The organism is Kitasatospora phosalacinea, assembly GCF_030268885.1.
GTDB lineage: Bacteria > Actinomycetota > Actinomycetes > Streptomycetales > Streptomycetaceae > Kitasatospora > Kitasatospora phosalacinea_C.
In genome coordinates, this window is sequence record NZ_BSSA01000008.1 from 227,225 (window position 1) to 283,389 (window position 56,165).

A 56,165-nucleotide genomic window follows, 5' to 3' on the forward strand; every position below is an offset into this window, starting at 1 on the left:
GGATGATGCCCTCGGTGCGGGACAGCAGCCGCAGCGCCTCCATCGCCTGCGCGTCGGTCACCGGGCGGTACTCGGCCCGTCCGGTGTCCTTCAGCCAGGCGTGCTCCGGGCCGACGCCCGGGTAGTCCAGGCCGGCCGAGATCGAGTGCGACTCGATGGTCTGGCCGTCCTCGTCCTGCAGCACGTAGGTGCGCGAGCCGTGCAGCACGCCCGGGTCGCCCTTGGTCAGGGTCGCCGCGTGCTTGGGGGTCTCGGCGCCCTCGCCGGCCGCCTCGCAGCCGATCAGCCGGACGCCCGCGTCCGGGATGAACTCGTGGAAGATGCCCATCGCGTTGGAGCCGCCGCCGACGCAGGCCACCACCGCGTCCGGGAGCTTCCCGGTGCGGTCCAGCACCTGCTGCCGGGCCTCGACGCCGATGACGCGGTGGAAGTCGCGCACCATCATCGGGAACGGGTGCGGACCGGCCACCGTGCCGAACAGGTAGTGGGTGGAGTCCACGTTGGCGACCCAGTCGCGGAACGCCTCGTTGATGGCGTCCTTCAGGGTGCGGCTGCCGGAGGTCACCGGGACCACCTCGGCGCCCAGCATCCGCATCCGGGCCACGTTCAGCGCCTGGCGCTGGGTGTCGACCTCACCCATGTAGATGGTGCAGTCGAAGCCGAACAGCGCGCAGGCGGTGGCGGTGGCCACGCCGTGCTGGCCCGCGCCGGTCTCGGCGATGATCCGGGTCTTGCCCATCCGGCGGGTCAGCAGCGCCTGGCCCAGCACGTTGTTGATCTTGTGCGAGCCGGTGTGGTTGAGGTCCTCGCGCTTGAGCAGGACCCGCGCCCCGCCGGCCTCCGCGGAGAACCGGTGGACGTCGGTCAGCGGGCTCGGCCGGCCGGTGTAGTCCTTGAGCAGGATGTCCAGCTCGGCGGCGAACGCCGGGTCGTTCTTGGCCTTCTCGTACTCCTCGGCGACCTGCTCCACGGCGGCGACCAGCGCCTCCGGGATGAAGCGGCCGCCGTAGGCGCCGAAGTAACCGCGTGCGTCGGGCACCTGGGCGCCCGGAAGGTAGTGCTCGGACATGATCCGTCCTCGGATGAAGGATTGACGGCGTGGACGTGGGACGCGCGGCGGGTCGTCAGCCGCGGGTGCCGCGCCATCGGCGTCCGGGGACCTGTCCGGGCTCGCAGCCGATCACGTACCGCACCCGCCGACCCAGCACCCGGCGTGCGGGCGCGCGGCAGCCGCGCGGGCGGCAGCCGGGGGCGAGACGGGTGGCGATCGACACGGCGGAGGCTCAGCCCCGCCCGTTGTTGCGCAGCGCCGGGTGCGCCCCGGCGGCGACCAGGTCGGCGACCGCGGCCTTCGGGTCCCGGCCGGTGACCAGGGACTCGCCGACCAGCACCGCGTCGGCGCCCTGGTTGGCGTAGGTGATCAGGTCGTGCGGCCCGCGCACGCCGGACTCGGCGACCTTCACGATGTGCGCCGGGATGGCGTCCACCACGTTGCCGAAGGTGTTCCGGTCGACCTCCAGGGTCTTCAGGTTGCGGGCGTTGACGCCGATGATCCGGGCGCCGGCGTCCACCGCGCGCGCGATCTCCTCCTCGTCGTGCACCTCGACCAGCGGGGTCAGCCCGATCGACTCGGCCCGCTCGATCAGCGAGACCAGGGCCGGCTGCTCCAGCGCGGCCACGATCAGCAGCGCCAGGTCCGCGCCGTGCGCGCGGGCCTCCCACAGCTGGTACGCGGTGACGATGAAGTCCTTGCGCAGGACCGGGGTGGGCACGGCCGCCCGCACCGCGTCCAGGTCCGCCAGCGAACCGCCGAAGCGGCGCTGCTCGGTCAGCACGCTGATCGCGGCGGCACCGCCGGCCGCGTAGTCGACCGCCAGCGCGGCCGGGTCGGCGATCGCCGCCAGCGCGCCCTTGGACGGGCTGGAGCGCTTGACCTCGCAGATCACCCGGACGCCGTCACCGCGCAGCGCGGCCACGCCGTCCTTCGCCTCGGGCGCCTTGGCGGCGAGCTCCTTGAGCTCGTCCAGGGAGACCCGGGCCTGTCGCTCGGCGAGGTCCTGCCGGACCCCGTCGATGATCTCGTCGAGCACAGTCACGCGTGCGCCCCCATCGTGTTTCGGCGGTGAGGCCGGGGGCGTCGAGCGCGGTCCCGGCCCTTCGATGGTATCGGGCGCGGGGGGCGCACTCCGCATCCACCCGGCGCGCGTCTCGACCCGCGGACCGCCCGGCGGACACCGCGACCGCCCCCGCCCGCACCCCGCTCACACCCCCGGCGGAGCCAGCCCCGCGCCCACCGGCAGGTTCCGCAGCGCCGTGAACACCAGCAGCACCAGCGCCAGCGCCCACGCCCGCCGCCGCGACATCCGCGGCCACCACCCCGGCCGACCGCCCGCCCCCCGCACCGACCGCACCAGCCAGCCCGACCACAGCACCGCCAGCCCGAGCGCCAGCACCACCACCAGCAGGTTGTCGTGCGCCGCCGTCAGCACGTCCCCCCTGGTCAGCGCGTGCACGCAGCGCAGCCCCCCGCACCCCGGGCACCACCAGCCGGTCAGCTGCAGGAACGGGCAGGTCGGGTAGTGCCCCGGCGCGTTCGGGTCCACCAGCCCCACGAACGCCGTCGGCAGCGCCACCGCCGTCAACGCCGCCAGCGGACGGACCAGCCGCCGCACCACTGGACCGCCGGGGGCGGCGGAGGGACCGGACGCGGCGGGGTCGGGAGCAGCAGGAGCGTTCACGGGGACGATTGTGCCCCCGCCCGGCCGCCGCCCCCGGGCCGCCCCGCCCGGGGACCGCAGGAAGCCCGGAAGTCCGGAAGCCTGAAGTCCGGAGACCGTCGGAGGCCCGGAGACGCCGGAAGCCCCCGGAGGCCCGGAGACGCCGGAAGCCGGAAACGCCGAACGGCGGGCACCCGGCCCGCCGTCCGTCCGTCGCGCTCCGCCGGGTCAGCCCGCGGTGACCGCGCTGCGCTCCTCGGTGGAGGCCGGGGCGAAGTTCTTGCTGGGCTGCTTGCCCATGCCCGCCATCGACATGGCCTTGCCGACCACGCCACCGATCAGAACCACGGCGAGGCCCGCGATGACCAGCACGACGTTCGGGATGATCATCGCGACGCCGGACACGCAGAAGCCGACGAAAGCAATGACCACGCCGGTCCACGCGGCGGGGGTGTGGCCGTGCGCTGCTGCAGCCATCTTGTTGGTGCTCCTTGTTTCTCCGGGGCCCGGTCGGGCGGTCCTGGGCGGCGCTCGACGGGTTGACCCCTCCATTGTGCCGGGCCGAACACGGCAGCCCCAAGCCGGGGCGGCCGTGGTGCCGCGCACACTCGGCCGGCCCGCGTCAGCCCGTCGGGTCCTCGCCGCGGTCCAGCGCCTTCCACAGGTCGGCCGGGCTGTCCGCCCGCGCCGGCGCCTTCCGGGTCGGCGCGTCGTACCGCGTCCCCATCACCGGCCAGCGCCGCCCGAACCACGCCGTCAACGCCCCCGCCGCCACCAGCAGCACCCCGCCCGCCAGTGCCACCCACGGCCACGCCGTCCGGGTGACCTCCTCCGCCCGGCCGCTGCTCAACGCCAGCTGCCCCGCCGCGACGGCGTGCAGCCCCGCGGTGTCCGTGTACCCGATCAGCGCCCCCGCGACCGCTCCCACCCCCGCCGCCACCGTCAACGCCCCCACCAGCACCCGCACCCACCCGCGCACCGCGAACACCGCGACCGCCGCCGCCATCCCCGTCAGCGCCATCGCCGTCGGCAGCGCCGTCAGCCTGCTCCCGCTCGCGCTCACCGCGACCCGGCTCCCCCCCATCCCGGCCGCCACCCCCTCCGCCCAGGTGCGCCCCACCGCCGTCAGCACCAACCCCGCACCGACCGCCGTCAACAGCAGCATCAACCCCAACGCACCGCGCGAGGCCGAAGCGGGGGAACCACCGGAAGGGGAAGCAGACGTCTCACTCACCCCCCCAGTGTCCCCGACCTCACCCCGCCCCCGTCCCCCGCCCCTCCGCGCCCCGCGCACGGGCGGGCGGGCCGGGCCGGGGGCGTCCGGGTCAGCGGAGGGTGTTCGCCGTCGCGACGGCCCTGAGCACCGCCGCCGCCTTGTTGCGGCACTCCGTGTCCTCCGCGTGCGGGTCGGAGTCGGCGACGACGCCCGCGCCCGCCTGGACGTACGCGGTCTCGTCGCGGATGACCGCCGTCCGGATGGCGATCGCCGTGTCGGAGTCGCCCGCGAAGTCCAGGTAGCCGACGCAGCCGCCGTACAGCCCGCGGCGGGTGGGTTCGAGCTCCTCGATGATCTGCATTGCGCGCGGCTTGGGCGCACCGGAGAGGGTGCCGGCCGGGAAGCAGGCGGTGAGGACGTCGAGCGCGCTGCGGTCGGCGGCGACCTTACCGGTGACGGTGGAGACGATGTGCATGACGTGGCTGTAGCGCTCGATGGTCATGAACTCCACGACCTCGACGGAGCCGGGCGCGCAGACCCGGCCGAGGTCGTTGCGGCCGAGGTCGACCAGCATCAGGTGCTCGGCCCGCTCCTTGGGGTCGGCGAGCAGTTCGGCGGCGAGCTCGGCGTCCTCGTGCGGGGTGGCGCCGCGGTGCCGGGTCCCGGCGATGGGGTGCAGCATGGCCTCGCCCCCGGCGACCTTGACAAGCGCCTCGGGGCTGGAGCCGACCACGTCGAAGCCGCCCTCCGCGCCGCCGTCCGGGCCGGGGAAGCGGAACAGGTACATGTAGGGGCTGGGGTTGGTGGTGCGCAGGACCCGGTAGACGTCGAGCGCCGAGGCCGGGCAGGGCGCCTCGAAGCGCTGCGAGGGGACGACCTGGAAGGCCTCGCCCGCCCGGATCCGCTCCTTCACCACGTCGACGGCCTTGCGGTACGGCTCGCCGCCGAACGGCGAGTGCGCGTCGACGGCGGTCGGGGTGTACGTGGCGAGGCCGGGGTCGACGGGGCGGCGCAGGTCGGCCTCCATCGCGTCGAGGCGGGCGACGGCGTCCGCGTGGGCCTCGTCGACGCCGGTGGCCAGGTCGTTGTGGTTGACCGCGTTGGCGATCAGCAGCACGGTGCCGTCGGCGTGGTCGAGGACGGCCAGGTCGGTGGCGAGCAGCAGGGTCAGCTCGGGGAGCTTCAGGTCGTCCGGGGTGAGGTTCGGCAGCTTCTCCAGGCGCCGCACCACGTCGTAGCCGAGGTAGCCGACCAGGCCGCCGGTGAGCGGCGGGAGGCCGTCGTCGGGGTGCCGGGGGGTGTGCAGGGCGGTGAGGGTGGCGCGCAGCACCTCCAGCGGGTCGCCGGTGGTGGGGATGCCGACGGGGGGTTCGCCGAGCCAGCGGGCGCCGCCGTCCTCGCCGACGGTGAGGACCGCGCCGGAGCGCACCCCGACGAAGGAGTACCGGGCCCAACTGCGGCCCTGCTCGGCGGACTCCAGCAGGAAGGTGCCGGGCCGCTCGGCGGCGAGGCTGCGGTAGACGCCGATCGGGGTGAGGCCGTCCGCCAGGAGCCTGCGGGTGACCGGGATGACCCGGGTGTCGGCGGCGAGCGTGCGGAAAGCCTCAAGTTCCATGGGACACCGATCGGATGGGAGGGAGGTCTGGTCGGGGGACAGGCTACTCGGCGAGCGGCAGCACGTCGGCGTCGAAGCAGGTCCGGTCGCCGGTGTGGCAGGCCGCACCGACCTGGTCGACCTTGACCAGCAGGGTGTCCCCGTCGCAGTCCAGGGCGACCTGCTTGACGTGCTGGACGTGGCCCGAGGTGTCGCCCTTCACCCAGTACTCGGCCCGGCTGCGGCTCCAGTACGTGCAGCGGCCGGTGGTCAGGGTGCGGTGCAGCGCCTCGTCGTCCATCCACCCGAGCATCAGCACCTCGCCGGTGTCGTACTGCTGGGCGACGGCGGGCAGCAGGCCGTCCGGGGTGCGCTTGAGACGGGCGGCGATCGCCGGGTCCAGTGCGGTGCTGCCGGGGGCGGCGGGAGAGGTCGACATGCCCCCATTCTCGCAGGCCGCACCGGACCGCCGGACCGCACCCGGACGGCACTTCCGGATGCGGTCGAAAACGCTTCCCCCACCCGGTAGTTTGATCCCCGCCGAAAACCGAACTGCTTTGGGAAATGGGGGGTTCCGTCGAATGAGCGCATATCAGCCGCAACCGCTTCCGACGGTCGCGTACGGGGATTACCGACTGCAGCGAACCGCAGGTGAGCACCTGTATCCGGGCGAGCCGATGATCGGCACGTGGGCGGTGGAACTCGACCGCCTGCTGCCGCTCTGGTGGGACCGCGACACCGTTCGCGCCGCCGGTTTCGCTCCTCTCGTCTGGGCGATGAATTTCTTCAGGTCGATCTGGCGCGGACTGTGGCTGTACTTCCTGCCGCGCTGGTTCGTCGAGATCTTCGGGCCGGACGCCTACGGGCGCCGCCCGTACGGCCTCTCGCTGACCCGGCGCGCCTACCGGGCCCTGCGCCGCCCGCTGCACGGCGGCTCCTGGCACGGCCCCGAGGGCTCCACCGCCTGGCTGTTCTGGCGGGCCGTGCGCACCACCGCCGGCGAGAAGCTCAAGGCCGACCACGACCTGTTCACCATGCTGGTCACCGACCGCCGGCTGCTCGTGCTGAGCCGCTGGACCGAGGGCCAGCACAACGACCACTACCGGGCCACCCCGCTGATCGAACTGCCCGCCGGCACCTGGTGGCTGCGCCCCGACACCCCCAACGACGTCTGGGCCGAGCGGCAGGACCTGGTGTTCGCGGACGGCTCCTGGATCGCGCTGGCCTTCGACGGCGAGGAGGACCTGAACGCCTTCCGCGCCGCCGTCGGCGGACGCTGACCCGGGCCCCGGGCCGGTCTCGGCCCCGCCGCCGCGGCGGCGGGGCCGACGGGCTCAGCCGAACGCCGTCCGGATCCGCGAGCGGTCCACCCGGTAGGGGTCCGGCTCCTGCTGCAGCCCGATGTCGTTGAGCAGTTCCTGCTCCACCGCGCTCTTGTTCGTCTCGCTGGTGAGCCCCTCCTTGAGGGCCCCCCACGAGGACTTCCCGGCCGCCTTGAGGTTGCCCTTGAGGGTGCCGTCGCCGCGCTGGACGCCCTCGCGGTCCTCCTCGTCGATGCCCAGCCCCGCCTTGATCTTGTCCTCGGCCCAGCCGGTGGCCTTCTCGGTGACCTTGTCGTCGATCTTCTGGGCGATCCTGGCGACCTTGCTCTCGCCCTCCTCCAGCTTCCGGACGTTGTTGAAGGCCGTCTCGACCTTCTCCATCTTCTGCATCACCTTGCTGATGTCGCCGAGCTTGCGGGTCGCCTTCACCGCCTTGCCCATCTCCTGCAGGGCCTTCAGCAGCTCCTCCAGCGCCTTCGCCAGCTTGGTGGACACCCGCGCCACCCGCGCCACGAAGACGTCGATCTCCGCCTCGTCGAGCAGCGCGCCGACCACCGCGGCCGCGCCGAAGGTGACGAAGGAGAGCACCGCCTCCGCGGCCAGCGACACGATCAGCGACTCGATCGCCTCGGTGATGATCTCGATCACCATGCCCTCGGCCATCGCGCACTCCTGCGCGGCCGAGTTGATGATCTGCGCGGTCTGCATCATCTCCTCGGCGGTCTGGTCGAGCGCGTCCGCGACGTTGCCCATGTGACCGCCGAACGCGTCGCTCGCCGCCCCCGCCCAGCTCTCCGCCACCGGCATCACGCCCGAGCGCAGCTCCGCCGCCACCGACCGCACCGCGGCGGCCTGGGCCTGCCACTCCATCGTCGCGTTGTTCAGCTCCGCCAGGTTGCCGGTGACCTCCTCCAGCATGTCCAGCAGGCCGGACTTCTCCAGCGCCCACTCGACCATCTCGTCGAGCGCCCCGCTCAGACCGCCCCGGGACTTGTGCTCCGCCTCCGGCAGGTTCTTGATCGACTCCTGGATCTGCGCCCGGGCCCACGCGTACGCGTCGCTCTGCCCGCCCATCAGGCCGGCCCCCGGCATCGCACCGGACCCGGGCATGGTCGTCCCGACGCGCGCCCCCGGCCCCGACACGTACGCGGGCATGGTGGTGACGGCGCCCCCGAGCCCGGCCTGCGGCTCCAGCATCTGCCCGTGCATCGCGTCCCGGACGGCCCCGTACAGCCCGCCCGAGCCCTCTCCCGGCTGCTCCGACTCCGGCTCCCCCTCCGGTCCCCCCTCCGGCTCCTCGGAGGAGCCGAACACCTTCTGCCCCGCCCACTCGCCGGCCTTGCTCCCGAAGCTGCCGGCCGCGCCGGTGGCCGCGTTCTTCGCGGCCTCCTTCAGCGCACCGCCGAACCAGCCCCCCTGCACGGCCTCCGGCTCGTCCGACGCGCCGCCCCCGGCCTCCCCGCCGCCGTCCCCCGCCGGCCGCGCCGAACCCGGGCGGATCTCCTCCGGGTTCCCCACCGTCGGCGTCCGCCCGGTGCCACCGGCGCCGCCGTGGCCCGCGGGGGGCGTCTGCGGCTGCGGGTGCGGCTGGGGCTGCGCCTGCGGGTGCCGGGAGGTGCCGACCGTGCTCGGGTCGCTCACCCGCGGCCGCTGGGCGTAGCTCTCCCGCGGGTCGCGCCGCGGCGACCCGCTCGAACTGCCGCCGCTCGAACCCCTCCTGCCGCCCGTGCTGCCGTGCGCCGCCATCAGCGATTACCCCCCAGGGTGCCGACCACGTGGTCCTCGTGGTCCGTGTAGTTCCGCGAGACCCCCGACAGCCCGCGCGAAGTGCCGTCCACCGCCCTGCCGATCAGCCCGACGTTCTCGCGGCTGGCGCCGGCGTGCTCCTGGTACGCCGAGGCCAGGTTCTGGGCGTTCGGCAGGTGCCCGAACGCGTCCGACGAGATCGTGATCGCGGCGGTCGCCTCCGCGATCCGGCTCAGCTGCTCGGCCTGCTCGGCAAGCAGCGACGAGTACCGGTCGAGCGCACTGGGCTCGACCCGAAACCCGCTGTCCCCCATGGCAGTTGCCTTTCTCCGACGTTCTCCTGGCATCCCTCTGACAGGCCGGTCATCCTACTGATCAGCATGCAAAGGACGGGCAAACGAATGTCCGAAAAGGACTGACGTGACAGCTGTTGTGCCATCAGAATGGCCTTCGAATCAGGGGGGTTGGCATGAGCGGACGGCAGAAGGCGTTCCTGGCGGGCCTGGTGGCCGCGATCGTCGTCGTGGCGGCGGTGCTGCTGTGGCCCGCCCCGAAGCAACCCGCCGCCGCCCCGCCCCCACCGACCCCCAGCCCCACCCCGACCCCGAGCCCGAGCCCCAGTCCGTCCAAGACCTACCCGTACCCGTACTACCCGCCGGGCACCTGCCTGTTGATGCCGTGGATCAGCGGGGTGAAGGACAGCACCGTCACGCCCTGCAACCAGCCGCACGACGCGGAGACCACCGCCAACGTCGTGATGCCCGACGGGCTGGCCGACGACCGCGCGATCAACAAGGCCCTGCTGGAACTCTGCGCGCCGTCGCTGAAGGAGGTGCAGCGGCAGCAGGGCGGCTTCGACCTGTACAACAACAGCCCGATCGTCCCGCTGACGAAGTACTACCAGCAGGGGTACCGGGACGCCAGCTGCACCGTCACCGTCAGCAACCAACAGGCGGACCGCAAGCTGACCGGGCCGATCCACCGGTGACCGCGCCGCCCCGTCGGCCCGTACGCTGGGCGCATGGTGAGTCTTGCGCAGGGTGAACGGGCCCGGTTGAGTCGGTTGTTGGCGGCGGCGGGGCCGGAGGGTCCGACGCTGTGCGAGGGGTGGGTGGCGCGGGACCTGGCGGCGCACCTGGTGGTGCGGGAGGGGCGGCCGGACGCGGCGGCGGGAATCCGGGTGGGGGCGCTGGCGGGGTGGACGGAGCGGGTGCAGGGGAAGGTCGCGGGGCGGGGGTACGAGGGGCTGGTGAAGTCGTTCCGCTCGGGGCCGCCGGCCTGGTCGCCGTTCAACCTGCCGGGGGTGGACGGCGCGGCGAACCTGGTGGAGTTCTTCGTGCACGCGGAGGACGTCCGCCGCGCGGTGCCGTTCGAGCCGGAGCCGCTCTCGCCGGAGCTGGCGGAGGCGCTGTGGAAGCGGGTCCCCGCGGTGGCCCGGTTCGGTGACGCGCGGGCGCCGCTCTCGTTGCGGCTGGTGCACCCGGACGGCCGGGAGGTCTCGGTGCGCCGGAGGGGCACGCCGGTGGTGACGGTGCGCGGGGAGCCGGGCGAGCTGGTGCTGTTCCTGTACGGGCGGGGCGCCCGGGCCGCGGTGACGGCGGAGGGCGCGCCGGAGGCGGTGGCGACCCTGGCGCACGTGCTGCCGCTGCCCGACGCGGGCGCAGGCGCGGGCGCGGACGCGGGCACGGAGCCGGTGGCCTGACGGCGCGTCGGTCCGTTCGGTGCGGTCGGTGGGTGTGCCAGCCTGGCCCCGGACCCCTCCCCCGCACCCCCAGGAGCGCACGACCATGGTGAGCAGCGACTTCCGCCCCGGTTCGCCGAACTGGATCGGCCTGGGCAGTGCGGACCTCGCCGAGTCCGAGCTGTTCTACGGTTCGCTGTTCGGCTGGGAGCTGGGCCCGCCCGGCCCGAACGGCTACGGCCTCTTCCGCAGCGCGGGCCGGACGGTGGCGGGGGTCGGCCCGCTGACGGAGGCGGAGCCGCTGCCCGCCTGGACGGTGCACTTCGCCGCGGCGGACGCGGCGCGGGTCGCCGCGGCGGCGGAGCGTTCGGGCGGCGCCGTCCGGGTCGGGCCCACCGAGGTGCCGGGGCAGGGCCGGTTCGTGCAGCTGACCGACCCGACGGGCGGCCGGTTCGCGGTGTGGGAGGCGGGCGGGACGGCCGGGCTGGAGGTGGTGGGCGAGCGGGGCGCGCTGTGCCGGGCGGAGCTGCACACCTCGGACCTGCCGGGGGCGCTGCGCTTCTACCGGGGCCTGTTCGGCTGGCGGAGCCGGGACTCGGACGTGCCGGGGGTGGAGTACGCGGTGCTGCGCCCGGCGGACGGCGAGGAGGAGTTCGGCGGGCTCACGGGCGTGCACCCGCGGGTGGACGTGGGCTGGCTGGTGCACTTCGCGGTGGCGGACGCGCTGCTGGCCACCGACGAGGTGCGGCGGCTGGGCGGGAGCGTGCTGGTGCCGCCGGAGCAGGTGCCGACGGTGGGCCGGATCGCGGTGCTGGCGGACCCGTTCGGCGCCCAGTTCGCGCTGCTGGAGCCGGAACCCCGGCGGCCGTGAGGGCGGGCCGCCGGGGAGGGCGTCAGCGGACGGGGTGCCCGGTGGCCCGGAGTTCGTCCTTGACCTGGCCGATCGTCAGGTCGCCGAAGTGGAAGACGCTGGCGGCGAGGACCGCGTCGGCCCCGGCGTCGACCGCGGGGGCGAAGTCGGCGAGCTTCCCGGCGCCGCCGGAGGCGATGACCGGGATGGAGACGGCCTTGCGGGCGGCCCGGATCATCTCCAGGTCGTAGCCGTCCTTGGTGCCGTCGGCGTCCATCGAGTTGAGCAGGATCTCGCCCGCGCCGAGCTCGGCGGCGCGCACCGCCCACTCGACGGCGTCGATGCCGGTGCCGCGGCGGCCGCCGTGGGTGGTGACCTCGAAGCCGGAGGCGGTCTCGGTGCCCTCGGGGCAGCGGCGGGCGTCGACCGAGAGGACGAGGACCTGGCGGCCGAAGCGCCGGGCGATCTCGCGGACGAGTTCGGGGCGGGCGATGGCGGCGGTGTTGACGCCGACCTTGTCGGCCCCGGCGCGCAGCAGCCGGTCGACGTCCTCGACGGCGCGGACGCCGCCGCCGACGGTGAGCGGGATGAAGACCTGCTCGGCGGTGCGGCGGACCACGTCGTAGGTGGTCTCGCGGGAGCCGGAGGAGGCGGTGATGTCGAGGAAGGTCAGCTCGTCGGCGCCCTGGGCGTCGTAGAGCTTGGCGAGTTCGACCGGGTCCCCGGCGTCGCGCAGGTTCTGGAAGTTGACGCCCTTGACGACGCGTCCGGCGTCCACGTCCAGGCAGGGGATGACGCGTACTGCGAGTGTCACTGCGGGATGCCTTCCAAAGTCCGGGCCAGGCCGGGCCGGTGGGCCTCGACCTCGACCTCGACCATCATCCGGGAGTCGGTCAGGCCCTGGACGACCACCATGGTGGTGACCGGGCGGACCGCGTCGAAGAGTTCCTTGTGCGCGCGGCCGACCTCGTCGCAGTCCCGGACGTGGGTGAGGTACATCCGGGTGCGGACCACGTCGGCGGCGGTGAGTCCGTGGCGGGCGAGCGCGTCGAGGGCGACCGCGAAGGCGGCCAGCGTCTGTTCGTACGGGTCGCCCTCGTGGACGGGGACGCCGTCGTCGTAGGCGGTGCACCCCGCGACCAGGACGAAGTCCCCGGCCACCACCGCCCGGGAGAATCCGTACTGGTCCTCGTAGGGGGACTCGCCGGACGTGCGGGCGGTGGTGGGTGCCGGGGTCTCGTCGGTCATCGGGACACAGCCTCCAGGGCCTCTTCGAGGGTGAACTTCTGCTCGTAGAGCGCCTTCCCCACGATCGAGCCCTCGACGCCCTCCGGTACCAGGGTGGCGATGGCGCGCAGGTCGTCGAGCGACGACACGCCGCCGGAGGCGACGACGGGCTTGTCGGTGGCGGCGCAGACGTCGCGCAGCAGCTGCAGGTTGGGGCCGGTCAGGGTGCCGTCGCGGTTGACGTCGGTGACCACGTAGCGGGCGCAGCCCTCGGCGTCGAGGCGGGCCAGCACGTCGTAGAGCTGGCCGCCGTCGCGGGTCCAGCCGCGGCCGCGCAGGGTGGTGCCGACCACGTCGAGGCCGACGGCGATCTTGTCGCCGTGCTCGGCGATGACCTTGGCGACCCACTCGGGGCTCTCCAGGGCGGCGGTGCCGAGGTTGACCCGGGTGCAGCCGGTGGCGAGGGCCGCGGCGAGCGACTCGTCGTCGCGGATGCCGCCGGACAGCTCGACCTTGATGTCGAGGCGGCCGGTGACCTCGCGGAGCAGCTCGCGGTTGCTGCCGGTGCCGAAGGCGGCGTCGAGGTCGACCAGGTGCAGCCACTCGGCGCCGGCGTTCTGCCAGGCGAGGGCGGCGGCGAGCGGCTCGCCGAAGGAGGTCTCGGTGCCGGAGGCGCCCTTGACCAGGCGGACCGCCTGGCCGTCGCGGACGTCGACGGCGGGCAGCAGTTCGAGGCGGTTGGTCATGTTCTGAAGGACTCTTCCGTCGTCAGAGGGTGTCGACCCAGTTGGTCAGCAGGGCGGCTCCGGCGTCGCCGGACTTCTCGGGGTGGAACTGGGTGGCCCACAGCGGGCCGTTCTCCACGGCGGCGACGAACGGCTGCCCGTGGGTGGCCCAGGTCACCCTGGGGGCGCGGATCTTCTCGGAGTGGGTCTCCAGCACCCAGTGCCGCACGCCGTAGGAGTGGACGAAGTAGAACCGGGTCTCCGGGTCCATCCCGGCGAACATCCGGCTGCCCTCGGGGGCGTCGACGGTGTTCCAGCCCATGTGCGGGACGATCGGGGCGTCCAGCGGCTCGACCACGCCGGGCCACTCGTCGCACCCGGCGGTCTCGACGCCGTGCTCGACGCCCTTCTCGAACAGGATCTGCATGCCGACGCAGATGCCGAGCACCGGTCGGCCGCCGGCCAGTCGGCGCCCGATGACCTGCTCGCCGCGGACGGCCCTCAGGCCGCGCATGCACGCCTCGAAGGCGCCGACGCCGGGCACCAGCAGCCCGTCGGCGTCCAGCGCCTCCTGGAAGTTCGAGGTGACGGTGACGGTGGCGCCGGTGCGCTCGACCGCGCGCTGGGCGGAGCGCAGGTTGCCGGAGCCGTAGTCCAGCACCACGACGTTCTTGGACATCTCGCGGTCTCCTAGTAGCGCATGATGCCGGCGGCCAGGCACATGGCCGAGGCGAAGCCGAGGACGAGGATGACGCTCTTGGGCTTCTCCTGCTTCCAGAACGACCAGACGCCGGCCGCGAAGAAGATCCCGAGGAAGATCAGGACGGAGGCCATCAGAGCGCGCCCTTGGTCGACGGCAGGATGCCCGCGGCGCGCGGGTCGCGCTCGGAGGCGTAGCGCAGCGCCCGGGCGAGCGCCTTGAACTGGCACTCGACGATGTGGTGGGCGTTGCGGCCGTACGGCACGTGCACGTGCAGGGCGACCTGGGCCTGGGCGACGAAGGACTCCAGGATGTGCCGGGTCATCGTGGTGTCGTAGGAGCCGATCATCGGGGCGATGTTCTCGGGCTCGGTGTGCACCAGGTACGGGCGGCCGGAGAGGTCGACGGTGACCTGGGCGAGCGACTCGTCCAGCGGGACGGTGCAGTTGCCGAAGCGGTAGATGCCGACCTTGTCGCCGAGCGCCTGCCTGAAGGCGGCGCCGAGCGCGAGGGCGGTGTCCTCGATGGTGTGGTGGGTGTCGATGTGCAGGTCGCCCTCGGTCTTGACGGTGAGGTCGAAGAGGCCGTGGCGGCCGAGCTGGTCGAGCATGTGGTCGTAGAACCCGACGCCCGTGGAGACGTCCGTCTTGCCGGTTCCGTCGAGGTCGATCTCGACCAGGACGGAGGTCTCCTTGGTGGTGCGTTCGACGCGGCCGATGCGGGACATGCGGGGTTACAGCTCCTTGCTCACGGTGGAGACGGCGCTCAGGAAGGCGTCGTTCTCGGCGGGGGTGCCGGCGGTGACGCGCAGCCAGCCGGGGACGCCGTTGTCGCGGATCAGCACGCCCTGGTCGAGGATCGCCCGCCACACCGCGTGGGTGTCGGCGAAGCGGCCGAACTGGACGAAGTTGGCGTCGGACTCGGTGACCTCGAAGCCGAGCCCGCGCAGGGCGCGCACCACCCGGTCGCGCTCCGACTTCAGCCGGTCGACGTAGCCGAGCAGGGTGTCGGTGTGCTCCAGGCAGGCCAGCGCGGTGGCCTGGGTGACGGCCGACAGGTGGTAGGGCAGCCGGACCAGCTGCACCGCGTCCACCACGGCCGGGTCGGCGGCGAGGTAGCCGAGCCGCAGCCCGGCCGCGCCGAACGCCTTGGACATGGTGCGGGAGACCACCAGGTTCGGGCGGCCCTCCAGCAGCGGCAGCAGCGAGGCGCGGTGCGAGAACTCGACGTACGCCTCGTCGACGACCACCATGCTGGGCCCGGCGGCCTGCGCGGCCTCGTACAGGGCGAGCACGGTCTCGGCCTCGACGGCGGTGCCGGTCGGGTTGTTCGGCGAGCAGACGAACACCACGTCCGGGCGCAGCTCGGCGATGGCCGCGCGGGCCGCGTCCACGTCGATGGTGAAGTCGGCGTTGCGCGGGCCGGAGACCCAGCCGGTGCCGGTGCCGCGGGCGATCAGGGCGTGCATCGAGTACGAGGGCTCGAAGCCGATCGCGGTGCGGCCGGGCCCGCCGAAGGTCTGCAGCAGCTGCTGGAGCACCTCGTTGGAGCCGTTGGCGGCCCACACCTGCTCGGCGCCGACGGCGAAGCCGGTGGTGTCGGTGAGGTACTTCGCCAGGCCGGTGCGCAGCTCGACCGCGTCCCGGTCCGGGTAGCGGTTGAGGTTCCGGGCGGCCTCGGCGACCCGCTCGGCGATCCGGGCGACCAGCGGCTCGGGCAGCGGGTACGGGTTCTCGTTGGTGTTGAGCTGGACGGGCACGTCCAACTGCGGTGCGCCGTAAGGGGACTGGCCGCGCAGCTCGTCCCGGACGGGGAGGTCGTCGATCTTCGTCACGTGCCGGGAACCGTCCAGTCGAATCGGGCCTTGATGGCGTCGCCGTGGCCGGGCAGGTCCTCGGCCTCGGACAGGTTGACCACGTGCGCGGCGATCCCGGCCAGCGCCTCGCGGTCGTACTCGACGACCTGGACGCCGCGCAGGAAGGTCTGCACGGACAGGCCGGAGGAGTGGCAGGCGCAGCCGCCGGTGGGCAGCACGTGGTTGGAGCCGGCCGCGTAGTCGCCCAGCGAGACGGGGGTGAAGCGGCCGAGGAAGATCGCGCCCGCGTTGCGGACCCGCTCGGAGACGGCGTGCGGGTCGGCGGTCTGGATCTCCAGGTGCTCGGCGGCGTAGGCGTTGACCACGGCCAGGCCCTGCTCCAGGTCGTCGACCAGGATGATCCCGGACTGCGGGCCGCCGAGCGCCTCGGCCACCCGCTCGGAGTGCCGGGTGCGGGCGACCTGCGCCTTCAGCTCGGCCTCCACCGCGTCGGCCAGCAGCGGCGAGGCGGTGACCAGCACGGAGCCGGAGGTGGGGCCGTGCTCGGCCTGGCTGATCAGGTCGGCGGCGACCTCCGCGGCGTCCGCGGTGTCGTCGGCGAGGACCATGATCTCGGTCGGGCCGGCCTCCGAGTCGATGCCGATCCGGCCCGCGAACAGACGCTTGGCGGCGGCGACGTAGATGTTGCCGGGGCCGGTGACCAGGTTGACCGGCGCGCACTCCTCGGTGCCGAGGGCGAACATCGCCACCGCCTGGGCGCCGCCGACCGCGTAGACCTCGTCGACGCCGAGCAGCGCGCAGGCGGCCAGGATGGTCGGGTGGACGCGGCCGCCGAACGCCTTCTGCGGCGGGGAGGTGACGGCGATCCCGGCCACCCCGGCCTCCTGGGCGGGCACCACGTTCATCACCACGGAGGACGGGTAGACGGCGAGGCCGCCGGGCACGTACAGGCCGACCCGGTCGACCGGCACCCAGCGCTGGGTGACGGTGCCGCCGGGCACCACCCGCGTGGTGTGCCCGACCCGGCGCTGGTCGGCGTGGACGGCGCGGGCGCGGCGGATCGACTCCTCCAGGGCGGCGCGGACCTTCGGGTCCAGCTGCTCCAGCGCCTCGGCGATCTGCCCGGCCGGGACGCGGGTCGACTCCAGCCGGACGCCGTCGAAGCGCTCGGTGATCTCGATCAGCGCCGCGACCCCGCGATGGCGCACGTCCTCCGCGATCGGCCGGACCTTCTCCAGGGCGGCTTCGACGTCGAACTCGGCACGGGGCAGCACGTCGCGCGGGTCCGTGGAGGAGCCGCGGAGGTCGATTCGAGAGATCACAGGCCCAAGTGTAAGGAGTGGCGAAAAGCGACAGCCCGGCATTTCAGTCCGTGATACGAAGGGTGAGACGGAACCAAGATCATCAGGGGGAGCGGTGGAGCAGGCGCCGGACGACTGGACCGACACCGAGCGCGGCCTGTGGGACGCCTTCCGGCACGGCGAGGTGTACGACCTGCGGGCCGGGGACGGGCCCGCCGAACTGCTGCTGCCCGCCCCCGCCGGGCAGGCCGTGCGCCCCGACGGCGAGGGCCTCGGCCCCGACGACCCGTTCACCGCCGCCGCGTGGGGCCCGGAGCGCACCGTCCGCGCCGAGGTGATCGCCCGGCTGCTGCTGCACGGCCCGGAGGCCGCCCCCGGCAAGGTCACCGCGCTCAAGCTCACCGGCGCCCGGATCACCGGCGAGTTCACCCTGGCGGGCGGCCGGATCGGCTGCTACGTCGAGTTCCAGCTCTGCCGCTTCGAACGCAAGCTGCTGCTCTCCGAGGCCACCGCGGGCACCCTGCGGATCGTCTCCTGCGCCCTCCCCCGGCTGGAGGCGTCCCGGCTGGCCAGCGAGGGCGACGTCCACCTCGCCCGCTGCGGCATACCCGGCGGCATCCGCCTCACCGACGCCCGGATCGGCACCGACCTGCTGCTCAACCAGACCGCCGTCGGCCCCGACGCGTACGGGCGGGCGGTCTCCGCCGACGGGATCGCGATCAACCAGGACTGCGAGGCCGAGCGCCTCGACCTGCTGGGCGAGCTCAGCCTGCGCTCGGCCCGGATCGGCGGCCGCCTCTCGCTGCGCGGCGGCTCGCTGCGGGCCGTCGGCGCCCACAACCCGAACGCGCTCAACGCGGCCCGGATCACCGTCGGCCACACCCTGTACCTGTCGGGTTCCGAGGACGCCAACTGGACGGGCTCGCGCAGCGTCTACGGCTCCGGCTACGGCGAGTCCACCTTCACCGGCGACCACGGGGACACCACCCACACGCCGTTCCGCTCCTGGGGCAAGGTCCGGCTCTCCGACGGGCGCTTCGACAACGCCTGCCTGATCACCGGCGCCGAGTTCCACCTCGGCGAGGGCGAGGAGCTCGCGCTCAGCCGGATCCAGACCCCCGAGCTCCGCTTCACCTGCGACACCCCGCCCACCGGCACCGTCAGCCTCAACCGGGCCCGGATCGGCAACCTGGTCGACGCCCCCTCCGCCTGGCCCACCGAGCACCACGTCTCGCTGACCGGCTTCAGCTACGAGTCGCTCCGCCCCGCCGTGCCCTTCCCGCTGGAGCGCCGGATCGCCTGGGTCGACTCCGGCCAGGAGTTCCGCCCCGAGGCGTACGAGCAGCTCGCCGCCGCCCTGCGCCGCGACGGCGCCGACGAGGACGCCCGCACCGTCCTGTACGCCAAGCAGCGCCGCCGCCGCCGCACCCTGCCGCTGCCCGGCCGGCTCTGGGGCCACCTCCAGGACGCCGCCGTCGGCTACGGCTACCGCCCCGGCCGGGCCGCCACCTGGCTGGTCCTCGCCTGGCTGCTCGGCACCGCCTACTTCGCCGAACACAGGCCCGCGCCGGTCAAGCCGGACGAGTCCGTGCTGTGGAACCCGGCCCTGTACGCGGCCGGCAAGGTCCTCCCGCTGATCGACCTCGGCCAGAACGGCTGGAACCCCGACCGCCCCGGCCAGTGGGTCGCCACCGCCCTCGTGCTGACCGGCTGGGTGCTCGCCACCACCGCCGTCGCGGGCGTCACCAGGCTGCTCCAGCGCGGCTGACGCCCCCGGCCGGGGACGAACTGCGGCGCGGCGGCGGCCCGCCGCCAACTACGCTGTCCGCCGTGACTGATCGGCTCCCGCTCTTCCCGCTGAACACGGTCCTGTACCCGGGCCTGGTGATGCCCCTGCACGTCTTCGAGGAGCGCTACCGCCGCTTGGTCGCCGACCTGCTGCAGCAGCCCGAGGACGCCCCGCGCCGCTTCGGCGTGGTCGCGATCAAGGACGGCCGGGAGACCGCGCCCGTCCGCGAACTCGACGACCCGGCAGGCCCGTTGGACGGCATCGGCACGCCCGGCGGCGACCCGCTGGACGCCCTCTACCCGGTCGGCTGCGTCGCCGACGTGGCCTCCGTCCGGGAGCAGCCCGAGGGCCGCTACGAGCTCCTGGTCACCGGCACCACCCGGTTCCGGCTGCGCGCCCTCGACGCCACCGGCCCCTACCTGGTCGGCGAGGTCTCCGTCCTGCCCGAGGAGCCCGGCGAGGGCTCCGGCGCGCTCGCCGCGGGCGTGGAACGCGCCTTCCGCACCTACCAGAAGCGCCTGGCCGGGGCCCGCGAGGCCACCCTCAGCGGCGAAGCCGAGCTCCCCGACGACCCGCAGGTCCTCTCCTATCTGGTCGCCGCCGCCACCTCGCTCCCCACCAAGGTCAAGCAGGAGCTCCTCGCCTGCCCCGACAACGCCCAGCGGCTCACCCGCGAACTCGCCCTGCTCCGCCACGAGAGCGCGGTCCTCGCCAAACTCCCCTCCCTGCCCGCCGTCGACCTCACCCGCCAGGCGTTCAGCCCCAACTGAGGACCCCCCCTTGGCCAAGAAGAAGACCACCGGCGGCACCCCCGCCACCGTCGCCCTCGACACCGCGGGCGTCCCGTTCACCGTCCACGAGTACGCCCACGACCCGGCCGCCGCCTCGTACGGCGCCGAGGCCGCCGAGGCGATGGGCGTCTCCCCCGACCGGGTGTTCAAGACCCTGCTCGCCGAGACCGACGGCACCCTCGCCGTCGCCGTCGTCCCGGTCTCCGGCCAGCTCGACCTCAAGGCCCTCGCCGCCGCCCTCGGCACCAAGCGCGCCGCCATGGCCGACCCGGCCGCCGCCGAACGCTCCACCGGCTACGTGGTCGGCGGCATCTCCCCGCTCGGCCAGCGCCGCAAGCTGCGCACCGTCGTCGACTCCGGCGCCCTCGCCCACCCCACCGTCTTCGTCTCCGCGGGCAAACGCGGCACCGAGGTCGAACTCGCCCCCGCCGACCTCGTCCGCCTCACCGCGGCCCTCACCGCCCCCATCGCGAAGCCCTGAGCGGGCGCCCCGCCAGAGAGCGCACCGTCAGGGGCGCGGGGAACTGCGCGCAGCGGGAGTGGACCGTCAGCAAGATCGCGAAGGAAGCAGTGACCCGCCGCCCCCTCGCGGCCCCGCTGCGCGTGCCTGCCCGCTCGCGCAGTTCCCGCAGCCCGTCAGCCGGTCACCCCTTGTCGAGCGGAGGCCCTTGCCCCGGCGCCGCGGGCCCCGGCGTCGCCCAGTACGGCGGCCGGTCCGGCTCCCGCTTCCCGAAGGCCGCGGAGAGGAAGAGCAGCACGATCATCGCCGTCATCGGCCAGACCATCAGCGCCCCCTTCGCGGTGAGCTCCAGCGGCCCGTCGAAGGTGCCGCCGTTGCCGACCGAGAGCGCGTGGGCCCGCAGGTCGGGGGTGGCGCCGAGGTGGGTGCCGAGCTGCCAGGCGATCACCGAGCCGAGCAGGCCGCCCGCGGCCAGGCCGACCGCGACGGCGATGCCGCCGCCGCGGGCCCGGGTCCACAGGAAGGCGCCCAGCGAGGTGAGCACGCCGAGCCCGAGCCCCAGCAGGGAGAAGACGCCGACCGCGCCGATCAGCTCCTCGCCCTCCGGGTCGCGGTAGAGGATGTGGTTGTCCTGGACGGCGTAGCCGACCCGGGGGGCGAGCCAGAGCCACAGCAGCCCGAGGACGACGCCGAGGACCGCCCCGGCGGCGGTGACGACCGCTCCGATCCGCAGTTCGGGGCCGAGCGGCGGCCGCTCCGCCCGGGCGGGCGGCTGCGGCGGGAAGACCGGGGCGTAGGGGTCCGGCCCGGGCGTGCTGCCCGCAGGTGTGTTCGGTACGGTCACGACCCCATCGTTTCACGACGGGCCCGGAAGCTGTCGATCTCCGCCGGGCAACGACCGCGTGCGGAACCCGCGGCCCCCGCGGCCCCGGCCGCCCTCAGCGCGCCGCCCGCCGGTACGCCCAGGTGGCGAGGGTCAGCGCGACCAGGCCGACCGCGCCGCAGACGCCGAGGTCGAGCAGGACGCGGGCCCAGTCGGGGTGCGGGGCGAAGGTGAGGGCGAAGGCGTCCACCCCGTAGCTGGAGGGGAGCAGGTCGCGCAGCCACTGCACCGGCCCGGGCAGCCGGGAGGCGGGCAGGACGCCGAGCAGCAGGGCCGCGGACATGCCGAGCTGTCCGGCGAGGGTGGCCAGCTCCTGGCGGGGGGCGAGCAGCCCGAGCGCGGCGCCGAGCCCGGCGAGCGCGGCACCGGCGAGCGGGACGACGGCGAGCAGGATCCACAGCCGGGCGACCGGCAGGTCGAACATCCAGCTGCCGATCCCGGCCGTCACGAGGACCCCGGGGACGGTGAAGGAGGCGTACGCGGCGGCGGTGCCGAGGACCACGGAGGCGGGCGGCACCGGCAGGGTCGCGTAGTGGTCGAGGCCGCCGGTGGCGCGGAGCCTGCCGAAGTACTGGGCGAGCAGGTTGAGCGCGACGAAGGCGACCACCAGGACGGCGGAGCCCGCCACCACGGCGTGCGCGGAGGGGTTGTCGCCGGGGTCGACGACCCCGCGCATCATGACCAGGATGCCGACGGACTGGAAGGTCGCGACGAACAGCAGCGGGATCCGGGAGACCTTGGCGCGGGCCAGCTGGGCCCGGTAGACCGCGGCCAGCGCGGGCAGCAGCCGGGCGGCGGGGGCGAGCGGGGCGGGGGCGGTGGCGACGGCGGGGGTGTCGAGCAGCGTCATCGGGCGAGTCCTCCGGTCCGGCCGCCGAGCCGGAGGTAGGCGTCCTCCAGGGTGGGGGTGGCGAGGGTGAAGTCGTCGAGGGCGGCGAAGGCGGGGCCGGTGGTGACGGCGGCGACCAGTTCGCGGGCCTCGTCGGGGGTGGTGCGCAGGGTCCAGCGGCGGCCGGTGCGCTCGGCGCGTTCGGCGAGCGCGGCGACGGCGGGGACGGTGAGCGGGGCGTCGGTGCGCCAGACCAGGTCGAGCCGGACGTGGCCGTCGACGAGGGCCTTGAGGCCGCCGGGCGTGTCGCAGGCGATGACCCGGCCCGCGTCGATCACGGCGACCCGGTCGAGGACGGTCTCGGCCTCGATGACGTTGTGGGTGACCAGCAGCACGGTGGTGCCGCGTTCGGCCCGGCGGCGGTCGACGGCGCTCCAGACCGCGCGGCGGGCGACGGGGTCCATGCCGGTGGTGGGTTCGTCCAGGACGAGCAGCGGGCGTTCGCCGACCAGGACGGCGGCGAAGCAGGCGAGGCGGCGCTGGCCGCCGGAGAGCTTGGCGAGCGGGCGGTGGGCGATCGCCTCCAGGCCGAGCTCGGTGACCACCTCGGCGGTCTCGGCGCGGGCGGCGGCCCGGGTGAGGCCGCGCAGGCGGCCGGTGGTCTCGGCGGCCAGGGCGACGGTGAGCTCGTCGAGGGCGGTGGACTCCTGGCCGAGGTAGCCGAGCAGCCGGGCGGCCCGCTCGGGGTGCCGGACGACGTCGTGGCCGAGCAGCTCGATGCGCCCGGCGTCGGGGCGGAGCAGGCCGGTGAGCTGGCGCACCAGGGTGGACTTCCCGGCGCCGTTGGGGCCGAGCAGGCCGAAGACCTCGCCGCGCCGGACGTCGAGGTCGATGCCGTCGTTGGCCCTGACCTCGGTGCCGCCCGTCCGGTAGGTCTTGACCAGGCCGCTGACCGTGCAGCAGCCCTGAGGTGCCTTGCTCACGTCGGAAGACTCTACGCGCCGTAAGGGGCGTTCCGGACACGCGGGGTCCGGGCGGCGCCCCGGGCGTCAGTCCTCCTGCCGGGCCTCCGGGGGGTGCCGGGCGTCGGGGACGCGGGCGGCGAGCTCCTTCCAGAAGCCCTCCCGGATCGCGTACCTGTCCTGTTCGTCGATCTGGTCCTCCTTGTGCGCGAGCAGGCCGAACCGGGCGGCGTAGCGCAGCAGTTCGCCGTCCAGGCGGTGCGGGATGCGCGGGTGGTCGGTCCACAGCAGCCCGGGGCGCTCGGCGGCGGGGAGGCGGTCGAGCCAGCGGCGGGCGAAGACCTGGCCGACCTCCTGCGGGTCGCCGCCGACGCTGGTGATGTCCTCCTCGCGGTCCGCCCAGCGCTGGGCGGAGGTGGTGAGCCGGTCCAGGGTGGGCAGGGCGTCGGCGGCGGTGGCGGTGTCGGCGCGGTCGACCCAGCCGCGGTCGGAGGACCAGCGCAGCACCGGCCCGACGGGCGCGGCCACGGGGGCGGGAGCAGGGGCGGGCGGGCCGGTGGCGGCGCGCCCGGCGAGGTCCTTGGGGGTGGGGATGACCCGCAGCGGGGCCCCGCGGGACGGGGCGGGGGCCGCGGCGGCGACGGCGGGCGCGGGCACCAGCGGGACGGGACGGGGGCGGGGCGCGGCGGTGGGCAGCACCGCGACCGGCAGCACCCGGGGGACGGGCTCGGCGGTCTCCTTGGGGCGGGCCCAGCGCTCGATCCACTGCCGGTCCAGCACCCGGCGCTCGTCGGCCTCGCCGACCAGCTCCTCGGACTGGTTGAAGTCCCCGTCCGCGGCCTCCAGCGCCCACAGGTGGACGGCCACGCCGTGCTCCTTCGCGGAGACGACGCCGGGCAGCAGGTCCCCGTCGCCGGTGACCAGCACCACGTCGGCGCAGGCGTGGTTGCGGGCGAGCTCGCTGAGCTCGGCGTGCATCGCCGCGTCCACGCCCTTCTGCACCCAGCGGCCCTCCGCCCTGGTCAGCGCGCCCAGCCGGACGGTGACCCGGGGCAGCACCCGCAGCCTGCGGTGCTCGGGGGCCGGACGGCGGTCGACGGCCGCGTCGAACCAGTAGATCCGCAGCAGCGGCAGACCGGTCTCCTCCTCGGCCCGCTCGCGCAGCGCACCGATCAGCACCGGGTGGTCGACGGCGATCCGGGAACGGCCCGGCTCCCCCGCGAGCAGGCTGGCGGCCGCGCCCAGCAGGTAGCCCGCGTCGACCAGGACGACGCAGCGGTCCATCTCCGGCACCTCCTCCTCGGCCCGGCCCCGGCGGTGGGGCCCCGCCCGACGGCCCGGCGACCGTTGGGCACACCTTTACCCCCCGTTCGCCCGCCGAACCGCCCACACCCGCCCCACCGACCCCACCCTTCGAACCCACCCCGACCCCCACCGCCCCCGCCCCACCGACCCACCCCTCCCACTCGCTCCAGCCCGCCGCCAGGCGCCCCCCACCCCCAACCCCCACCGGCCCCGCCCCACCGACCCTGGATACTGGGACACCGTGCGGAAGAGTGCGGTGGCGTTGTGCGCGGTGGCGGCGGTCGGGGCGGTCGCCGTCGTGCTGGTGCCCGCGACCGCGCCGGAGACGTCCAGCGGGGACACCGCGCTGGTGTCGGTCGTGGTCAACCAGGGCCGGACGGTCGAGCTGGGCCCGGCCGAGACCCGTACGGTCACGGTCGAGGTGACGGCGCGCGACGACTCCGGCATCCGCGCGGTGGACCCGATCGGCCTGTGGGGCCCGAACTACGCGGTGCTGAAGGTGGGCCCGATGACCTGCACCCCGCTGGACGGGTCCGGGACGACGGCCCGCTGCCGCGGTGAGGCGACGGTCGCCGCGACCGCCCGGGCGCTCTTCGACGACCAGGCCGGGAGCTGGTTCGTCGACCTGCGGGTCCGGGCCCGCGACGGTGACCGCTACGTGTCGAAGAACGCCGCCGGCTTCTCCCTCAAGCGCACCGCCCTGATCGACCTGGCCGACGCCCCGGCCCGGGCGACCACCGGGGAGGCGGTGACCGTCCGGGGCCGGTTGCAGCGCGCCGACTGGGACAGCAACGCCGTCATCCCGCAGCAGGGCGCCACCGCGTACCTGCAGTTCCGTCCGGCCGGGAGCAGCACCTGGACCACCCTGGCCGCCGCCACCACGGACGCCGGGGGCGCACTGTCGCTGAACGTCCCGGTCCGCGGGTCGGGGACGTTCCAGTGGTACGCGCCGGGCGACAAGTGGACGACCTCCGCGGTGTCCGCGGAGCTGCCGCTGGCGGCCGACGGGACGACGGCGCACCCGGGTCAGTGAGCGGGCGGGACGCCGAAGGGCCCCGGGCGGCGACCCGGGGCCCTCACGGCACGACACGGCACGGCACGACCCGAGGGTCAGCCGCGCAGCTCCTGCGCGACCAGCTCGGCGATCTGCACGGCGTTGAGGGCCGCACCCTTGCGCAGGTTGTCGTTGGACAGGAAGAGCGACAGCCCGTGCTCGACGGTCTCGTCGGCGCGGATCCGGCCGACGTAGCTCGGGTCCTGGCCCGCGGCCTGCAGCGGGGTCGGGATGTCGGTGAGCACGACGCCGGGGGCGCCGGTCAGCAGCTCGACGGCGCGCTCGGGGGCGAGCGGGCGGGCGAAGCGGGCGTTGACCTGCAGCGAGTGGCCGGTGAAGACCGGGACGCGCACGCAGGTGCCGGAGACCTTGAGCTCGGGGATGCCGAGGATCTTGCGGCTCTCGTGGCGGAGCTTCTGCTCCTCGTCGGTCTCGTTGCTGCCGTCGTCGACGATCGACCCGGCGAGCGGGACGACGTTGAAGGCGATCGGGCGCTGGTAGACGCCGGGCGCCGGGTACTCGACGGCGGCGCCGTCGTGGACGAGGGCGGTGGCCCCGTCGACGACCTTGCGGGCCTGCTCGTGCAGCTCGGAGACGCCGGCCAGGCCGGAGCCGGAGACCGCCTGGTAGGTGGAGACCACCAGGGCGACCAGCTCGGACTCCTCGTGCAGCGGGCGCAGCACGGGCATCGCGGCCATGGTGGTGCAGTTCGGGTTGGCGATGATGCCCTTGGGGCGCTCGGCGATCGCGTCGGGGTTGACCTCGGCGACGACCAGCGGGACCTCGGGGTCGCGGCGCCAGGCGGAGGAGTTGTCGATGACGACGGCTCCGGCGGCGGCGACCTTGGGGGCCAGCGCCTTGGAGGTGGCGCCGCCCGCCGAGAAGATCACGATGTCCAGGCCGCTGTAGTCGGCCGTGGCGGCGTCCTCGACGGTGACCTCGGTGTCCTTCCAGGGCAGGGTGCGCCCCGCCGAGCGGGCCGAGGCGAACAGCCGCAGCTGCTCGACCGGGCCCAATCCACCAGACAAATCAGCGCGCTCCGCCAGGATCTCGCGGACCACGCCGCCGACCTGACCGGTGGCACCTACGATGCCGATCCTCATCCGTCTCTCCTCCTGCTACCGGTTGTGCCGGTTGTCCCGGCCCATCATGCCTTGTCAGAGCGGGTTTCGGCGGGGGTGTCCCAAAGCGTGAACGCTTGCCGTCCGGGGCGGCAATCCCTCCTGCGCGGGCCCCTTCCCACCGGAAATCCTGCGTGCGGTCCGCCGCCGCTCAGGCGTGCGCGAGCAGCGGCAGTCGCACCGCAGGGGTCGGGATGCGCCCGGCTCGGTGCAGCAGTGCCTTGAGCGCGGTCGGGTTGGGCCCGGCGAAGGCGGCGCGGGAGACCGCGGCGAGTTCGGCGCCGAGCTTGCGGGCGAGGGCGGCGTCGCCGTCCTGCCAGGCCCGGTGCAGGGCGACGAAGCGGGCGGTCTCCAGGTGGGCGGAGGCGAGGATGCCGCCGTCGGCGCCGAGCGCGAGCAGCGGGGAGAGGAACAGGTCGTCCCCGGCCATGACGCCGCGCGGGGAGGCGGCCAGCAGGGCGACGGTCTCCTCGTCGATGCCGCCGGGCGCGTACTTGACCCCGGCCACCGCGGGCAGCGCGAGCAGCTCCAGCAGGGTGGCGGCGTCCAGCGGCTGCCCGGTGCGGTACGGGATGTGGTAGATCACCAGCGGCAGCGGGCTGCTCCCGGCGAGGGCCCGGAAGTGGGCGAGGACGCCGGCCGCGCCGGGGCGGACGAAGGCGGGGACGGCGACCAGGGCGGCGTCGGCCCGGCCGTCCAGGGCGGTGAGGGCTTCGGCGGTGCGGGCGGTGCCGCCGTGCCCGGCGCCGACGGTGAGCACGGCGCCGTACTCGTGGGTGACGCGGCGGCAGAGCCCGATCACCGCGTCCTGTTCGGCGTCGGTCAGCGAGCCGGGCTCGCCGGTGGTGCCGAGGGCGACCAGTCCGGCCGCTCCGGCCTCCAGGCTGTCGCGGGCCAGCCGTTCCAGGGCGTCGAGGGCGAGGGCGCCGTCGGCGTCGAAGGGCGTGACCAGGGGGACGTGGATGCCGTGGAGTTCCATGCGGGAAGCCTGCCGGGCGGCGACCGTGCAGGTCCAGTTCACGTTTCCGATGCTTCTCGTAAGCTGGGCCGATGCTCGATGTGCGAAGGTTGCGGTTGCTGCGCGAACTGGCCCACCACGGGACGATCGCGGCGGTCGCGGAGGCGTTGGCGTTCAGCCCTTCGGCGGTGTCCCAGCAGCTGTCGGTGCTGGAGCGGGAGGCGGGGGTGCCGCTGCTGGAGCGGACGGGGCGGCGGGTGGCGCTGACCCCGGCGGGGCGGAACCTGGTGCGGCACACCGAGGCGGTGCTGGAGCTGCTGGAGCGGGCGGACGCCGAGCTGGCGCACGCCCGGCGGGGACTGGCGGGGCCGCTGCGGATCGGCGCCTTCCCGTCCGCGGTGCGCGCCCTGGTGCCCGCGGCGCTGGCCGAACTGTCCTCCCGGCACCCGGAGTTGGAGGCGATGGTGAGCGAGGTGGACCCGGCGGCGGTGGCGGGGGCGCTGCGCGCGGGCGAGTTGGACGTGGCCCTGGTGCACGAGTACGACCTGGTGCCGGGCGAGCCGGAGGACGGGATCGCGCTGACCGGCCCGGTGTTCGCCGAGCCGCTGTACCTGGCGGCCGGTTCGGCGGGCACCCTGGCCGGGCACCGGGAGAGCCCGTGGATCGTCTCCCCGCCGGGGACGCTCTGCCACGCGATGGTCCAACGGGTGTGCCAGTCGGCGGGGTTCAGCCCGCGGGTGCGCCACCGGGTGGACGACTTCGCCGCCCAGCTGGCCCTGGTCGCGGTGGGTCAGGGCGTGGCGCTGGTGCCGCACCTGGGGACCGACCGGTGTCCGCCGGGCGTGGTGCTGACCCGCCTGCCGCTGTACCGGCGCACCCGCACCGCCTTCCGCTCCGGCAGCGCCGCGCACCCGGCGGTGGCGGCGTTCGCGGCGGCCCTGCACGCGGCCGTCCCGGCCGAACTCCGCTCGGCCTGACCCTCCCGCCGTTCACGGTCGGTCGCTAGCCTTCCGCCATGCATCAGTTGAACGAGCAGCAGGAACAGCCGGGCCGGTTCGGCCCGGACGCCACGGTGGAGGTCCGGGCCGAGGGCGTGGGCCCGGTGCGCACCGAGTACGCACCGGACCACGACGGCGACCCGGACCCGGGCGAGATCGTCTGGACGTGGGTGCCGTACGAGGAGAACGACGGGCGGGGCAAGGACCGGCCGGTGCTGGTGGTGGCGCGGGAGCCGGGCGGTTCGCTGCTGACGGTGATGCTGTCCAGCAAGGGGCACGACGACGACCGGGACTGGGTGCCGCTGGGCGCGGGCCCGTGGGACCGCAGCGGGCGGGACTCCTGGGTGGCGCTGGACCGGGTGTTCCGGGTCCGCGACGGCGGGATGCGGCGCGAGGCGTGCGCCCTGGACCGGGCCCGTTTCCAGCTGGTCGTCGACGCGTTGCGGCGCCGTTACCGCTGGCACTGAGTAACGATTGTCGGATCATCCTTCCCCGTTCACCCCCGTACCGGTACAACGGCTCCAGGATTCCCCACAGTTGAGCTGGAGTCGCACGCATGAGCAGCAACACCCCTCCCGGATACGGGCCTCCGCAGGAGCCGTACGGCCAGTACCCGCAGGGCGCGGGGTTCCCGGGCTGGCTGGCCCCGCCCCCGCCGCCCGGCGTGCAGCCCGCCCCGGGCACCCGGGTGCTGGCCGCGCCGGTGGACCGCTTCCTGGCCCGCCTGATCGACCTGGCGGTCCTGCTCATCCCGCTGATCGTCGTCAACCTGATCTCGCCGAGCATCTTCGTCTACTACCTGCTCGCCGCGGTCGTCCTGGTCGGCTACGAGGGCGGCATGCTGCTGACCCAGCACGGCCAGACCGTCGGCAAGAAGGCGATGAAGCTGCGCGTGGTCAGCGCGGCCCACGGCGGGCGTCCGACCGACAACGAGCTGTGGACCCGGGCCGGCGTCTACGGCGGCCCGGGCCTGGTCCCGGTCGTCGGCGGCCTGTTCTCGCTGGTCAACTGCCTGTCCCTGCTGTGGGACAAGCCGCTCCAGCAGTGCTTCCACGACAAGGCCGCCAAGACCCTGGTGGTCAAGGAGGCCTGACCGCCCCGACGTGCGCGGGGGCCCCGGCGGAGATCACGCTCCGCCGGGGCCCCCGCGCACGCTCAGCCGGCCAGGCAGCTCGGCCCGAGCAGCTGCTTGAGGTCGCCGAACAGCGCCGGGTCGGACTTGACCCGGTGCCGGTCGAGCCGCAGCACCACCGTCTTGCTCCGGCCGCGCAGGTGGACGTGGACCTCGGTGCTGCCCTTGTGGTGGGTGAGCACCTCGCGGAGCCGGCCGACGATCGGCGGGGTCAGCTTGTTCTCCGGCACGGTGATCACGATCGGCAGCTGCGCCCCGACGTTGCTCAGGTCGGGCACCGACAGCTCCATGCCCATCAGCCGCGGCACGTCCTCCCGCTTGTCGAGCTTGCCGCGGACGAACACCACGGCGTCCTCGACCAGTTGGGAGGAGACCAGCTGGTAGCTGGCGGGGAAGAACATGCAGTCGATCGAGCCCGCCAGGTCCTCGACGGTGGCGATCGCCCAGGCGTTGCCCTGCTTGGTCATCTTGCGCTGCAGGCCGGAGATGATGCCGCCGATGGTGACGATGCTGCCGTCGGGCCGGTCGGCCAGGTCGGCGACCGCGCAGTCCGCCTTATCGGCGAGCACGTGCTCGATGCCGTGCAGCGGGTGCGAGGAGACGTACAGGCCGAGCATCTCGCGCTCCTGGGTGAGCAGGAAGGACTTCTCCCACTCCTCCTCGGAGAACACCACGTCCAGCCCGAAGGACGGCTCGTCCGAGACGGAGTCGCCCCCGAAGAGGTCGAACTGCCCCTCGGCCTCCTTGCGCTTGATCCCCACCACGTTGTCGATCATCGGCTCGAACTGGGCGCTCAGGCCCTTGCGGGTGTGTCCGAGCGAGTCGAACGCCCCGGCCTTGATCAGCGATTCGACGGTGCGCTTGTTGCACACCACCGACTCGACCTTCTCCAGGAAGTCCGGGAAGGAGGTGTACTTCCCCTTGGCCCTGCGGGTGCGGATCATCGACTCCACCACCGGCCCGCCGACGTTGCGGATCGCGGTCAGGCCGAACCGGACGGTGTCGCTGCCGTGCGGGGTGAAGTCGGCGTCCGACTCGTTGACGTCCGGCGGGAGCACCTGGATGCCCATCTTGCGGCACTCGTTGAGGTAGACCGCGGACTTGTCCTTGTCGTCCTTGACCGAGGTGAGCAGCGCCGACATGTACTCGGCCGGGTAGTTGGCCTTCAGGTAGGCCGTCCAGTACGAGACCAGCCCGTAGCCCGCGGTGTGCGCCTTGTTGAAGGCGTAGCCGGAGAACGGGACGAGCACGTCCCACACCGCCTGGATCGCCGCGTCCGAGTAGCCGCGCTCCCGGCAGCCCTTCTGGAACGGGACGAACTCGGCCTCCAGGATCTCCTTCTTCTTCTTGCCCATCGCGCGGCGCAGCAGGTCGGCCTGGCCGAGCGAGTAGCCGGCCAGGATCTGCGCGGCCTTCTGCACCTGCTCCTGGTAGACGATCAGGCCGTAGGTGGGTTCGAGGATCTCCCGGAGCGGTTCCTCCAGCTCGGGGTGGATCGGGGTGATCTCCTGCTGTCCGTTCTTGCGCAGCGCGTAGTTGGTGTGCGAGTTGACGCCCATCGGGCCGGGCCGGTACAGCGCCAGGACGGCGGAGATGTCCTCGAAGTTGTCGGGCTTCATCAGGCGCAGCAGCGAGCGCATCGGACCGCCGTCGAGCTGGAAGACGCCCAGCGTGTCGCCGCGGGCGAGCAGTTCGTAGGCGGGCTTGTCGTCCAGCGGCAGCTGGAGCAGCTCGATCTTGACGCCCTTGTTCTTCTCGATCGCCTTGACCGCGTCGTCCATGATCGTCAGGTTGCGCAGGCCGAGGAAGTCCATCTTGAGGAGCCCGAGGCCCTCGCAGGTGGGGTAGTCGAACTGGGTGATGGTGACGCCGTCGGTGTGCCGGGTCCACACCGGGATGTGGTCGGTCAGCGGCTCGGCCGACATGATCACGCCCGCCGCGTGCACGCCGGGCTGGCGGATCAGGCCCTCGATGCCGCGGGCGGTGTCGATCACCTTGCGGACGTCGGGGTCGTTCTCGTACAGGCTGCGGATCTCGCCCGCCTCGCCGTAGCGGGGGTGCGAGGGGTCGGTGATGCCGGACAGCGGGATGCCCTTGCCCATCACGTCCGGCGGCATCGCCTTGGTGATCCGGTCGCCCATCGCGTACGGGTAGCCCAGGACCCGGGAGGAGTCCTTGATCGCGGCCTTCGCCTTGATGGTGCCGTACGTGACGATCATGGCGACCTTGTCGGCGCCCCACTTCTCGGTCACGTAGCGGATCACGTCGCCGCGCCGGCGCTCGTCGAAGTCGATGTCGACGTCGGGCATCGAGATGCGCTCGGGGTTGAGGAAGCGCTCGAAGATCAGGCCGTGCGGGATCGGGTCGAGGTCGGTGATGCCCATCGCGTAGGCGACCAGCGAACCGGCCGCCGAACCGCGGCCCGGGCCGACCGCGATGCCCTGGCTCTTGGCCCACATGATGAAGTCCGCGACCACCAGGAAGTACGCCGGGAACCCCATCTGGACGATGGTGTCCATCTCGTACTCGGCGAGCTTGCGGTGCTCCTCGTCGTAGCCGTTCGGGAAGCGCCAGTCCATGCCCTCCCAGACCTTGGACCGGAAGAACTCCGCCTCGGACGCGAAGCCCTCCGGGATCGGGAAGCGCGGCATCAGGTTCTTGAACTGGAACATGCCCTCGGTGTCGACCCGCTGGGCGACCAGCAGCTGGCTGTTGCGGCAGCCCTCCTGCCAGACGTCCGAGGAGTCCAGGGCGTACATCTCGGCGGCCGACTTGATGTAGTAGCCGGTGCCGTCGAACCGGAAGCGGTCCGGGTCGGAGAGGTTCTTGCCGGTCTGCACGCACAGCAGCAGGTCGTGCGCGCCCGCGTCGGCCTCGGTGGTGTAGTGCGAGTCGTTGGTGACCACCGGCGGGATGTTCAGCTTCCGGCTGATCTCGACCAGCCCGTCGCGGACCCGCCGCTCGATCTCCAGGCCGTGGTCCATCAGCTCCAGGAAGTAGTTCTCCCTGCCGAAGATCTCCTGGTACTCGCCCGCCGACCGGAGCGCCTCGTCGAACTGCCCCAGCCGCAGCCGGGTCTGCACCTCGCCGGACGGGCAGCCGGTGGTGGCCATCAGGCCCGCCGCGTGCTCGGCGATGATCTCCTTGTCCATCCGGGGCCACTTCACCAGCCAGCCCTCCGCGTAGGAGCGCGAGGTCAGCTTGAAGAGGTTGTGCAGGCCCTCCTTGTTCCGGGCCCAGATGGTCTTGTGGGTGTACGCGCCGGACGCCGAGACGTCGTCCTTCTTCTGGTGCGGCTGGCCCCACAGCACGCGCTTGGTGTTGGTCCGGGAGTCCGGGGCGACGTACGCCTCGATGCCGATCACCGGGGTGATGCCCGCCGCGGTGGCCTGCTTGTGGAACTCCGCGGCGCCGTACATGTTGCCGTGGTCGGTCATCGCGACGTGGGTCTGGCCGAGCCGCTCGACCTCCTGGAAGAGCTGCTTCAACCGGGCGGCGCCGTCCAGCATCGAGTACTCGGTGTGGACGTGCAGGTGCGCGTACGGCTGGTCGCTCAAGGCGGGGCCTCCGGGGTCCTGGGAGAGGGCTGAAACACGTGCGGCCCGAGCCACCACCACGGCTCGGACCACGGCTTCCGGGATCGCGCCCCCGAGTCTAATCCTCCGCGGAGCCCTCCCGCGGAGCCCCGGCCGTCCTGACGGGCTGTTAGCTTGGGCCGTCCCCGCGACCGCCCCGCCCGCCCGCCAGGAGGCCCCGTGACACCCGCCCGCACGCTCTCCGACCGCGAGCTGACCGCCTCCTACTTCGGCCGCCAGCTGCTGCACCGCACCGGGGCGCCGGACGCCGCCGCGGCGGTGACCCGGCTGACCGCGCTGCAGGCCCAGTACTCGCCCTCCCCGCACCTGGCGCTGTGGACCCGGCTGCCCGGCTTCGACCACCGGCAGCTGGAGGCCGCGCTGCTGGACGGCACGGTGGTCAAGTCGACGCTGATGCGCGGCACCCTGCACCTCGTCCCCGGCGCCGACTACGGGCACTTCGCCGCGGCCTGGCGCCGCCGCTGGCTGACCGAGCTGCGCGGACGGCACAGGGACGCCGACCTGGACGAGGCCGCCCTGGAGGCCTCGCTGCGGGCCTTCGCCGCCGTCCCGCGCAGTGCCGAGGAGCTGCGCGAGCACACCGCCGCGGCCTCCGGCGGCCGGGTGCGCACCGCGGACCTGCTGCACTACCCGCGGGCGCTGCTCCCGCTGGTGCACGTCGCCCCGTCCGGGCACTGGCGGGCGCACGGCAAGCCCCGGATGGTCCTGTGGAACGGCGAGCTGCCGCCCGAACCGGCCGCCACCGCCCGCCTGCTGCGCCGCTACCTGGCGGGCTACGGCCCGGCCTCGCGCGCCGACCTCGCGCACTTCACCGGGCTGCGGCTGCGCCAGGTCGACCCGGCGCTGGCCGAGCTGGACGGGGCCGACGGGCTGGTCCGCTACCGGGCCGAGGACGGCCGCGAGCTGCTCGACCTGCCCGACGCCCCGCCGCCCGCCGAACCGGACGGCGAGCTGCCGGTGCGCTTCCTGCCGAAGTGGGACGCCGCCCTGCTCTCGCACGCCGACCGCACCCGGATGCTGCCCGCCGCGATCCACCAGCAGGTCTACCGGGCCGTCAACGGGACGCTGCTGGCCTCCTACCTGGTGGACGGCCTGGTCGCGGGCGTGTGGGAGCACGCGTGCGAGCGCGGCACGGCCGTCCTCACCCTCACCCCGCTGCTGCCGCACGGCCGCCGCCCGGAGCTGGAGCGGGAGGGCGAGCGGCTGCTGGCCTTCCTGGAGCCGGACGCGGACGCCCGCCGGGTGGTGTTCGCGTCCTGAGGCGGCCCCCCTCAGCCCTGCGCGTCCAGCTCCGCCAGGAAGGCCAGCGCGGCCGCCCAGGTCCGCTCGGCGGCCTCGGCGTCGTGGTCGGGCAGGTCGGGGTCGGTGTACAGGTGCCCGGCGCCGCGGTAGCGGTGCACCTCGACGTCGGCCCCGGCCCGGGTCATCAGCAGGTACCAGGTGTTCAGCCAGTCCTCGGACTCGAACGCGTCCGGCTCGGCGACGTGCAGCTGCACCGGGATCTCCGTCGCGGCGTCCTCCCGCAGGTCGGAGGTGCCGTGCAGGAGCAGCAGGCCGCGGGCCTGCTCGTCGGCGAGCGCCAGGTTCTGCGCCAGCGACCCGCCGAGCGAGAACCCGGCGTACACCAGCCCGCCCCGGGCCGGCAGCAGCGGGGCGACGGCCCCGACGGCCCGGCGCAGCAACTCGTCGTTGCCGACCCGGTCGCGGTACGCCATGCCCTCCTCCAGCTCGTCGAAGGTCTCCCCCTCGTACAGGTCGGGGGTGTGCACGGTGTGCCCGGCGGCGCGCAGCCGGTCGGCGGCCGCGGCGACGGCGGGGCGCAGGCCGTACGCGGAGTGGAACAGGACGATCTCGGCCACGGGTCGGGCTCCTCGGTGCTGCGGGTGCGGTCCCACCATGATCGCCCATCCCGGGACGCGCGGCGGCCCGGCCCACCGGTGCGGTGGGCCGGGCCGTTCGGTGCGGGCGGGCTCAGAAGCTCGCGCTGACGGTGACGCCGGCGAAGTCCTGGCCGGCGGCGTGGAGGCTGACGAAGTTCCAGCCCTCGGCGGGGTTGGCGACGGTCAGGGTCTCGGTGTTGCCGCTGTTGGTGGACTTGGCGGTGTTGGCGCCGGTGGTCGCCCAGGTGGCCGCGTCGTAGTACAGGTCGGCGTTGCCGGTGCCGCCGGAGGCGTTGACCTTCAGGCTGGCGGTGCCGGCCGGGATCCACACGTAGAAGTACGCGTAGTCGCCCTTGACGGCCGAGACGTTGCTGCGGACGCAGCCCTTGTCGAGCCGGCGGGTGTCCGCGGCGGTGCACTCGCCGCCGTTGCCGGGCGGGGTGGTGGCGGTGCCGGTGGCGGCGGTGACGGAGACGCCGGAGAACGGCTGGCCGCCGGCCGCGTGGAGGCTGACGTAGTTCCAGCCCTCGGCGGGGTTGGCGATGGTCAGGGTCTCGGTGTTGCCGCTGTTGGTGGACTTGGCGGTGTTGGCGCCGGTGGTGGCCCAGGTGGCCGCGTTGTAGTACAGGTCGGCGTTGCCGGTGCCGCCGCTGGAGCTGACGGTCAGGCTGGCGGTGCCGGCCGGGACCCACAGGTAGAAGTACGCGTAGTCGCCCGCCGCGGCGGAGGCGTCCTTGCGGGTGCAGCCGAGGTCGATCTGCTGGGGGCTGGCCGAGGTGCAGTCGCCGCCGGGGGTGGTGGGCGGGGTGGTGCCGGAGCCCTTGCCGCAGGCGCCGGCGTTGCAGGCGGTCAGCCAGGTGTCGAAGTCGGCGTCGTAGCGGGTGCCGACGGTGGTCTTCAGGATGCTGCGGGCGCCGGCCCAGTCGCCGGTGCGGTACTCGGCCAGGACGGCGTCCATGTCGGAGCGGCGCTGCTCCAGCATGTAGCGGACGGCCAGGTAGCCCCAGTTGTAGATCCGGGTCTGGTCGGCGTTGTCGTAGGTGGTGTCGAACAGGGTGGACAGCGCGTAGGTGTGCCGGCCGGCCTGGTCGATCGCGGCGGTGTAGTCGGCGCCCCGGTAGCCGTAGTTGACGTACTCGGCGAAGCCCTCGACCCACCAGACGGTCGGGGTGGTCATCCCGGCGTCGAAGTCGCCGTACATGTCGAACCGGCCGTCGAGGAAGTGGGTGTACTCGTGGTTGAGGTTCCAGATCTGGAAGTCCGGGCGGACCCACTCGGCCTCGTAGGCGATGAACCGGGGCTGGTTGCCGGCCGCGGCCGGGTCGCCCTCCAGGTACATGCCGCCGTTGTTGGTGGAGATGCCGAAGACGATGCCCGCGTACTTCTGGTAGTCGCTGCTGGAGTGGAAGACCACCACGTCGATGGTGGTGTTCCGGTCGTCCGCGACCGGGCCGTTGTCCCTGGCCACGTTGTGGAAGTACGCGTCCTGGCCCTTGAGGCTGGTGCAGGCGGTGGCGAGCTGGTCGGCGGTCAGCGCCTGGGCGATGATCTCGATGCTGTTGCTGCAGGCGTAGTCGACGGTCAGCACCGCGGCCTTCACCCGGTTCGCCAGGTCGCAGGTGCCGTAGTACGCGCAGTTCGCCTTGTCGTAGCTGTCGGTCATCTCGGCCAGGCCCACCCACAGCGAGGCGGTGCTGCCGGTGATCGAGCTGCGGTCCAGCAGGCCCTTGACCATCGGGCGGACCTTGCCCTGCAGGTCCGGGTAGCGGAGGAAGCGGCCCAGCTCGCGGCCCGCGTTGGCGACCAGGAAGTCGTTGTTGCCGCCGAGCAGGCCGAAGTTGCGGGTGGCGAAGGACTGCAGGGTGTCCAGCGCCGCCGGGTCCGCCTCCACGGCGGGCAGGAAGTCGCTGTTCTGGTGGCCGCGCCAGTACACCGTGAAGGTGTTGTTGACGGCGTTGACCATGTACCAGGACGCGTCGTAGCTGCTGTCGTAGCCGTTCAGCAGCCGCTCGACGACCTTCAGGTAGCGGGCGTTCTCCAGCGAGCTGTCGATCAGGGTGACGGCCTCGCCGAGCGTCTCGCCGTTCGCGTCGGTGACGTCCCACGCGTGCCCGTTGGCGAAGAAGGCGTCCAGGCCGCCCTCGATCGCGCCCTTCAGGGCGCTGCCGTAGGTGCCCACCGCGTCCGCGTTGTACCACTGCACGTAGTAACCGGCCCGCAGGTACAGCACGACCTGGTGGGCCGAGGTGGAGTCGTCGCCCGGGTAGGCGGCGGACAGGTCGCGCAGCGCGTTGGCGACGGTCACCATCTGCGTCTCGTTGAAGGCCGCCTTCGCGTCGTTGCCCTTCAGCAGGAACAGCGAGTTGACGCAGTCCACGGTGGACGCCTTGATCTGCGCCACCAGGTCGGCACCGGAGCGACCGGTGAAGTCCGCGGCGTTGCAGGTCGTGGTCGCGGCGGGCACCTCGCCCGGCAGCCCGCCGGGCGCGCCCGGCACCGCCAGCGGCGGGCGCTTGCCGGCGTCCGAGCGGACGTTGCTGGCGGAGTCCTTGCGGCGTTCGGCCGCCGCGGAGTTCAGCGGGGCCTCCTTGCCCGCCTTCGCCGCCTTGTCGGCCGCGAGGGCCCGGGCGGCGGCCCCGGACTTCTCGGAGTTGGCCGGCTTCCGCTCGGCCTGGGTCGCCGCCCGGGCCCCCGGCGCCAGCGCGCCGAGGAACCCGAGGGCCATACAGAGGGACAACAGCAGACTCAACGTCCGTCCTGCGGACGCGAGGGTCATCCGGAAGGTTCGCACGTGGGGGCCTCCGGGCCGATACGACGCCGTGTCTTCGGGGCACGGCGGAGGGTGGGGAGGCCGCCGAGGTGCCCCGCGGCGGCCGGTGACATGTACAGTTGCACATGTCACCTGGCACCGAAAGACCCCGTGCTCAAGTCAACTGCCGGTCATAACCCTCCGGTCGGCCCCCGCCGCTCAGGCCGCCAGCCGCCCCGCCAGCTCCGGCAGGTCCGCGACGAACCACAGCTGCAGGCCGCGGTTGCTCTCCCGGACGAAGTCGCGCAGCGCCTCCGACCCCGCGACGTGCGCCGCGACGTCCCCCACCACCGCGAGCCCCGTCCGGTACTGCGCGAACTTCTGCACCACCGCCCCCGCGACCCCGCTGCGCAGCCGGAAGAACTCCGCCCCCAGCCGCTGCACCGGCACCGCCACCCAGGACGCCCCCTGGTGGTACGCGTCGCCCAGCAGGTCCAGCGCCTGGCGCTCCCCCGCCACCGCCTCCCCCTCGGCGGCCACCACCATCACCAGCACCCCGCCCAGCTCCTGCACACCGGTCACTTCAGGCCCCCCGTCAGGTCGTCGACCAACGCCAGCACCTCGGACACCCGCCGCGGCGGGCCCATCACCACGAACCGCAACGCGCTCCGCTCCTCCTCCCGCACCGCCTGCACCCACAGCGGCCGCGGCCCGCCCGACCAGGCCGACGCCGCCGCCAGCACCCCCGTCACCAGCCGGTCCGCCTCCCGCGCACCCACCCCGTCCACCTGCACCACCGCCGAGACGTCCGCCCGGGCCGGCCCCGCCGACACCCCGCCCCCGGTGAACGCCTCCACCTCCGCCCGGGCGATCCGGTACTGCTTCCCGATCCGCACCGCCTTGAGCTTCCCGTCCCGCACGTACCCGCGCACGGTCTTCACGTGCAGCCCGAGCAGCTCCGCCACGTCCTCGACAGAATAGAAATCGTTCACTCCTCATCCTTCCCTAACACTCCCCACCTTACAGCTCAACGAAGAGCGATACGCCCTGACACGCCATCCTTGCCCCCGTGCCCTCCCCTCCCCCGCTCCGGCTCCGCGCGCCGTCGGGGGCGCGAGGAACTGCGCGCCCGACCATCCACCGCCCCGCAGCCGCCGCCCCGCCCTGCCCCGCCCCCGAAAAACCCTTTGCGCCGCGTCCGCCCCCGCGCCTAAGGTGTTCCCGTCCCGCCGCGCCCTGCGCGCTCGCGGGCCCGACGAGAGGAGGTGTGGACCGATGGTTGCCGCTGTGACGCGGCGCGCTTTCGTGTGCGCGCCATCCGCCTCCCCCCGTCTTCGCCCCACCGGCTGACCGCGCGACATCCCGCGCCCCGGTGGGCCACTCCCCAGGAGCCACCGCAGTGCGCGAGCGCTTTGCCGACAGCGATTCCTTCTCCCGCATCCGCCCCAAGGGCGCTTCCCGTCGCGGCCGCCGGGCCGACCGCTTCGACGACTCCCAGCCCGAGTACGACTACTTCGCCTCCACCGGGTTCGACCTCGGCGCCGACGCCGAGCCCGAGGAGCAGCAGTACGCCGCCCCCGTGACCGACGGCCCCGCCACGGGCGACCGCTGGTCGACGTGGGACCAGTCCACCCCGACCGAGAAGGGCCCCGAGCCGCGCCCCGACTGGGTCGTCACCGAACTCGCGGCCGTCGACACCGAGCTGGGCATCGTGAAGACCGGCAAGGAGGCGGACGTCTTCCTGCTGGAGCGCGCCGTCCCCGGCACCTCCCGCCGCACCCTGATGGCCGCCAAGCGGTACCGGGACGCCCAGCACCGGATGTTCCACCGCGACTCCGGTTACCTGGAGGGCCGCCAGCACAAGGAGTCCCGGGTCACCCGGGCGATGGCCAAGCGCACCGCCTTCGGCAAGGAGGCGATCGCCGGCCAGTGGGCGGCGGCCGAGTTCGCCGCGCTGTGCCGGCTCTGGTCGGCGGGCGTCGCCGTGCCGTACCCGGTGCAGATCACCGGCACCGAGATCCTGATGGAGTTCGTCGGCGACGAGAACGGCACGGCCGCCCCCCGGCTGGCCCAACTGCGCGCCGAGGAGGCCGACATCGACGACCTGTGGGCGCAGCTGGGCCGCAGCCTCGCCCTGCTGGCCTACGACGGCTACGCGCACGGCGACCTCTCGGCCTACAACATCCTGGTGCACCGCGGCCGCCTGGTGATCATCGACGTCCCGCAGATCGTCGACGTGGTGGCCAACCCCCGCGGCCTCTCCTTCCTGGAGCGGGACGTGCGCAACGTCGGCGCCTGGTTCGTCTCCCGCGGCCTCCCGCCCGAGAGCGTCGAGGCCCTGGTCGACTCCCTCGCCACCGACGCCCGCCTCCGCCGCTGACCCACCGGCCCGCCCCGGCCCGGCCGTCCCCTGACCTCCCCTCACCCCGCCCGCACCGCAGGCCAGTTGCTTCACGCAACGGTGTAGAGTCACCGCGGTCGGGCGGGGTGCGGGGGCGGCACCGGCTTCCCTCCGCGCGCCCGGGCAGCGAGAATCACTGCTGACAGGTCGTACACCATGCTCGGGGGATGCGGGACATGTGGGGTCGGGGGACGGTACTCGGGGGCCGGTACGCCCTCGCCGAGCGGCTCGGCAGCGGCGCGATGGGCGAGGTCTGGCGCGCCGAGGACAGGGTGCTGGGGCGACAGGTCGCGGTGAAGATCGTGCTCCCGGCCCTGATGGAGGACGAGGTCTTCGCCGCCCGCTTCCGCCGCGAGGCGACGGTGCTGGCCGCGATGAACCACCGGGGCGTGGTGCACATCCACGACTACGGCGAGGACGACACCGAGCCGGACGCGAGGACCGCGTACATCGTGATGCAGCTGCTGTCGGGCAAGCCGCTCGACCGGGCCCGCGGCGGCAGGGCCCTCCCGCCCGACCGCGCGCTGGACGTCGCCGCCCAGGTGCTGGACGCGCTGCACGCCGCGCACCAGCAGGGCATCGTGCACCGGGACATCAAACCGTCCAACCTGATGATCGACGAGGACGGCCGGGTCACCGTCACCGACTTCGGCATCGCCCGCACCCTCGCCGACAGCCGGATCACCACCTCCCACGCGGTGATCGGCACCGCCCTGTACATGGCCCCGGAACGCGCCGAGGGCAAGGACGCCTCGGCCGCCTCCGACCTCTACTCGGTCGGCGTGGTGCTGTTCGAACTCCTCTCCGGCGCCGTGCCGTTCACCGGTGGGACGCCGCTCGAAGTGGTGCTCAAGCACGTCCGCGAGCCGGTGCCCGAGCTCCCGGCGGAGGTGCCCGCCCCGGTGCGGGCGGTGGTCGCCAAGGCGCTCGCCAAGGAGCCCGGCGACCGCTACCCGGACGCGGCGGCGATGGCCGTCGCCGCCCGGCAGGCGATGTCCACCCCGGCCGGGCTCGGCACGGTGCTCGCCCTCCCCGAAGCCGTCGAGGCCGCGCCCGTCGTCCCCGCCCCCGCGGTCGCGGCAGCCCCCGCGGCACCGGCGCCGGTGCCCGTCCCCGCCATCGAGCCCACCCCCGCCGGGAAGGACCGGCGCGCCGGGCGCCGTCGGCTGGCGCTCCTGGTCCTGCCCGTGGTGCTGGTCACCGGCGGCGGGGTGACGGCCCAGCAGTTCCACCTGCTGCCCTGGCAGCACGACGGCAGCCACACCACCGCCGGCTCCACCACCCAGTCCCCCGGCGCCCCCGCCACCGGGTCCTCCCCGTCCGGCGCCTCCCCCGCCCCCTCCGGCACCGAACAGGCCGCCCCCACCCCGCCCGCCTCCTCCGCCCCCGCCGCCGACCCGAACGGCAACCCCGTCCCGCCGGGCACCGACCCCCAACAGGCCACCGGCCCCGGCGGCACGGGCACCGGCACCGGCACCGGCACCGGCACCGGCACCGGCGGCAACGTCGGAGGCAGCGGCAGCAACAGCGGCAGCGGTTCGGGCAGCGGCTCCGGCAGCGGCGGCACCAACAGCTCCGGCGGCGCCGGCACCCCCAACCCGCCCAAGCAGACCACCGCCGCCCCCACCACCCCGTCCGGCCCGGCCCCCGGCTGCGGCGGCACCGGCTGGGGCCGCCTGGTCAACACCGGCAGCGGACGGACCCTCGGCCTCGGCTCCGACGCCGTCAGCGCGGGCGTCCCCGTGGTCTCCGGCGGCCACACCTCCTACGGCTGGATCAGGTCCGCCTCCAACGGCGTGACCACCTTCACCGCCTGCAAGGCCGACAGCGGCATCAGCCTGGGCGCCCGCTACGCGGGCAGCCCCAACATCGCCGAACTCGCGGGCTCCAGCTCCTTCGGCGACATGACCAGCTGGTACCCGGTCGACGCCGGTTCCGGGAACTTCCAGCTCAAGTTCGGCTACGGCCCCCAGAGCTGCCTGACCGACCACGGCAGCGGCAACACCCTCACCGTCGACACCTGCACCGCGGGCGACCGGTCCCAGCTCTTCCGCTTCTCCTGACCCCCGGCGACCGCCCCGCCGAATCCCCCACCCCCGTGGGGCAGTTGTCGCCCGCCCGGGGCAGAATGCGGGCATGGCCGAACAGTACTTCTCCGCCTTCGCGGTGGACGCCGCCGCCCTGCTCCGCCTGCCCGGCTCGGGCGAGCGGGTGCTCCCCGGCGTGGCGCCCTCCGCCGCGCTCGCCGAGTTGCTCTCCGGCCGGCTCCGCGCCGACGCGGACTCGCGCTACACCGCGCTGCTGCCCGCGCTGGCCGGCGCCCTCGGCACGCCGCTGGGCGCGGTCTCCGTCCCCGGTCGGCGCTGGGACGAGCTGACCGAGGTCTTCACCTCGCTCGAACTGCCCGCCCTGACCGCGCTGTGGTCCCGCCCGTGGCGCTTCCCGGCCGACGCGACCCACGACTGGCCGTGGCCGTACCCGACGCTGGCGGCCCGCACCGACACCGCCGACCTGCTGGTCGAACTGGCGGCGCTGGCCTCGGAGTCGATCCACGAGCAGGACGTCGAGGCGCTGGACGAGGACGATCTGGAGGAGGCGTCCTGGTTCCTCACCGAGCACCTGCCGGTCTGGACGTCCCGGGCGCACGCCCTCGGCCTGGACCTGCTCCTGGTCCGCGACGGCAGCCGGTAGCGGCCGACGGCACCCGGTGGCGCCCCTCGCCCCCGGCTCAGGACACCACGTCCTTCGCCGCGAACCCGCGGAACGCCAGCGCCAGCAGCACCACCGCGTACGACAGCGACAGCACCACGCCCTGCACCATGCCGCCCCACTCCAACTGCGGCTGCAGCGCGTCCGCCCAGGCGTACTGCCAGTGCGCGGGCAGCCACTCGCGCAGCGAGCCGAGGGCGGTGACGGCGTCGAGCACGCCGGTGACGATGGAGGCGAAGACCGCGCCGCCGACCGCACCGAGCGGGGCGTCCGTCGCGGTGGAGAGCCAGAACGCCAGCGCGCCGACGACGATCTCGGCGAGGAACACGTACAGCACGGCGATCCCGAGCCGGGGCAGCGCCTCGGCGGCGCCCAGGCTGGCCCCGGTGGGGAGCTTCAGGTCGCCCCAGCCGTACGCGGCGGTGCCGACCACCAGGCCGACCGCGGGCAGCAGGACCACCGCGGCGGCCGAGAACGCCATCGCGACGGTGAACTTCCGCACCAGCAACCGGGCCCGGGGCACCGGCGCGGCCAGCAGGTAGCGCAGCGAGGACCAGCTGGCCTCGGAGGCCACCGTGTCGCCGGAGAACAGCGCGACCGGGATGACCAGCAGGAAGCCGGTGCCGACGAACAGCATGGTGGTGGCGAAGTTGACGCCGGAGGAGGTGGCCAGCTCGATGAAGGTGGTCCGGTTCTCCCGCCCGGGCGTGCCGCCGAGCTGGAACGCCGCCAGCAGGACGAGCGGCAGCACGGCCAGCACCCCGCCGACCACCAGCGTGCGGCGGCGGCGCAGTTGGCGCAGCGCCTCGACCCGCAGCGGCAGCGTCCGGCCGGGCCGGTAGCCGGGTGCGGCGGTCTCCCCCGCGGGGCTGTGCACCGTGCTCATGCCGCTCCTCCGATCAGGGACAGGAAAGCGTCCTCCAGCCGTCGCTGCGGGCCGATCCCGGCCACCGGCACGCCCAGGCGCACCAGTTCGGCGGTCAGCCGGCTCGCGGGCAGCCCGTCCAGGGTGACCAGCAGCCCACCGTCCACGGCGGTGGCCGAGGCGACGCCGTCCAGCTCCGCGAGCTTCCCGGCGACCGCGTCGAGCGCCCCGCCCTCGAAGCCCCTCCCCTCCTCCACCGTCACCAGCAACTGCCGCCCCGCCCCGGTGATCTCCGCGGTCGGCCCGGCGACGACCAGCCGCCCGCGCTCCATCACGACCAGGTGGGTGCAGGACTGCTCGACCTCGGCGAGCAGGTGGCTGGAGACGATGACGGTGCGCCCGGTCGCGGCGTACCGGACCATCACCTCCCGCATCTCGCGGATCTGCGGCGGGTCGAGCCCGTTGGTGGGTTCGTCGAGGATCAGCAGCTCGGGCAGGCCGAGCATGGCCTGGGCGATGGCCAGGCGCTGCCGCATGCCCTGCGAGTAGGTGCGGACGGCGCGCTCCAGGGCCTCGCCCAGGCCCGCGATCTCCAGGGCCTCGGCGAAGTGGGCGTCCTCGACGGGGCGTCCGGTGGCGGCCCAGTACGACTCCAGGTTGGCCCGGCCGGTCAGGTGCGGCAGGAAGCCCGCGCCCTCGACGAAGGCGCCGACCCGGGAGAGCACCGGCGCGCCCGGCCGGATCGCGTGTCCGAAGACCCGGACCTCGCCCGCGTCGGGGCGGATCAGGCCCATCAGCATCCGCAGCGTGGTGGTCTTGCCCGCGCCGTTGGGGCCGAGCAGGCCGAGTACCTGCCCGCCCTCGACCCGGAACGACAGGTCGCGCACCGCGTACCGGTCCGCGGAGCCCCTGTACCTCTTGGCCAGCCCGGTGATCTGCAGCGGCACCCCGGCGAGCTCCGGGTCGGGCGCCGGGGTGGCGTCCCGCCGCCGCCGGGCGAACACCAGCAGCGCGGCGAGGCCCACCGCGACCAGCGGCAGCACCCAGGTGCGGTCCGGCACCGGCGCGGCCTCGGTGCGCAGTTCGGTGACGGTCGGCACGGTCAGCGGCCCGTCCACCGAGACGGTGTACGCGGCGGCCTGCGCGGGCGAGGCGTACGCGAGGTCGGTGGCGGCCAGCACCAGCCGCAGCCGGTGCCCGGCCGGGAACCGGTGCTCGACGGCGGGCAGCGTGATCCGCACCGTCCGCCCGCCGGGCGCGTCCGCGCCGGTCACCCGCAGCGGCGCGACCAGCTGCTGCGGCAGGGTCTGCTTGCCGTCGGGGGCGACGTCGTACAGCTTGGCGAACAGCACCGCCTCGGGCGCGTCCGCGGCGACCCGCACCGACGCGGTGGGGGCGCCGGTCAGGTCCAGCGCGGTGTCCAGCGGCGGCGAGTCGAAGGACGCGTACTGGCCGGGGAAGTCGAGCGACAGGCCCGCCCCGACCGCGGAGAGCTGCGACAGCGCGCCGATGCCCGGCAGCGTGGAGACGTTCGGCGGCGCCCCGCCGGGCGGGTTGGCGAACCGCTGCTCGCCACCGGCCAGTCGGACGCTGCGCTGCGCCGTGCCGCCCAGGCCGGGGTAGGCGTCGGCGTCGGCGCCGCGCAGCACCGCCTGGAAGCCGGTGGAGTCGACGCCGCCGGTGCGGGTGACCCGGAACGCGGGGCCGGTGTCGGCGCCGTTCCCCTTGAGGTAGTGGTCGAACCAGGCGGTGATCCGGGCGTCCGCGCGGGTGCTGGTCTCCTGGCCGCCGTCGTGCCCGGCGCCGAACCAGTCGACCGCGACGGGCGCGCCGTTCGCGGCGACGGCCCGGGCGATCCGGTCCCCCTGGTCGAGCGGGAACAGCGAGTCCTGCTGGCCCTGGACGACGAGCGTCGGCACCTTGATCCGGTCCGCGACGGCGGCGGGGCTGGAGCGCTCCAGCAGCCGCACGGCGTCCGCGTCGGGCCGCCCGGCCGCCGCGACCCGGTTGTACATCTCGCACAGCTCGGCCCGGAACCGCCCGCAGCCCACCGGCCCCCGCCCCTCCCCCGCCGTCGGCGCGGCGGAGCCGCCCGCACCGAACGCCGCGGACGAACCGGTGGTGAAGAAGATCCCGGCCCAGAGCTTCTTGAACACCCCGTCGGCGGCCGAACCCCCCTGCGCGCCCTGCGGGAACAGCGCGTCCGCCAGGTCGAACCAGGTGATCTGCGGGGCGATCGCGTCGACCCGGCCGTCGTACCCGGCGGCCAGCAGCGACACCGCCCCGCCGTACGAGGCGCCGGTGACGCCCACCTTCGGGTCGCCGGGGGCGTCCAGCTGCACCTCGGGGCGCTGCGCCAGCCAGTCCACCAGCCGGGAGACGTCCGCGACCTCGCGCTCCGGCTGGTTCAGGCCGATCTGCCCGCCGGAGCGCCCGAAGCCGCGCGCCGACCAGGTCAGCACCGCGTACCCGTCCCGGGCCAGCTCCTCGGCGCGCGGGCGCAGGTCCTCCTTCGACCCGCCGAAGCCGTGCGCCAGCAGCACCGCGGGGCGCCGCCCGGAGCCGCCCGCGGTGAAGAACGAGGTGTCGATCCGGACGGTGCCGGTGCTGCCCGCGACCTCCGGCACGTCCAGGAAGCGGTCCTCCCGGTGCACCTGCGGCGGCTGCCCGGCCAGCGCGACCGCCCCGCCGCCGACCAGCAGCGCGACCGCCACTCCTCCGGCCAGCACCGCCCTGCGCCTGGTCCACCACCCGCGCCACGCCCCACCGAAGCCCATGGCAGGTGATCCTAACCGGGCGGCCGGTAAGGAAGCCGTCAGCCCGTCCCCCTCCCTGACGTCCGGCGCCCCGCCCGGGTTCCCGAACCCCCGCAATGCCCCGCGATAGGGTGCGAATCCCCCACTTCCGGACCAACTGCCCGAGGTGACCCGTGCTCTGGCCGCTCGCCAGCCTGCTCACCGCCGTCCTGGCCACCCTGTTCGCGGGCTGGCTGGTCGACCAGGTCCTCCAGCGCCTCGCCGCCCGCCACCCCGAGGCCCCGGTCTGGGCGCAGCTGCGCCGCTGCCGCGTCCCGCTCCAACTGGTGCTGCTGTCGGCCCTGTTGCTGGCCGCCCAGCCGGTGCGCCGGATCTTCCACAGCGACGACGACGCGATCCGCCACGGCGTGCTGCTGGTGCTGATCGGCTCGCTCGGCTGGCTGACCGTCCGGGTGCTGGCCGCCGGCGTCGACGCCGCCTTCAGCCGCTACCGGACGGTCACCGAGGACGCCTCCCGGATCCAGCGCGTCCGCACCCAACTGGGCCTGGTCCGCCGGGTCGGCTCCGCGGTGGTCGGGGTGGTCACCGTCGGCGCGCTGCTGCTGACCTTCGACGCCATGCGCACCGTCGGCGCCAGCCTGCTCGCCTCGGCCGGCATCATCGGCATCATCGCGGGCATCGCCGCCCAGTCCGCCCTCGGCAACTTCTTCGCGGGCCTGCAGATCGCCTTCAGCGACACCGTCCGCATCGGCGACACCGTCGTCGTGGACGGCCAGCAGGGCACCGTCGAGGAGATCACCCTCTCCTACCTGGTGCTGCGCCTGTGGGACGAGCGCCGCCTGGTCGTCCCGGTCTCCTACTTCGTCTCCAGGCCGTACGAGAACTGGACCCGCCGCGACCCGGGCCTGCTCGGCTGGCTGCTGCTGCACCTCGACCACCGCACCCCGGTCGACGCGCTGCGCGCCGAGCTGGCGCGCTACCTCGCGGGCAGCGAGCTGTGGGACGGCCGGGAGTGGTCCCTCGCCGTCAGCGACACCACCCCGTCCACCGTCGTGCTCCGCGCCACGATGACCGCCCGCGACCCGGACGCCACCGCCGCCCTCCGGCTCGCCGTCCGCGAGCACCTGCTGGCGTACCTGCGCGACCACCACCCCGAGTCCCTGCCGCGCGTGCGCACCGAATGAGCGCGACGCGCGGCGGGGCCCCGCTGCTACAGCACCCGCGTCATGGTCCGGTGCGGGATCCCGGCGTCGTCGTACACCGGCCCCTCGGCCGCGTACCCGAGCCGCTCGTAGAACCCGAGCGCCTGCACCTGCGCGTGCAGCTCCACCTCACGCGCCCCGTACTCGCGCCCCAACTCCTCGACCGCGCGCACCAGTTGCGCCCCGAGCCCGGTCCCGCGGGCGGTGGCGACCACGGCGAGCCGGCCCAGCAGCACCCGGCCCTCGGTGCCGCCGGTCATCGCCAGCGCCTCGGCGCCGTGGATCAGCCGGGCGGTGCCGAGCGCCGCCCCGTCCGGCCCGACGGCCAGCAGGTGCGCGGAGGTCGCGTCGTACTCGTCGTACTCCAGCTCCGGCGGCACCTGCTGCTCGACCACGAACACCTCGTGCCGGACACCGCGCGCCAGCGCCATGTCCGCGTCCCCCTCGACCACCCGGATCGAAGCCCCCATCTCAGCTCTCCCTCGCAATGACGTCCAGCGCGTGCTGGAGGTCATCAGGGTAAGCGGAGGTGAACTCGACCCAGCGCCCGTCCTCGGGGTGCTCGAAGCCCAGCGAGACGGCGTGCAGCCACTGCCGGGTCAACCCCAGCCGCTTGGCCAGCGTCGGGTCCGCGCCGTAGGTGAGGTCGCCGACGCAGGGGTGGCGCAGCGCGGACATGTGCACCCGGATCTGGTGGGTGCGGCCGGTCTCCAGCTTGATGTCCAGCAGGGACGCGGCCCGGTACGCCTCGATCAGGTCGTAGTGCGTGACGGAGGGCTTGCCGTCGCGGGTGACGGCCCACTTCCAGTCGCTGCTGGGGTGGCGGCCGATCGGCGCGTCCACGGTGCCGGACAGCGGGTCGGGGTGGCCCTGGACCAGCGCGTTGTACTTCTTCTCGGTGACCCGGTCGTGGAACTGCCGCTTCAGGTCGGTGTAGGCCCGCTCGGACTTGGCGACCACCATGATCCCGGAGGTGCCGACGTCCAGCCGGTGCACGACGCCCTGGCGCTCGGCGGCGCCGGAGGTGGAGATCCGGTAGCCGGCCGCGGCCAGGCCGCCGATCACGGTGGGGCCGGTCCAGCCGGGGCTGGGGTGCGCGGCCACGCCGACCGGCTTGTCGATCACGACCACGTGGTCGTCGTCGTGGATGATCCGCATGCCCTCGACGGCCTCGGCGACGACCTGCACCGGCGCGGCGGGGGCCGGGATCTCGACCTCCAGCCAGGACCCGGCGGTGACCCGGTCCGACTTCCCGGCGACCGCGCCGTCCAGGGTGACCTTCCCCTCGGCGGCGAGTTCGGCGGCCTTGGTGCGGGAGAACCCGAACATCCGGGCCAGGGCGGCGTCCAGCCGCTCGCCCTCCAGGCCGTCGGGTACGGGGAGGCTACGGGTCTGCGCTGCGATGCTCACCCACCCGAGTATGCCCGACCCGCACCGGCCCCCCGCCCCACCGGGGCCCGGCCCCCCGCCCCGCCGGGGCCTCCCGCGCCCCGCCCGGGAGCCCCCGCACCCCGCCCCGGGCGCCCCGCGGCCGCGCCCTAGCATCGGAGCCGCACCACCACACGACGGCCCGGTCGACGAGGACGGGGCCGGACCCGAGGGGGGACCAGCCCATGAAGGCCCGCACGATAGGCACCGCCGCCGCAGCCGCGGTGGCCGCGCTCGCCGCCCGTGACCTGCTGCAGAAGCGGCACGCCCTGCTCCGCAACTTCCCGGTGGCCGGGCACGCCCGGTACCTGCTGGAGCGGATCGGCCCGGAGCTGCGGCAGTACATCGTGACCTCCAACGAGGAGGAGCGGCCGTTCAGCCGCGACCAGCGCAGCTGGATCTACGCCTCCGCGAAGGAGGAGAACAACTACTTCGGGTTCGGCACCGAGGTCGACGTCGCGCACGTCCAGGGCCACGCCTACCTGAAGCAGCGCACCTTCGCCGGCCCGCTCCCGGACGCGCACGACCCGGACGCCCCGCTGCCCTCGGCCAAGGTGCTGGGCGGCCCGCGCGGGCGCGCCAAGGCGTTCCGCCCCGCCAGCGTGGTCAACGTCTCCGCGATGAGCTTCGGCTCGCTCTCCGGCGCCGCGATCACCGCCCTGAACGAGGGCGCGGCGCAGGCCGGGGCGCTGCACAACACCGGCGAGGGCGGCCTGTCCCCGTACCACCGCAAGGGCGGCGGCGACCTGGTGCTGCAGTTGGGCACCTCGTACTTCGGGTGCCGCAACGCGGACGGCAGCTTCGACCTGGCCAGGCTCAAGGAGGTGGTGGCCTCCGCCCCGGTCCGGGCGATCGAGATCAAGCTCTCGCAGGGCGCCAAGCCGGGCCTGGGCGGCATGCTGCCCGGCGCGAAGGTCACCCCGGAGATCGCGGAGATCCGCGGCATCCCGGTCGGGGAGGACTGCGCCTCGCCGTCCCGGCACAGCGCCTTCGGCGACACCGACTCGATGCTGGACTTCGTCGAGCTGCTGGCCGCCGAGACCGGCCTGCCGGTCGGCGTCAAGAGCGCGGTGGGCGAGCTGGGCTTCTGGCAGGAGCTGGCCTCGATGATGGCGCGCGGCGACCGCGGCGTGGACTTCGTGACCGTCGACGGCGGCGAGGGCGGCACCGGCGCGGCGCCGCGGATCTTCGCCGACTCGGTGTCGCTGCCGTTCCGGATGGGCTTCTCCCGGGTCTACGGCACCTTCGCCGAACTGGGCACCACCGACCGGCTGACCTTCATCGGCTCCGGCAAGCTCGGCCTGCCCGAGAACGCCGCGGTGGCCTTCGCGCTGGGCGTCGACATGGTCAACGTGGCCCGCGAGGCGATGCTGTCGATCGGCTGCATCCAGGCCCAGAAGTGCCACACCGACCGCTGCCCGACCGGCATCGCCACCCAGAACCCGTGGCTGGCCCGCGGCATCGACCCGGCCTCCAAGGCCACCCGGGCCGCGCACTACCTGCGCACCCTGCGCCGGGAGCTGACCAAGGTCTCCTCGGCCCTCGGCGTCGCCCACCCCTCGCTGATCACCCCCGACGACATCGAGGTCCTGAACGGCGACTACGAGGCCCGCACGCTGGCCGCCGTCTACGGCTACAAGGACGGCTGGGGCCGCCTCGGCCCGGAGCTCGCCGAGGAGATCACCCGCCTGCTCACCGCCTGAGCCGTCCGGCCTCAGCGCGCCAGCAGCGCCGCGCCGACCGCCGCCGTCGCCGCCAGCACCGCGACGGCGGCGGCGTGCACCGCCAGGTCCCACCCCCAGGAGCGCCGGTCGGCCGCCGGGTCCAGGGTGAACCCGGCCGGGTCCGCGGGCGCGTGGTGCACCGTCACCTCGCGCCCGCGGGCGGTGGCCGGGTCGGCGAGGTGCCTGGTGCAGTGGGCGGTGACGGCGGTTCCGTCGCGGGTGGTGAACGCCACCACGGGGGTGAGGGTGGTGATCCTGGAGCCGTCGTCCTCGTCGATCCGGACGTCCTGGAACACCGCGACGATCCGGCCCGGCACCGCCTCCGCCGCGGCCAGCCGCGCCCGCTTGCCCCGCCGGTCCCGGACGGCCTCCGGCAGGTGCCACAGGCCGGACAGCGCCCACGGGCCCGCGACGCCGACCAGCGCCCACGGCCACGCCCAGCGGACCGCGGCCAGCGCCACCAGGCCCGCGTAGGCCAGGAAGGCCGCGAAGGCCGGCCGCCCCAGCCCGCGGGAGGGCGGCTCGGGGGCGTTCGCGAAGCGGTGCTCCCCCGGTCGGCCCGCCGGGTGGCTGACCCCGATCTCCCGGCCGACCCAGGCCGCGGTGAGCGTCTCGCCGCGCCCGTCGTCGCCCCGGACGAGGACCTCCCGCCCCGTGTCCGGCTCCCGCCAGGCGACCACCACCGGGATGCCGCCGATCCGCGAGGCGCCGTGCCGCACCTCGCCGACCTCCCGGATCCGCCCGGTCAGCCGCACCGTCCGCTGCGCCTCGGTGACCCCGGCCAGCGACCGGGCCGCCCCGACCAGCGCGACCGCGCACCACGCCCCGCTCCACAGCAGCAGGAACCCCTCCCACCCCACGCGCCCTCCCCGGCCGTCCCGTCTCCCGGCCACTCTGCCCGCCCGCACGGCCCCGGACACCCGGACGCCCGCCCGCACGGCCCCGGACACGCGCGTGCCCGCCGGACCGTGCGGTCCGGCGGGCACGCCACGAGCGGGTGCGGGGGCTCAGCCCTCGTCGGCGCCGTCCTCGGCGGTGGCGGCCTTCTCCTCGGCCCGGGGGGCCGGGCCGCCGCCGTGCGTGGTGCCGTCCGGGTTGGAGCCGCGGAAGGAGAGCAGCACGACCAGGATGCCGCCGCAGACGATCGCCGAGTCGGCGAGGTTGAAGACCGCGAAGTGCTGGACGGAGATGAAGTCGACCACGTGCCCGCGCAGCACCGAGGGGGCGCGGAACAGCCGGTCGGTGAGGTTGCCGAACGCGCCGCCGAGCAGCAGGCCGAGGGCGATCGCCCAGGGCAGGCTGTACAGGCGGCGGGCGATCCGCCAGATCACCACGATGACGCCGGCGGCGATCGCGGTGAACAGCAGCGTCATCGCCTGGCCCATGCCGAACGCGGCGCCGGGGTTGCGGATCACCTGGAGGGTCATCCAGTCGCCGACCACGTCGATCGGCGAGCTGCGCCCCTCCAGCTTGGCGACCACCAGCAGCTTGGAGCCGAGGTCGATCAGGTAGGCGAGCAGCGCGACGGCCAGCAGCACGCTGATCCGTCGGCGGCGCACCACGGCGCGGGCGCCCTCCGCCGCCGTCGCCCCGGCGCCCTCGGGCTCGGGCCGGGTCACCGGCTCACCCGCCCCGTCGGGCCGGGCGGTGGGGACGGCGTCGTCCTGGGTCTGGTGGGAACCTGGCGTGCTGATGATCCGCTCCGCTGCCGTGTGGAATGCGCCGGGGGGAATGCCGGTCGACGTACTTGGGGACGAGGGTACGGCACGGCCCGCCCGCTTGGCCGCCGCGCCCGGGATTGTTCCGCCCCGCGGGTCCCGTCGACCGGCACCCCGGGTCAGCGGCGTTCCTGCTTGGCCTTGCAGCTGACGCAGAGGGTGGCGCGCGGGAAGGCCTGCAGGCGGGCCTTGCCGACGGGCTGGCCGCAGGACTCGCAGCGGCCGAAGGCGGTGCCCTCCAGCCGGGCCAGGGCCCGCTCGGTCTGGGCGAGGCTGTCGCGGGCGTTGTTGGCGAGCGAGAGCTCGCTCTCCCGGTTGATGTTCTTGGTGCCGGCGTCGACCTGGTCGTCGCCCGCGCCGTCGTTGGAGTCCCGCATCAGGCCGGCGATGGCGGCCTCGGAGGCCTCGATCTCGGCGCGCAGCCGGACGATGTCGGAGGCCAGCTCGTCGTGCAGCTCGGCGACCTCCTCGGCCGTCCACGGGTCCTCCCCGGGACGGACCGGCAGGTCGGCCGGGTCGACCGACTCGGCGCCGCCGCGGGCTCCGGTGCCCGCCGGCACGTGGTTGCGGCTGCTGGCCGCGGTGTGTCCGGTGGTGCCGGTCTTTCGCCGCGCAGTACTCACGGTCCCCTCCCCTGGGTCGCCCGCCACGGCCTCGCGCGACCTCTTGGTCACGGTTCCTGTCGCCTTCTCAGCCATGGCTTTCGACCTCATTCACGAATGATCAGAAGCGTCGGTTCCCGACGATCTTGCCGGTCCCGGAACGATAAACCTCATCGAATCAGCCCACAACGGGACATACCGAAGCGCCCCATCGATCCCACCCGCGCAGCCTCCGTCGGGTCGGCGCTGCACAAGTTGTGCCCAGAACGCCCCGGGCTAACCACCCGGGCCCGGCTCGCGGGTGCGCGAAACGGCTTGCGGGGGCCGATACACTGGGGCTGCAAGGCGCAGATGGGACGAGTACCGACGTACGCAGCCAGGAGCGACCCGGGGGCGGTGTGAGCCCGGGGGTGTGCGCGGCGGGAAGATCACCCCGGAGCCGCCGGAAGAACGGCCCGTCCAGGGCCCAGTAGAACCGGCCGCAAACCCAAAGAGAGGGCCGCAGTGCACGCGGTCAAGGAGGGTGGTACCGCGGGGCGGCTCGCCGTCTCGTCCCTCCGTCGGAGCCAGTCCACGCATCCGCCGGAGGTAGACGCCCCCATGTCGCCCACGTACAACGCCGTCCCCGCGCAGGTGAGCCTGCCCGCGCTGGAGCACCGGATCCTGTCGTTCTGGCAGGAGGAGCGGGTCTTCCAGCGCAGCCTGGAGCAGTCCGAGGGCCGCCCCGAGTGGGTGTTCTACGAGGGCCCGCCCACCGCCAACGGCATGCCGGGCGCCCACCACATCGAGGCCCGGGTCTTCAAGGACGTCTTCCCGCGCTACCGCACCATGAAGGGCTACCACGTCGCCCGCAAGGCCGGCTGGGACTGCCACGGCCTGCCGGTCGAGCTCGCGGTGGAGAAGGAACTGGGCTTCTCCGGCAAGCCGGACATCGAGAAGTACGGCATCGCCGAGTTCAACGCCAAGTGCCGCGAGTCGGTGACCCGGCACACCGACGCCTTCGCCGAGCTGACCGAGCGGATGGGCTACTGGGTCGACCTCGACCAGGCGTACCGCACCATGGACCCGTCCTACATCGAGTCGGTCTGGTGGTCGCTGCAGCAGATCTTCGACAAGGGCCTGCTGGTCCAGGACCACCGGGTCGCCCCCTGGTGCCCGCGCTGCGGCACCGGCCTGTCCGACCACGAACTGGCCCAGGGCTACGAGACCGTGGTCGACCCCTCGGTGTTCGTCCGCTTCCCGCTGACCTCCGGCCCGCTGGCGGGCACCGCCGCCCTGCTGGTGTGGACCACCACCCCCTGGACGCTGGTCTCCAACACCGCCGCCGCCGTCCACCCCGAGGTGACCTACGTGGTCGCCACCGACGGGAACGAGCGCCTGGTGGTCGCCGAGCCGCTGCTGGCCAAGGCCCTCGGCGAGGGCTGGGAGGCCACCGGCGAGTCCTTCACCGGCGCCGAGATGGAGCGCTGGGCCTACCGGCGCCCGTTCGACCTGGTGGAGATCCCGGACGCGCACTACGTGCTGACCGCCGAGTACGTCACCACCGAGGACGGCACCGGCATCGTCCACCAGTCGCCCGCCTTCGGCGCCGACGACCTCGCGACCTGCCGCCGCTACGGCCTGCCCGTGGTCAACCCGGTGGAGAGCGACGGCACCTTCGCCCCCGACGTGCCGCTGGTCGGCGGGGTGTTCTTCAAGAAGGCCGACGAGACCCTGGTCGCCGACCTGCAGGCCCGCGGCCTGCTGTTCCGCCACCTCCCGTACGAGCACAGCTACCCGCACTGCTGGCGCTGCCACACCGCGCTGCTCTACTACGCGCAGCCGTCCTGGTACATCCGGACCACCGCCGTCAAGGACGCGATGATCCGCGAGAACGAGGCCACCAACTGGTACCCGGAGACGGTCAAGCACGGCCGCTTCGGCGACTGGCTGAACAACAACATCGACTGGGCGCTGTCCCGCAACCGCTACTGGGGCACCCCGCTGCCGATCTGGCGCTGCGCGGACGACCACCTGACCTGCGTCGGCTCGCTCGCCCGGCTCTCCGAGCTGACCGGCACCGACCAGTCCGGCCTGGACCCGCACCGCCCGTACATCGACGAGGTCACCTTCCCCTGCCCGCAGTGCTCCGCCACCGCGGTCCGGGTCCCCGAGGTGATCGACGCCTGGTACGACTCGGGCTCGATGCCGTTCGCGCAGTACGGCTACCCGTACCGCAACAAGGAGCTGTTCGAGCAGCGCTACCCGGCGCAGTTCATCTCCGAGGCGATCGACCAGACCCGCGGCTGGTTCTACACCCTGATGGCCGTCGGCACCCTGGTGTTCGACCGGAACTCGTACGAGAACGTCGTCTGCCTGGGCCACATCCTGGCCGAGGACGGCCGCAAGATGTCCAAGCACCTGGGCAACATCCTGCAGCCGATCCCGCTGATGGACGAGCACGGCGCCGACGCGGTGCGCTGGTTCATGGCCGCCGGCGGCTCCCCCTGGTCGGCCCGCCGGGTCGGCCACGGCACCATCCAGGAGGTGGTCCGCAAGACCCTCCTCACCTACTGGAACACCGTCGCCTTCCAGGCCCTGTACGCCCGCCCGGCCGGCTGGGCCCCCTCCGCGAGCGACCCGGCCCCGGCCGACCGCCCGGTGCTCGACCGCTGGGTGCTGTCCGAACTGCACACCCTGGTGCGCGAGGTGGACGCCGCCTACGAGGCGTACGACACCCAGCGGGCCGGCAAGCTGCTGTCCGGCTTCGTCGACGACCTGTCCAACTGGTACGTCCGCCGCGGCCGCCGCCGCTTCTGGCAGGGCGACGCGGCCGCGCTGGCCACCCTGCACGAGGCGCTGGAGACGGTCACCCGGCTGATGGCCCCGCTGACCCCGTTCATCACCGAGCGGGTCTGGCAGGACCTGGTCGTCCCGGTCACCCCGGACGCCCCGGTCTCCGTCCACCTGAGCAGCTGGCCGGCCGTCGACGAGAGCCTGATCGACCCCGAGCTGGCCAAGCAGATGGTGCTGGCCCGCCGCCTGGTCGAGCTCGGCCGCGCCACCCGGGCCGGCAGCGGCGTCAAGAACCGCCAGCCGCTGCTGCGTGCGCTGATCGCCGCCCAGGGCTGGGAGGAGCTCCCCGCCGACCTGCGCGCCCAGATCGCCGAGGAGCTCAACGTCGCCGCGCTGGAGTCCCTGTCCGAGGTCGGCGGCTCGCTGGTCGACACCTCCGCCAAGGCCAACTTCCGCGCCCTCGGCAAGCGCTTCGGCAAGGGCGTCCAGGACGTCGCCAAGGCCGTCGCCGCCGCCGACGCCGCCCGGCTCTCCGCCGAGCTGCGCGCCACCGGCGAGACCTCGGTCGAGCTGGACGGCGAGA

General features: G+C 74.0%; 53 protein-coding genes and 2 pseudogenes (2 of these 55 running past the window's edge). 18 read left to right on the forward strand and 37 right to left on the reverse strand.

Features of this window, described 5'->3' with window-relative positions; all coding sequences use genetic code 11:
- The 8 genes from trpB to hisI all read right to left on the reverse strand — a co-directional run.
- Nucleotides 1–1,072, reverse strand: the 5' portion of a protein-coding gene (gene trpB, locus QSK52_RS14800) for a tryptophan synthase subunit beta (protein WP_285736556.1). 161 nt of this gene lie to the left of the window's left edge; the window shows 1,072 of its 1,233 coding nt (coding positions 1–1,072); it begins with the start codon at nt 1,070–1,072; its stop codon lies off the left edge, out of view.
- A 52-nt stretch (nt 1,073–1,124) separates the two neighbouring features.
- The gene (gene trpM / locus QSK52_RS39665) at nt 1,125–1,274 is read right to left on the reverse strand and encodes a tryptophan biosynthesis modulator TrpM (protein ID WP_167349402.1); all 150 of its coding nucleotides are present in this window, start codon (nt 1,272–1,274) and stop codon (nt 1,125–1,127) included.
- A gap of 9 nt (nt 1,275–1,283) precedes the next feature.
- On the reverse strand, nt 1,284–2,096 hold the full coding sequence (trpC, locus tag QSK52_RS14805) for an indole-3-glycerol phosphate synthase TrpC (protein WP_285736481.1): 813 nt from the start codon (nt 2,094–2,096) through the stop codon (nt 1,284–1,286).
- 165 nt (nt 2,097–2,261) lie between these two features.
- The gene (locus tag QSK52_RS14810) at nt 2,262–2,738 is read right to left on the reverse strand and encodes a DUF2752 domain-containing protein (protein WP_285736482.1); all 477 of its coding nucleotides are present in this window, start codon (nt 2,736–2,738) and stop codon (nt 2,262–2,264) included.
- A gap of 207 nt (nt 2,739–2,945) precedes the next feature.
- Nucleotides 2,946–3,194 (reverse strand): HGxxPAAW family protein, encoded by a 249-nt coding sequence (locus tag QSK52_RS14815; protein WP_285736483.1) that lies wholly within the window; start codon nt 3,192–3,194, stop codon nt 2,946–2,948.
- 145 nt (nt 3,195–3,339) lie between these two features.
- A complete protein-coding gene (locus tag QSK52_RS14820; protein WP_285736484.1) occupies nt 3,340–3,882 on the reverse strand; it encodes a TIGR02234 family membrane protein in 543 nt (180 codons plus the stop codon).
- Between the two features lie 160 nt (nt 3,883–4,042).
- On the reverse strand, nt 4,043–5,548 hold the full coding sequence (locus QSK52_RS14825) for an anthranilate synthase component I (RefSeq protein ID WP_285736485.1): 1,506 nt from the start codon (nt 5,546–5,548) through the stop codon (nt 4,043–4,045).
- A gap of 43 nt (nt 5,549–5,591) precedes the next feature.
- Complete coding sequence (gene hisI / locus QSK52_RS14830; protein ID WP_285736486.1) at nt 5,592–5,966, reverse strand: phosphoribosyl-AMP cyclohydrolase; 375 nt, start codon at nt 5,964–5,966, stop codon at nt 5,592–5,594.
- Between the two features lie 238 nt (nt 5,967–6,204).
- On the opposite strand from hisI, the gene QSK52_RS14835 reads away from it, so the two are divergent.
- Nucleotides 6,205–6,807 (forward strand): hypothetical protein, encoded by a 603-nt coding sequence (locus QSK52_RS14835; protein ID WP_285736487.1) that lies wholly within the window; start codon nt 6,205–6,207, stop codon nt 6,805–6,807.
- A gap of 54 nt (nt 6,808–6,861) precedes the next feature.
- Here the strand turns inward: QSK52_RS14835 and QSK52_RS14840 are convergent, their stop codons facing one another.
- On the reverse strand, nt 6,862–8,490 hold the full coding sequence (locus tag QSK52_RS14840; RefSeq protein ID WP_285736488.1) for a WXG100 family type VII secretion target: 1,629 nt from the start codon (nt 8,488–8,490) through the stop codon (nt 6,862–6,864).
- Between the two features lie 104 nt (nt 8,491–8,594).
- Nucleotides 8,595–8,909, reverse strand: a complete 315-nt coding sequence (locus QSK52_RS14845) for a hypothetical protein (protein ID WP_285736489.1) — start codon at nt 8,907–8,909, stop codon at nt 8,595–8,597.
- A 155-nt stretch (nt 8,910–9,064) separates the two neighbouring features.
- On the opposite strand from QSK52_RS14845, the gene QSK52_RS14850 reads away from it, so the two are divergent.
- From QSK52_RS14850 to QSK52_RS14860, 3 genes are all read left to right on the forward strand, one after another.
- On the forward strand, nt 9,065–9,583 hold the full coding sequence (locus tag QSK52_RS14850; protein WP_285736490.1) for a septum formation family protein: 519 nt from the start codon (nt 9,065–9,067) through the stop codon (nt 9,581–9,583).
- Nucleotides 9,584–9,616: 33 nt separating this feature from the next.
- A complete protein-coding gene (locus QSK52_RS14855; protein ID WP_285736491.1) occupies nt 9,617–10,297 on the forward strand; it encodes a TIGR03085 family metal-binding protein in 681 nt (226 codons plus the stop codon).
- 85 nt (nt 10,298–10,382) lie between these two features.
- A complete protein-coding gene (locus QSK52_RS14860) occupies nt 10,383–11,147 on the forward strand; it encodes a VOC family protein (RefSeq protein ID WP_285736492.1) in 765 nt (254 codons plus the stop codon).
- Nucleotides 11,148–11,169: 22 nt separating this feature from the next.
- On the opposite strand, the gene hisF is transcribed toward QSK52_RS14860, so the two are convergent.
- Genes hisF through hisD form a run of 8 tightly spaced genes read right to left on the reverse strand, consistent with a single transcriptional unit; the run spans nt 11,170 to nt 16,916 of the window.
- Nucleotides 11,170–11,940, reverse strand: a complete 771-nt coding sequence (gene hisF, locus QSK52_RS14865) for an imidazole glycerol phosphate synthase subunit HisF (RefSeq protein WP_285736493.1) — start codon at nt 11,938–11,940, stop codon at nt 11,170–11,172.
- Nucleotides 11,937–12,374: a RidA family protein gene (locus QSK52_RS14870; protein ID WP_285736494.1), complete on the reverse strand. Its 438-nt coding sequence runs from the start codon at nt 12,372–12,374 to the stop codon at nt 11,937–11,939. Before QSK52_RS14870 ends, hisF begins: the two co-directional genes overlap by 4 nt.
- Entirely contained in the window at nt 12,371–13,099 is a 729-nt protein-coding gene (gene priA / locus QSK52_RS14875) for a bifunctional 1-(5-phosphoribosyl)-5-((5-phosphoribosylamino)methylideneamino)imidazole-4-carboxamide isomerase/phosphoribosylanthranilate isomerase PriA (RefSeq protein WP_285736495.1), read from the reverse strand. Before priA ends, QSK52_RS14870 begins: the two co-directional genes overlap by 4 nt.
- Nucleotides 13,100–13,121: 22 nt before the next feature.
- Nucleotides 13,122–13,757, reverse strand: a complete 636-nt coding sequence (gene hisH, locus QSK52_RS14880) for an imidazole glycerol phosphate synthase subunit HisH (protein ID WP_285736496.1) — start codon at nt 13,755–13,757, stop codon at nt 13,122–13,124.
- Between the two features lie 11 nt (nt 13,758–13,768).
- Nucleotides 13,769–13,912, reverse strand: a complete 144-nt coding sequence (locus QSK52_RS14885) for a hypothetical protein (protein ID WP_285736497.1) — start codon at nt 13,910–13,912, stop codon at nt 13,769–13,771.
- Entirely contained in the window at nt 13,912–14,505 is a 594-nt protein-coding gene (gene hisB, locus QSK52_RS14890) for an imidazoleglycerol-phosphate dehydratase HisB (RefSeq protein WP_285736498.1), read from the reverse strand. Before hisB ends, QSK52_RS14885 begins: the two co-directional genes overlap by 1 nt.
- Nucleotides 14,506–14,511: 6 nt before the next feature.
- Entirely contained in the window at nt 14,512–15,612 is a 1,101-nt protein-coding gene (locus tag QSK52_RS14895; protein ID WP_285736499.1) for a histidinol-phosphate transaminase, read from the reverse strand.
- Nucleotides 15,609–16,916, reverse strand: a complete 1,308-nt coding sequence (gene hisD, locus QSK52_RS14900) for a histidinol dehydrogenase (RefSeq protein ID WP_285736500.1) — start codon at nt 16,914–16,916, stop codon at nt 15,609–15,611. Before hisD ends, QSK52_RS14895 begins: the two co-directional genes overlap by 4 nt.
- Nucleotides 16,917–17,010: 94 nt before the next feature.
- Between hisD and QSK52_RS14905 the strand changes: the two genes are divergently transcribed.
- From QSK52_RS14905 to ybaK, 3 genes are all read left to right on the forward strand, one after another.
- Nucleotides 17,011–18,663 (forward strand): oxidoreductase, encoded by a 1,653-nt coding sequence (locus tag QSK52_RS14905; protein ID WP_285736501.1) that lies wholly within the window; start codon nt 17,011–17,013, stop codon nt 18,661–18,663.
- 62 nt (nt 18,664–18,725) lie between these two features.
- Nucleotides 18,726–19,454, forward strand: a complete 729-nt coding sequence (locus QSK52_RS14910) for an LON peptidase substrate-binding domain-containing protein (RefSeq protein ID WP_285736502.1) — start codon at nt 18,726–18,728, stop codon at nt 19,452–19,454.
- A 10-nt stretch (nt 19,455–19,464) separates the two neighbouring features.
- Nucleotides 19,465–19,956 (forward strand): Cys-tRNA(Pro) deacylase, encoded by a 492-nt coding sequence (gene ybaK / locus QSK52_RS14915; RefSeq protein WP_285736503.1) that lies wholly within the window; start codon nt 19,465–19,467, stop codon nt 19,954–19,956.
- Between the two features lie 163 nt (nt 19,957–20,119).
- Here ybaK and QSK52_RS14920 read toward each other — a convergent pair whose 3' ends face one another.
- The 4 genes from QSK52_RS14920 to QSK52_RS14935 form a co-directional block, all read right to left on the reverse strand.
- Nucleotides 20,120–20,779, reverse strand: a complete 660-nt coding sequence (locus tag QSK52_RS14920; RefSeq protein ID WP_285736504.1) for a DUF2567 domain-containing protein — start codon at nt 20,777–20,779, stop codon at nt 20,120–20,122.
- A 94-nt stretch (nt 20,780–20,873) separates the two neighbouring features.
- Nucleotides 20,874–21,668, reverse strand: coding sequence for an ABC transporter permease (locus tag QSK52_RS14925; protein ID WP_285736505.1), 795 nt, complete (start codon nt 21,666–21,668; stop codon nt 20,874–20,876).
- The gene (locus QSK52_RS14930) at nt 21,665–22,630 is read right to left on the reverse strand and encodes an ABC transporter ATP-binding protein (RefSeq protein WP_435053254.1); all 966 of its coding nucleotides are present in this window, start codon (nt 22,628–22,630) and stop codon (nt 21,665–21,667) included. The genes QSK52_RS14925 and QSK52_RS14930 overlap by 4 nt, the downstream gene beginning before the upstream one ends.
- A gap of 66 nt (nt 22,631–22,696) precedes the next feature.
- Nucleotides 22,697–23,893, reverse strand: a complete 1,197-nt coding sequence (locus QSK52_RS14935) for an NYN domain-containing protein (RefSeq protein ID WP_285736506.1) — start codon at nt 23,891–23,893, stop codon at nt 22,697–22,699.
- Between the two features lie 262 nt (nt 23,894–24,155).
- On the opposite strand from QSK52_RS14935, the gene QSK52_RS14940 reads away from it, so the two are divergent.
- Nucleotides 24,156–24,947, forward strand: a complete 792-nt coding sequence (locus QSK52_RS14940) for a hypothetical protein (protein WP_285736507.1) — start codon at nt 24,156–24,158, stop codon at nt 24,945–24,947.
- Nucleotides 24,948–25,024: 77 nt separating this feature from the next.
- On the opposite strand, the gene QSK52_RS14945 is transcribed toward QSK52_RS14940, so the two are convergent.
- Together QSK52_RS14945 and QSK52_RS14950 are read right to left on the reverse strand one after the other, a co-directional pair.
- Nucleotides 25,025–26,071 carry an aspartate-semialdehyde dehydrogenase gene (locus tag QSK52_RS14945; RefSeq protein WP_285736508.1) on the reverse strand — a complete coding sequence of 349 codons (1,047 nt, stop codon included), beginning with the start codon at nt 26,069–26,071 and terminating at the stop codon, nt 25,025–25,027.
- 169 nt (nt 26,072–26,240) lie between these two features.
- A complete protein-coding gene (locus QSK52_RS14950; protein ID WP_285736509.1) occupies nt 26,241–27,068 on the reverse strand; it encodes a dihydrodipicolinate synthase family protein in 828 nt (275 codons plus the stop codon).
- A 71-nt stretch (nt 27,069–27,139) separates the two neighbouring features.
- Here QSK52_RS14950 and QSK52_RS14955 point away from each other — a divergent pair, with 71 nt between their 5' ends.
- From QSK52_RS14955 to QSK52_RS14965, 3 genes are all read left to right on the forward strand, one after another.
- Entirely contained in the window at nt 27,140–28,024 is an 885-nt protein-coding gene (locus QSK52_RS14955; RefSeq protein ID WP_285736510.1) for a LysR family transcriptional regulator, read from the forward strand.
- 38 nt (nt 28,025–28,062) lie between these two features.
- Entirely contained in the window at nt 28,063–28,512 is a 450-nt protein-coding gene (locus QSK52_RS14960; protein WP_285736511.1) for a type II toxin-antitoxin system PemK/MazF family toxin, read from the forward strand.
- Between the two features lie 89 nt (nt 28,513–28,601).
- Entirely contained in the window at nt 28,602–29,138 is a 537-nt protein-coding gene (locus QSK52_RS14965; RefSeq protein ID WP_285736512.1) for an RDD family protein, read from the forward strand.
- Between the two features lie 62 nt (nt 29,139–29,200).
- On the opposite strand, the gene dnaE is transcribed toward QSK52_RS14965, so the two are convergent.
- Nucleotides 29,201–32,734 (reverse strand): DNA polymerase III subunit alpha, encoded by a 3,534-nt coding sequence (gene dnaE / locus QSK52_RS14970; RefSeq protein ID WP_285736513.1) that lies wholly within the window; start codon nt 32,732–32,734, stop codon nt 29,201–29,203.
- A gap of 198 nt (nt 32,735–32,932) precedes the next feature.
- On the opposite strand from dnaE, the gene QSK52_RS14975 reads away from it, so the two are divergent.
- Nucleotides 32,933–34,033: a winged helix DNA-binding domain-containing protein gene (locus QSK52_RS14975; RefSeq protein ID WP_285736514.1), complete on the forward strand. Its 1,101-nt coding sequence runs from the start codon at nt 32,933–32,935 to the stop codon at nt 34,031–34,033.
- Nucleotides 34,034–34,044: 11 nt separating this feature from the next.
- Here QSK52_RS14975 and QSK52_RS14980 read toward each other — a convergent pair whose 3' ends face one another.
- From QSK52_RS14980 to QSK52_RS14995, 5 genes and pseudogenes are all read right to left on the reverse strand, one after another.
- On the reverse strand, nt 34,045–34,632 hold the full coding sequence (locus tag QSK52_RS14980; RefSeq protein ID WP_285736515.1) for a dienelactone hydrolase family protein: 588 nt from the start codon (nt 34,630–34,632) through the stop codon (nt 34,045–34,047).
- A 112-nt stretch (nt 34,633–34,744) separates the two neighbouring features.
- Nucleotides 34,745–34,990, reverse strand: a pseudogene (locus QSK52_RS39670) (PPC domain-containing protein); the annotation flags it as partial.
- A gap of 117 nt (nt 34,991–35,107) precedes the next feature.
- Nucleotides 35,108–37,378: pseudogene (locus tag QSK52_RS14985) on the reverse strand (M9 family metallopeptidase); the annotation flags it as partial.
- Between the two features lie 243 nt (nt 37,379–37,621).
- On the reverse strand, nt 37,622–37,975 hold the full coding sequence (locus tag QSK52_RS14990; protein ID WP_435053259.1) for a DUF4180 domain-containing protein: 354 nt from the start codon (nt 37,973–37,975) through the stop codon (nt 37,622–37,624).
- 5 nt (nt 37,976–37,980) lie between these two features.
- Nucleotides 37,981–38,394 carry a helix-turn-helix domain-containing protein gene (locus tag QSK52_RS14995; protein WP_285736517.1) on the reverse strand — a complete coding sequence of 138 codons (414 nt, stop codon included), beginning with the start codon at nt 38,392–38,394 and terminating at the stop codon, nt 37,981–37,983.
- A 407-nt stretch (nt 38,395–38,801) separates the two neighbouring features.
- Here QSK52_RS14995 and QSK52_RS15000 point away from each other — a divergent pair, with 407 nt between their 5' ends.
- The 3 genes from QSK52_RS15000 to QSK52_RS15010 all read left to right on the forward strand — a co-directional run bounded on the left by QSK52_RS15000 (nt 38,802) and on the right by QSK52_RS15010 (nt 42,494).
- On the forward strand, nt 38,802–39,782 hold the full coding sequence (locus QSK52_RS15000; RefSeq protein ID WP_285736518.1) for a serine protein kinase RIO: 981 nt from the start codon (nt 38,802–38,804) through the stop codon (nt 39,780–39,782).
- A 188-nt stretch (nt 39,783–39,970) separates the two neighbouring features.
- Nucleotides 39,971–41,866 carry a serine/threonine-protein kinase gene (locus QSK52_RS15005; protein ID WP_285736519.1) on the forward strand — a complete coding sequence of 632 codons (1,896 nt, stop codon included), beginning with the start codon at nt 39,971–39,973 and terminating at the stop codon, nt 41,864–41,866.
- Nucleotides 41,867–41,939: 73 nt separating this feature from the next.
- Nucleotides 41,940–42,494 (forward strand): hypothetical protein, encoded by a 555-nt coding sequence (locus tag QSK52_RS15010; protein WP_285736520.1) that lies wholly within the window; start codon nt 41,940–41,942, stop codon nt 42,492–42,494.
- A 37-nt stretch (nt 42,495–42,531) separates the two neighbouring features.
- On the opposite strand, the gene QSK52_RS15015 is transcribed toward QSK52_RS15010, so the two are convergent.
- Nucleotides 42,532–43,398 (reverse strand): ABC transporter permease, encoded by an 867-nt coding sequence (locus tag QSK52_RS15015; protein WP_285736521.1) that lies wholly within the window; start codon nt 43,396–43,398, stop codon nt 42,532–42,534.
- A complete protein-coding gene (locus QSK52_RS15020; protein ID WP_285736522.1) occupies nt 43,395–46,154 on the reverse strand; it encodes an alpha/beta fold hydrolase in 2,760 nt (919 codons plus the stop codon). Before QSK52_RS15020 ends, QSK52_RS15015 begins: the two co-directional genes overlap by 4 nt.
- Before the next feature lie 152 nt (nt 46,155–46,306).
- On the opposite strand from QSK52_RS15020, the gene QSK52_RS15025 reads away from it, so the two are divergent.
- Nucleotides 46,307–47,317 carry a mechanosensitive ion channel family protein gene (locus QSK52_RS15025; RefSeq protein ID WP_285736523.1) on the forward strand — a complete coding sequence of 337 codons (1,011 nt, stop codon included), beginning with the start codon at nt 46,307–46,309 and terminating at the stop codon, nt 47,315–47,317.
- Between the two features lie 26 nt (nt 47,318–47,343).
- On the opposite strand, the gene QSK52_RS15030 is transcribed toward QSK52_RS15025, so the two are convergent.
- Nucleotides 47,344–47,805, reverse strand: a complete 462-nt coding sequence (locus QSK52_RS15030; protein ID WP_285736524.1) for a GNAT family N-acetyltransferase — start codon at nt 47,803–47,805, stop codon at nt 47,344–47,346.
- A 1-nt stretch (nt 47,806) separates the two neighbouring features.
- The gene (locus QSK52_RS15035; RefSeq protein ID WP_285736525.1) at nt 47,807–48,745 is read right to left on the reverse strand and encodes an RluA family pseudouridine synthase; all 939 of its coding nucleotides are present in this window, start codon (nt 48,743–48,745) and stop codon (nt 47,807–47,809) included.
- A gap of 203 nt (nt 48,746–48,948) precedes the next feature.
- Here QSK52_RS15035 and QSK52_RS15040 point away from each other — a divergent pair, with 203 nt between their 5' ends.
- Nucleotides 48,949–50,466 carry an FMN-binding glutamate synthase family protein gene (locus tag QSK52_RS15040; RefSeq protein ID WP_285736526.1) on the forward strand — a complete coding sequence of 506 codons (1,518 nt, stop codon included), beginning with the start codon at nt 48,949–48,951 and terminating at the stop codon, nt 50,464–50,466.
- A gap of 11 nt (nt 50,467–50,477) precedes the next feature.
- On the opposite strand, the gene QSK52_RS15045 is transcribed toward QSK52_RS15040, so the two are convergent.
- The 3 genes from QSK52_RS15045 to QSK52_RS15055 form a co-directional block, all read right to left on the reverse strand.
- Nucleotides 50,478–51,347: a DUF3592 domain-containing protein gene (locus QSK52_RS15045; RefSeq protein ID WP_285736527.1), complete on the reverse strand. Its 870-nt coding sequence runs from the start codon at nt 51,345–51,347 to the stop codon at nt 50,478–50,480.
- A gap of 147 nt (nt 51,348–51,494) precedes the next feature.
- On the reverse strand, nt 51,495–52,106 hold the full coding sequence (gene lspA / locus QSK52_RS15050; RefSeq protein WP_435053255.1) for a signal peptidase II: 612 nt from the start codon (nt 52,104–52,106) through the stop codon (nt 51,495–51,497).
- A gap of 218 nt (nt 52,107–52,324) precedes the next feature.
- Complete coding sequence (locus QSK52_RS15055; protein WP_285736528.1) at nt 52,325–52,828, reverse strand: TraR/DksA family transcriptional regulator; 504 nt, start codon at nt 52,826–52,828, stop codon at nt 52,325–52,327.
- 579 nt (nt 52,829–53,407) lie between these two features.
- Between QSK52_RS15055 and ileS the strand changes: the two genes are divergently transcribed.
- Nucleotides 53,408–56,165, forward strand: partial view of an isoleucine--tRNA ligase gene (ileS, locus tag QSK52_RS15060; protein ID WP_285736529.1) — the 5' portion only. It continues 374 nt past the right edge of the window; only the first 2,758 of its 3,132 coding nucleotides appear in the window; the start codon lies at nt 53,408–53,410; the stop codon falls past the right edge of the window.

Excerpts from the sequence above, each read along its gene's own strand:
- QSK52_RS14815 (WP_285736483.1), bottom strand. The coding sequence starts at position 3,194 with ATGGCTGCAGCAGCGCACGGCCACACCCCCGCCGCGTGGACCGGCGTG.
- QSK52_RS14820 (WP_285736484.1), bottom strand. The coding sequence starts at position 3,882 with ATGCTGCTGTTGACGGCGGTCGGTGCGGGGTTGGTGCTGACGGCGGTG.
- QSK52_RS14825 (WP_285736485.1), bottom strand. The coding sequence starts at position 5,548 with ATGGAACTTGAGGCTTTCCGCACGCTCGCCGCCGACACCCGGGTCATC.
- hisI (WP_285736486.1), bottom strand. The coding sequence starts at position 5,966 with ATGTCGACCTCTCCCGCCGCCCCCGGCAGCACCGCACTGGACCCGGCG.
- QSK52_RS14835 (WP_285736487.1), top strand. The coding sequence starts at position 6,205 with ATGATCGGCACGTGGGCGGTGGAACTCGACCGCCTGCTGCCGCTCTGG.
- QSK52_RS14845 (WP_285736489.1), bottom strand. The coding sequence starts at position 8,909 with ATGGGGGACAGCGGGTTTCGGGTCGAGCCCAGTGCGCTCGACCGGTAC.
- QSK52_RS14850 (WP_285736490.1), top strand. The coding sequence starts at position 9,065 with ATGAGCGGACGGCAGAAGGCGTTCCTGGCGGGCCTGGTGGCCGCGATC.
- QSK52_RS14855 (WP_285736491.1), top strand. The coding sequence starts at position 9,617 with ATGGTGAGTCTTGCGCAGGGTGAACGGGCCCGGTTGAGTCGGTTGTTG.
- QSK52_RS14860 (WP_285736492.1), top strand. The coding sequence starts at position 10,383 with ATGGTGAGCAGCGACTTCCGCCCCGGTTCGCCGAACTGGATCGGCCTG.
- QSK52_RS14870 (WP_285736494.1), bottom strand. The coding sequence starts at position 12,374 with ATGACCGACGAGACCCCGGCACCCACCACCGCCCGCACGTCCGGCGAG.
- priA (WP_285736495.1), bottom strand. The coding sequence starts at position 13,099 with ATGACCAACCGCCTCGAACTGCTGCCCGCCGTCGACGTCCGCGACGGC.
- hisH (WP_285736496.1), bottom strand. The coding sequence starts at position 13,757 with ATGTCCAAGAACGTCGTGGTGCTGGACTACGGCTCCGGCAACCTGCGC.
- QSK52_RS14885 (WP_285736497.1), bottom strand. The coding sequence starts at position 13,912 with ATGGCCTCCGTCCTGATCTTCCTCGGGATCTTCTTCGCGGCCGGCGTC.
- hisB (WP_285736498.1), bottom strand. The coding sequence starts at position 14,505 with ATGTCCCGCATCGGCCGCGTCGAACGCACCACCAAGGAGACCTCCGTC.
- QSK52_RS14925 (WP_285736505.1), bottom strand. The coding sequence starts at position 21,668 with ATGACGCTGCTCGACACCCCCGCCGTCGCCACCGCCCCCGCCCCGCTC.
- QSK52_RS14935 (WP_285736506.1), bottom strand. The coding sequence starts at position 23,893 with ATGGACCGCTGCGTCGTCCTGGTCGACGCGGGCTACCTGCTGGGCGCG.
- QSK52_RS14945 (WP_285736508.1), bottom strand. The coding sequence starts at position 26,071 with ATGAGGATCGGCATCGTAGGTGCCACCGGTCAGGTCGGCGGCGTGGTC.
- QSK52_RS14950 (WP_285736509.1), bottom strand. The coding sequence starts at position 27,068 with ATGGAACTCCACGGCATCCACGTCCCCCTGGTCACGCCCTTCGACGCC.
- QSK52_RS14955 (WP_285736510.1), top strand. The coding sequence starts at position 27,140 with ATGCTCGATGTGCGAAGGTTGCGGTTGCTGCGCGAACTGGCCCACCAC.
- QSK52_RS14960 (WP_285736511.1), top strand. The coding sequence starts at position 28,063 with ATGCATCAGTTGAACGAGCAGCAGGAACAGCCGGGCCGGTTCGGCCCG.
- QSK52_RS14965 (WP_285736512.1), top strand. The coding sequence starts at position 28,602 with ATGAGCAGCAACACCCCTCCCGGATACGGGCCTCCGCAGGAGCCGTAC.
- QSK52_RS15005 (WP_285736519.1), top strand. The coding sequence starts at position 39,971 with ATGCGGGACATGTGGGGTCGGGGGACGGTACTCGGGGGCCGGTACGCC.
- QSK52_RS15010 (WP_285736520.1), top strand. The coding sequence starts at position 41,940 with ATGGCCGAACAGTACTTCTCCGCCTTCGCGGTGGACGCCGCCGCCCTG.
- QSK52_RS15015 (WP_285736521.1), bottom strand. The coding sequence starts at position 43,398 with ATGAGCACGGTGCACAGCCCCGCGGGGGAGACCGCCGCACCCGGCTAC.
- QSK52_RS15020 (WP_285736522.1), bottom strand. The coding sequence starts at position 46,154 with ATGGGCTTCGGTGGGGCGTGGCGCGGGTGGTGGACCAGGCGCAGGGCG.
- QSK52_RS15030 (WP_285736524.1), bottom strand. The coding sequence starts at position 47,805 with ATGGGGGCTTCGATCCGGGTGGTCGAGGGGGACGCGGACATGGCGCTG.
- QSK52_RS15040 (WP_285736526.1), top strand. The coding sequence starts at position 48,949 with ATGAAGGCCCGCACGATAGGCACCGCCGCCGCAGCCGCGGTGGCCGCG.